Below are 57671 nucleotides of genomic sequence, written 5' to 3' on the forward strand. Positions count from 1 at the left end.
GCCGAACTCTAGGGCTCCCGCATTCCACATTGGAGTGGCGCGGATGGGATGGCACGGGAAACCTGCAATCAATGGCGCGCAAGGCAAGGATCAGCCTGCTTGCTGATTGGGCAAAAGACACGGGTGTCACAAGAGTTGCGCTTGCCCACACCATGGACGACGTGGCCGAGACGTTTCTGATGCGACTTGGGCGTGGTGCGGGGGCGGCAGGTCTCGCTAAAATGACAGAAAGCAGAGAAGTCTCTGGCATTGAATTCATTCGGCCGTTGATGGCGTTCCGTCGTTCCGAGTTGCGTGCATACTTGCAGGAACGTGACGCGGCTTGGGTGGAAGATCCGTCTAATAAAGATGACCGATTTGACCGCGTTCGACTTCGCAAGATGCTGCCTGATCTAGAAAGCGCCGGTGTAAGCGTTTCGAGTATCGCGAAATCTGCGGAGAACTTGCGTGGGGTCTCGGAAGCGCTCGATCATTATACGCGCGCCGCTGCCGAAGATGCGGTGACGATCGAAGACTGCAATCTTTGGCTTGATCTCGCACGGCTCACACAACACCCAGCAGAAATTCAGCGTCGTTTGATCTCGGGCGCTGTCGAATGGATGTCTCCTTCTGAATATGCGCCACGCGGAAAGTCTGTGCAGCGCGTTCTGGCGCAACTCGAGGAGCAGGAGCAGACCGTGTTGCGCGGTTGTTTGTTTGTGCGTGTTGGCGACAGAGTTTTGGTCACGCGTGAGTTTGCCGCAGTTGAGGGCTTAAGTGCTGCAGTTGGCGAAGTTTGGGACGGCCGCTGGCTGCTGCGCGGCAGTGTTGCGGATGGCGCCGAGGTCCGCGCGCTTGGGCCTGATGGGTTACAACTTTGCCCTGACTGGCGCGAAACGGGCAGAAAACGTGCGGCGCTGCTTGTTTCACCGTCAGTTTGGGTAAGCGGCGAACTTGTGTCCGCTCCATTGGTGGGCAAAGCGAATGCAATCACGGCTGAGCCCCAAAAACATTGGGAAGATTTCCTTCAAACAGCTTTATCGCATTGAAGAATTCGCTTCGATCCTTATTTTAGACGGGTGACGACGCACGGATTCTTATGTGCTGTCAAAATTCTTGAGGAGATGTCCCTTGGGCAACGCGCGAAGTTTCGCATTCTGGATCGTTTTGGGTCTGCTATTTGTCGCTCTGTTTCAGGTGTTTAGCGGTAACCGCAGCACGATGAACAGCAGCGAGTACACTTATTCACAATTTGTTAATGCTGTGAACAGCGGTGAAGTCACCGAAGTAACGATGGACGCCGAGCGGGTGGAGTTTGTTGGTTCTGATGGCCAAAGCCACTGGGCGATCGTGCCGGAAGACGCTGAAATTTCGTCTACGCTGATTGAAAAAGGCATTGAAGTTAAAGCGAACTCGCAAGAGCAGTCTGCGCTTGGCCGCTTTATCATGCTCTTTGGACCGGTTGCTCTTCTGATTGGTTTTTGGTTCTTCATGATGAACCGCATGCAAGGTGGCGGCAAAGGTGGCGCGATGGGGTTTGGCAAGTCCAAAGCCAAGATGCTTACCGAAAAGCAGGGCCGTGTTACATTTGATGATGTCGCCGGTATTGATGAAGCCAAGGAAGAACTTGAAGAAATTGTTGAATTCCTGCGTAACCCGCAGAAGTTTAGCCGACTTGGTGGTAAGATTCCTAAAGGCGCGCTTCTGATCGGTCCTCCAGGTACAGGTAAAACGCTTCTGGCGCGTGCGATCGCCGGCGAAGCGGGTGTTCCTTTCTTTACGATTTCGGGCTCTGATTTTGTTGAAATGTTCGTAGGTGTTGGTGCGAGCCGCGTACGCGACATGTTCGAGCAAGCCAAGAAAAACGCCCCGTGTATCGTGTTTATTGATGAGATCGACGCCGTTGGTCGCCATCGTGGCGCCGGCTATGGCGGTGGTAATGATGAGCGCGAGCAGACGCTGAACCAACTCCTTGTTGAGATGGACGGTTTTGAGAGCAACGAGGGCGTGATCCTTCTTGCGGCGACCAACCGCGCTGATGTTCTTGATCCGGCGTTGAAACGCCCAGGCCGATTTGACCGTCAGGTGCAGGTTCCGAATCCGGACATCAAAGGCCGTGAGAAAATCCTCAACGTCCACGCAGCGAAAATTCCGCTCGGGCCGGATGTTGATCTTCGTATTATCGCGCGCGGTACACCTGGATTTTCCGGTGCGGACCTCGCGAACCTTGTGAACGAAAGCGCGCTGATGGCCGCACGGATCGGGCGCAATGTTGTGACGATGGAAGATTTCGAAATGGCGAAGGACAAGGTCATGATGGGGGCGGAGCGCCGCTCTATGGTCATGACACCTGCGCAAAAAGAAATGACAGCCTATCACGAAGCTGGCCACGCAGTTGTTGGTGTGACCTTGCCGGAATGTGATCCGGTTTACAAAGCTACGATCATTCCGCGTGGTGGTGCGCTTGGTATGGTGATGAGTCTTCCTGAAATGGATCGGCTAAACTATCACAAAGACCAGTGCGAACAGCAGATCGCGATGACGATGGCCGGTAAAGCTGCCGAAATCATCAAGTTCGGCGCGGATCGTGTATCAAACGGCCCTTCTGGTGATATCCAGCAAGCCAGTGGCCTCGCACGGGCGATGGTGATGCGTTGGGGTATGTCCGATAAAGTCGGCAATATTGATTACCAGCAGGCCCATGAAGGATATATGGGCAACGGCGGCGGCGGATTGTCTATTTCCGCGCATACCAAGGAACTTGTCGAGGAAGAGGTGAAGCGCCTGATCGACGAGGGATATAAAACTGCGCGCAAAATCTTGCTTGAGAAATCGGAAGAGTTTGAACGTCTTGCGCAGGGTTTGCTTGAGTATGAGACTCTGACGGGCGAGGAAATTGAGCGCGTGATGCGCGGCGAGCCACCCCAAATCGACGATGACGAGGACAAGCCGGATACGGGCAGCGCGCCAAGTGTCACGGCGATTCCGAAAACTAAGCCGAAAAAGCCCAAGTCGGGCGGCGGCATGGAGCCGGAGCCGACAGCATAGTTCGAAACAAAGATAGCGCCGCATGGACCTGCATGCGGCGTTTTTGTTTTGACTATCCCTCAGCGGAAATTGCAAACTCGTCATCGCAACATTCAAAACAGGGGTCTTATGCCTGCACTTAAAGCAACGGATTTTTTCTGTGAGATCGTCTGGCTGGGATGCGTTCTTGACCGCAATGAAAGCCTCTTGGCGACGCCAATGGATGAAATGGAGCTTACCTTTTCCGGACCCCTTCGTGAGGATCACGGAGGGCTAACGCGACCGTCTTGTTCGCGAGTCATTACGCAATATCCGCGTGGAACCGAAATTCGCAACGTACGCCAACTTACAATCGTCTCTGCCGAAGAGATCAAGGAGATCGCGAAGGCACTTGAGTTGGAGCAACTTGATCCAGCGTTGTTGGGGGCGAACATGGTTGTGAAAGGCATCCCAGACTTTACGGCTGTACCTCCTTCCTCGCGGTTGCAGGCAGAAAACGGCGCGACAGTTACGATTGATATGGAGAACCAGCCGTGCAACCTAGTGACGCGCGAAATTGGACTGAAGCATGAAGGCGAGGGCAAGGCGTTCCGCGCGAAAGCAGCAGGCAAGCGCGGTGTCACGGCTTGGGTCGAGCGCGAAGGTACGCTTCGGCGCGGAGATAAATTGCGGCTGCACATTCCAAATCAAAGACCTTGGCCGCACGGATGATAGGCGCCAAGCATTCGGAAAGGCGCTGATTTTTCCGATGTGAAACATCGCTGGGCGCTTTATCTGCGAAAAATGTCGGTTTTACCGCTGTAACTGTGTTCAGTGGTCTGTAGAACCGAAGCATTAGCATTTTAGTCAGGGGCCGTTATGACGTTCAAAACCGATATCGAGATTGCACGCGAAGGACAAAAGAAGCCGATTCAAGAAGTTGGCGCTCGGTTGGGAATTCAAAGCGAACATTTGCTGCCCTTTGGACATGACAAAGCAAAGGTGAGCGCGGAGTTCATCAAGTCGCTTGAGGGTAAGAAAGACGGTAAACTTATTCTTGTGACTGCTATTAACCCGACGCCGGCGGGTGAGGGCAAAACAACGACCACAGTCGGGCTTGGCGATGGGTTGAACAGCATCGGTAAGAAAGCGGCAATCTGTATCCGCGAGGCCTCGCTTGGTCCGTGTTTCGGTATGAAAGGCGGCGCAGCTGGCGGCGGCTACGCACAGGTCATCCCGATGGAGGATATGAACCTGCACTTCACAGGCGACTTCCACGCGATCACCTCAGCGCACAACCTGCTTTCGGCAATGATTGATAACCACATCTATTGGGGCAATGCGCTTGAGATAGACGAGCGCCGTGTCACATGGCGGCGTGTGATGGACATGAACGACCGTGCGCTCCGCGATACGGTGACGTCTCTTGGTGGCGTTGCAAACGGCTTCCCGCGCCAGACGGGCTTTGACATAACTGTTGCCTCCGAAGTTATGGCGATCCTTTGCCTTGCCAATGATCTGGACGATCTTAAAAAACGGCTCGGTGATATTATCGTCGCCTATCGTCGGGACAGAACGCCGATTTATGCACGTGACATCAAGGCCGATGGCGCAATGACTGTACTCCTACAGCAAGCGATGCAGCCAAATCTTGTTCAGACACTTGAGAACAATCCTGCCTTTGTCCATGGCGGACCGTTTGCGAATATCGCGCATGGGTGTAATTCGGTGATTGCGACGAAAACGGCGTTGAAGCTTGCTGATTATGTTGTGACCGAGGCGGGATTTGGCGCAGACCTTGGGGCCGAGAAATTCATGAACATCAAATGCCGCAAAGCGGGCATCGCGCCTGATTGCGTTGTGCTTGTGGCGACGGTTCGGGCCATGAAGATGAATGGCGGGGTCGCCAAAGCTGATCTTGGTGCCGAAAACGTTGAAGCTGTTAAGCAGGGTTGTGACAACCTCGGGCGTCATATCGCCAACTTGAAATCATTTGGCGTACCTGTTGTTGTCGGGATTAACCACTTTACCTCGGATACAGACGCGGAAGTTCAAGCGGTGATGGATTATGTGGCCTCGCAAGGTTCTGAGGCGATCCTGTGCAAGCATTGGGAAAAAGGCTCTGCGGGTATTCAAGAACTCGCAACGCGCGTTGCAGAGATAGCAGATGCGGATGTTTCACAGTTCGCCCCGCTTTATCGCGATAACATGCCGTTGTTCGAGAAAATCGAGCGGATTGCGAAATCGATCTATCGTGCGGATGAGGTTCTGGCCGATAAGAAAATCCGCGATCAACTTCGCGCTTGGGAGCAGGATGGCTACGGTGATCTACCGGTGTGCATGGCGAAAACACAGTATAGCTTTTCGACCGATCCGAACCTGCGCGGCGCACCAACGGGGCATTCCGTTCCTATTCGTGAAGTCCGCCTATCAGCAGGCGCGGGGTTTGTCGTCGCGATTTGCGGAGAGATCATGACCATGCCGGGTTTGCCGCGCGTGCCGTCTGCGGAGCAGATTAAGCTCAATGACGCGGGCGAAATCGAAGGTTTGTTCTAGGGGGCGTTGAAGAACTTTCTTGCTCGGAGTATGAGGGGCCGCGAAACGATTGGAATGCGGATATGCGTGAGCCCAAAGATTGCGAAAACATGGAACAGCTTCGCGCCGAGATCGACACGCTCGACGCGGAATTGATTAAGACCCTTCGCATTCGTGCGAGCTATATCGACCGTGCGGCAGAGATCAAGAAACGCGATGGGCTTGCCGCGAATATTCCAGTTCGCGTCGAAGAAGTTGTGGGGAATGTCCGGCGACTTGCAGAGGACGAAGGGCTTTCACCTGACTTGGCCGAAAGTCTTTGGCGCGAGCTTATTCGCTGGTCGATCGCACGCGAAGAAGTGCACCTGAATACGACAAAGGAGTAACCCATGACCGCTAAACTTCTCGACGGCAAAGCATTTGCCGCAACCGTCCGCGAAAAGGTTGCTTCGCATGTTTCCAAACTGAAATCTGAGCATGGCATTACCCCAGGGTTAGCGGTTGTGCTGGTTGGCGAAGACCCTGCAAGTCAGGTCTATGTGCGCTCCAAGGGCAAGATGACTGTCGAAGTGGGCATGAACTCCTATGAGCACAAACTCGACGCCGACACTTCAGAAACGGATCTCCTCGCGCTCATCGAAAAGCTGAACAAGGATGAAAGGGTTAACGGTATTCTTGTGCAACTTCCTTTGCCTGGCCACCTCAACGAAGACCTTGTCATCAACTCGATTGATCCGGCCAAAGACGTTGACGGCTTTCATATTTCCAACGTGGGCTTGCTTGGCACAGGTCAGAAATCGATGGTGCCGTGTACTCCATTGGGATGTTTGATGATGTTGCGGGAGCACCATGGATCGCTTTCTGGTTTGGATGCGGTTGTTATCGGGCGTTCGAATATCGTTGGAAAACCTATGGCCAACTTGCTTCTAGGCGATAGCTGCACAGTTACAATCGCGCATAGTCGCACCAAAGACCTGCCCGATGTCGTGCGACGTGCGGACATCGTGGTCGCGGCCGTTGGTCGGCCAGAGATGGTATTGGGCGATTGGATCAAGAAAGGCGCGACCGTAATTGATGTTGGCATCAACCGTATCCCCGCGCCAGAAAAGGGCGAAGGCAAGACACGGCTTGTTGGAGACGTTGATTTTGCAACGGCGAAGGAAAATGCCGGTGCGATCACGCCTGTTCCTGGCGGTGTGGGCCCAATGACAATCGCATGCCTTCTGGCGAATACTCTGACGGCGACCTGCCGCGCAAACGGTCTTGAAGAACCCGAAGGGCTGACCGCGTAGACAGCTTATCGCGGCATTGGAATTTTCAGCGGCGGCTGGCGAAGGAGATAGGCCTGCGCACTGTCGTCCATTAGTGCGCTAAAGACTTGGTGATCGCTCCAAAGCCCGCCGGTATAAGTTCCGAATGCGGGCATGATGATCCGCTTTTGGTCTACAAGAAGCGCTCGAAAGGAAAGGCCACGCGCCCGTGTCCGAACGCGGGCTTTCGGATGGTAATGTCCTGATATTTCGGGCGTATCTGTTGTTTCGGCAATATGTCTAAAGGTAATTCCACGAACATTCAGGCTCTTGAGGTGCTGACCGCCAAGCCCGACAGGCCCGGGATCGTGGTTGCCTTCGATCCACACCCAAGAGCGACCCGCCATCATTGCCGTAAGGCGAAGGTAGTCACTTTCAAGAATGTCGTCCTGACTATCAACAGCATCGAAACTATCTCCGAGGCACACAACAGTATTCGGTTGGGTGGCTTCAATCGCTTCTTCCATTCGAGAGAGGGTCTCCTGAACCTCATAAGGCGGAAGCGATGCCCCGCCTGATTTGGCATAGCGAGTGGACTTGCCCAAATGGAGATCGGAGACGCACAGCAAGCGCTCTGCTGGCCAGTAGAGCGCGCCTGATGCAAAGAGGTGGAAGCTGTTTCTCTGAAACTCGAAGGGTGTTGAAACGCCGCTATTCAAGGCCGACCTCCGAAAGCATCCGCTCCGCTTCCTCGGTAAGGAGACGCTCTTGTGCGGAGCCTCTTACAGGTACCTTACCAATTTCCAGCAAGAGAGGAGCCGCGAGCGGCGAGACACGTTCAAGCCGTTTGGTCACAAGCTTGCCGTTTGTCCGTGCAAGCATTTCTTCGATGCGGGAGAAATCAACGAGGCCACGCATTGCTTCTTCCTTGGTGATGCGGAGCATTAGGTGGTCGGGATCATATTTCAGAAGCGTATTATAAAGAATGTCAGAGGAGAATGTTGTTTGCCGGCCGCTCTTTTTGGGGTGGGGGCCATTGCGATCAATCAAACCGGCAATCGTTGCGCAGGTCTTGAAAGATCGCTTCATGACCGCGCTTTCCACAAGCCAGTTTTCCAATCCGTCCCGTAGGTTAGCAGGCTCAAAAAGTGGCGCGAAATCCGTGACCTCATCAAGCCCCCAGATCATGAGTGCGTAATCCGTGGCGACAAATCCCAGAGGATGAAAACCCAAGGTTTCAAGCCTGTGCGTCAGCAATAACCCAAGTGTTTGTAACGCGTTACGTCCGGCGAAGCCGTAAATGCAAAGATGTTCTAAACCGTCGTTGGGAAAGGTTTCGATCAACAGTTCGTCTTTGTTTGGCAGTGCCGATATCGTCTTTTGAAGCATGAGCCAGTCAGCGGTGTGGTTTGGCAATTCGCTCCAGTCGGATCGCTGAAAATAGTCGAGAATTCTGTGAGAAAGCTGTGTTGAGGTGGCGAATTTTGTTCCCATAAAGGTTGCGATGCGCGGGCGCTTCGCAGTGTCTTTACGCACGATCACGTCCATCTCTCGGAGACCAACGAAGCGAACGATCTCGCCACCAATCAGAAAAGTATCGCCAGGCTCCAGTGTCGCCGCAAAGCTCTCCTCGATTTCGCCCAAAGGTGCAGCAGAACCACGACCACGCATTCGAACTTTTAGTTTGTCGGTGTCTTGGATTGTCCCGAGGTTCATGCGGATGCGTTGGGTCGAGCGCGGGTCGCGCAGATGCCACATGCCGTCTTCCTTGAGCAAGAGGCGCTGCCATCTGTCATAGGTTCTTAAGGCATAGCCACCTGTCGCGACAAAATCGAGGCAGTCGCCAAATTCGGCGCGCGTTAGGCTTGCGTAGTCGCCTGTTGAGCGGAATTCGTCGAACAACGCGTCAGCATGAAATGGGCCAGATGCGGCGCGAATAAGTATGTGCTGGCACAGCACATCAAGCGGGCCTCGACCATGTGGTTCGCCATCAAGATCCATCTCGCGCACGGCTTCGAGCGCCGCAATACATTCGACAACCTCAAATCGATTTGCGGGAACAAGAATAGCTCTTGACGGAGCGTTATAGACGTGGTTGGCGCGGCCGATCCGCTGCACAAGGCGTTTCACATTTTTGGGTGCGCCAATCTGGATAACAAGATCAACATCACCCCAGTCGATCCCCAAATCGAGGCTACCCGTACAGACAATCGCGCGCAGTTTCCCTTCGGCCATAGCGGCTTCTGTTTTCTCGCGAGCAGCGCGGGCGAGAGAGCCATGGTGAATTCCGATTGGTAACGCGTCGTCATTCGCGAGCCAAAGATTGTGAAAATAAATCTCGGCCTGCGCGCGGGTGTTGTGAAAGATCAGGGTGGTTTTGTGTTGTTTGACCAATTCCATAACCGCAGGAATGGAGTAGGCCGCGCCGCCACCTGACCAAGGCGGGGCTTCAGTGGTCTTTAGCATTTGAATATCAGGCGTGGGACCACTTGGAGCATGTAGGATGCTGCAGGGTTGTGAGCCAAATGCGAGTGTTTTTGCAATGGCCTCTGGGTCTTCAACCGTAGCGGAGAGGCCCACACGACGGAGATTTGGCGCAAGCGCCTGAAGTCTAGAGAGCGCGAGCATCAATTGATCTCCGCGTTTGCTTTCGGCCAGTGCATGAATCTCGTCCACGATCACACGAGACACACCTGCAAACATGCGTGGCGCATCTTCATAGCTGAGCAGAAGCGCGAGGCTTTCAGGTGTGGTCAACAGAATGTGTGGCGGATCAACTCTTTGTCGTTTTTTGCGGGCCGCGGGCGTGTCTCCGGTCCGGTCCTCTATGCGAATACCAAGCCCGATCTCGGCAACTGGCTTTTCAAGGTTTCGTCGGATATCTGCGGCGAGCGCTTTGAGCGGGGAGATGTAGAGCGTGTGCAGGCCGGATTGTGGCCTGCTGCCGAGTTCAACGAGGGTCGGAAGAAATCCGGCGAGTGTTTTGCCGCCACCCGTTGGCGCAATCAAGAGCTGCGCCGGCTCGTCCTTTTTGGCGAGCATCTCGAGTTGATGCGGATGAGCTTGCCAGCCCCTCGCATCAAACCAGTTTTCAAAGTGCTGCGGAAGCGCGGTCATCCCAAAAGGGTATGCGAATTAGAGCCCGCCGAAAACACCGAATTAGTGAACGATGTCTTCCTCAGTTACGAACATATTCGCCCAAGCCCGGTCAATGAGATCAGGCGTCATTTGGTATGGGATGCCCTCGAACTCACAGATCGAAATCATTTGATCAATCAAGAAGATCGGCTGATAGTTGGCGTACTCGTTGTTGATTTCAGGGTATTTCTTCTTAAGCAAATGCACCAGCGCGGCCTCGTCCAGCGGCATCTTGCGGCGACGCGCCATCATCGCGAAGATTTTGAGGAAGTCTTCCTGATCCGGTCCATCGATTTTGATTTTGAAGAAAATCCGGCGCAACGCGGCGCGGTCAAAAATCTTGTTCGGGTGGAAGTTGGTTGAGAAGATAACGAGCGTGTCGAACGGCACCTCGAATTTTTCGCCCGATTGCAGCGCGAGGATATCTTTGCCCTCTTCAAGAGGCACAATCCAGCGGTTGATAAGCGACTGTGGTGGCTCTTCCTGTCGGCCAAGGTCGTCCACGATAAAGACGCCACCAGACGACTTGAGCTGCAACGGCGCCTGATAGGTTCGGGCTGTCGGGTTATAGACAAGATCAAGCATCGAAAGCGTCAATTCACCACCGGTGATCACTGTTGGTCGTTCGCAACGCACATAGCGCGTGTCATAGCGGTTGCCGGTACGGCGGAGTGAGTTTGGGTCGTCTTTCTGTTCTTCGGCGGCGGAGTGCACGATTGGGTCATAAACGGTAATCACCTGACCGGAGTATTCAATCGCGCGCGGGACGTAGATCTTGTCGCCAAGTGCGTCACGGATACCGTTCGAGATAGAGGATTTACCATTGCCCGGAGGACCGTACATAAGGATCGAACGGCCTGAACTTACCGCAGGGCCAAGTTGGTCAAGCAACGTCGGCGGCAGGATCAGGTGACCCATCGCACCGGTGAGTTGATCGCGCGAAATCTGGATGTTGCGGATGGACTGGCGTTTGACCTGCTCCTGATAGATCGACAGCGGCACAGGCATAGCGCCGTAGTATTCCGATTGGCTCAACGCATCGAGCGCGCGGGCCTTGCCTTGGTCGGTAAGCTGGTAGCCCATTTCGTTGCCAGAGTTAGCATGCAGAGTACCAGTCGCCTCCAAAAGCCGCTGCTCGCGCGCCATATCAACAAGCTCTTGCGTCACCGGTATTGGCAAACAGATCGCCCTCGCAATTTCAGAAACCATATCAAGGTTCTGGCGGAACAGCGTTTTGAGAAGGATATCCCGCATCATAACGATGGGGAGGTTCATCTCCTCGAGGCGCTTCGGGGCGGGCGGGGCTAAAACCCCAGTGGGTTCTGCATTCATGGTGAGTACCTGTAGTTGTGCCGGAACGGTCTTTTTTGTGCTGATTCTACCGCGCTGCGCCAGAATGACCAACAAAAAGCGCCTCGATCTTTTACTTGGCGCTCTCTCTGTGGCTAGTGTTGCTCAAATGCGAAAGTGAGGTCGGATGAAACAGGCAAATTCCGCGATTTTGTTGGTGTTTTTGTTTGCAGTTGCCCTATTGGGCGGCGCGATTGGTCTGGCGAAGGGTGGGCTATATCTCGGCAAACACGAGGTCGATACGCTGCATTTGATTGATATTCTGCTGCGCTTCGAAGATGGCGCTCGAATTCACGCAGATTTTTCAACGCCAATCGGAACCCTCGCATTTGCGCCGATCATCTGGTTTTCACAGCTTGGCCTCAACTTCGGCATGGCATTTCTTGCCACGCAGGCTGTTTTGGCCCTTGCGCTTGTTCTTCCCCTTTGGTGGATCGGCGTTAGCCGCCTGAGCACAGGGGCAGCAATGCTTTTTGGAGGAGTAACGCTCGTCACGGCGACAGCGATTGTGGATGGGCAAACCGATGTCTCGTCGTCCATTTCGATGTACTACAACCGCTGGGCATGGGCATTGGCATTCGTTGCATTGGGCCTTTCAATGCTACCCCGCAAGCGCGGCCTTACCGGCGGTGGTTTCTTTGAGGGCATTGTGATCGGCATCTGTCTCGTCGCGCTCGCACTTTTGAAAGTTACTTACTTGGTCGGGATCGCTTTGCCTGTGCTCGTAGGGTTGTTGATGACCGCAAACTTCCGAGGAATCGCGGGCGCATTTCTGGCTGGATGCACGGCGTTTGCTGCTATCACATTCTTGTATGGGCTTGCGCCTTGGCAGGCGTATTATGCGGACCTTCTAACTGTCGCCAGCTCTGCAAACCGAGCGTTCCCCGGTGCGAGCCTTGCAGATTTGATTTCCGCGCCCGCGTTTCTTCCCACACTGATTGTTGCGGCAGCGGGCGTCATTTTTCTTCGCCAATCATCCCAAAATGGCGCGGCTCTGTTGCTGCTCATTGCGTTACCTGGGCTGTATTATATTACCTACCAGAACTTCGGAAATGATCCGCTGTGGCTCGGATTTGTCGTTGTTTATGTCTATGCGATGCGGCCAGAGGGGGAGTTTCGGAACGAATTCGGATGGGACATTCGGACTGCGCTCTCGGTGGTTTCGATTACTGGTACCGTGATAATTGCACCTGTTCTGCTGAATTTTGGAACGAGTGGTTTGCGGCACCTGTTTTTGGACGAGGGGCAATATCAGCGGGTCATTCCAACAACTCGGTTTCCCGTTGCTGATGACATCCACATAGCCAACCTTCGTGTGGATAACGTGAACGCGATGGTTCCATTGCTGAGTGAAACGAACACAACCAACAACGATCTTGCCGAATTCGACCCTACCACCTTTGCCGATTGTCAAATAAGGCTAGGCAATTCGACGTTTAATTCCGCAATTGCAAGCGACCTCGTAAATTTCGAAGGAGAGGCGCTGTATGTCTCGGATGTAAGCTCTTCGGTTTGGATGTTTAGCAACATGCAGCCAACGAAGGGCAGCGCGCCGTGGGCTTATGGTGGGTTGCCGGGTATTGAGAATGCAGACATCCTCGTCGTCCCGAAATGTGCGACACAGCTTAGCGTTCGCAACGCAATGCTAGTCTCAATTGCGCAACGCGAGGATTTGGTATTGGAGCCATTGGTGGATAGCGCGGTTTCGTCCGTCTATCGGCTGAACCGCTTAGCCGCCCAAAGCAGCAGCAACTAGGTAGATTGCGAAGGCCGAAGCAAGGCCTAGTCCAGCAGGGAAATCTTTGCCCGCTGACCAGCTTTGCCAATTAGGTGCGAGGTTGCGGATTGGTGCGATATTCATTGCAGCACGATGAAGTGCAAAAGCGACGATGCAACAGAACGCCAAGAGCATTGCAAATGCAGGGATATCTCCGCGCGCGATGAAGGGGGCCATTGCGGCCAATATCTTGGCATCACCCGCTCCGACAACACCAAGCGAACTAATGATGAAGCCGGCAATAATCATGACGACAAAGTTGAGCCATCCGGCAAGATAGAGTGGCATTGGAAGAACAAAAAGGCCAACAATCGCGTATACCGCCAATAGAGCAAGCATCGCTTTGTTGGGAATTTTCATCGATTTCAGGTCGCTATAGGCGACCCAGAAACAAATAGGCAGCGAGAGGGGGAGGAACCACATCGCTGCCTTTGCCGCAAGCTCAAAGTCCAAGTTTAGACGCCTTCTTCCAGTGCATTGAGCGAGCGTACTGCTGCTTCGAAGTGCTGCGGATGGGTTTCGATGGACTCTTTGAGTAGCCCTTTCCCTGTCGCAACGTCGTTTTGTTTAATGGCCGTAAGAGCCATAGTGTGAAGCAGCATAGCGCGTTCGGACTGGTTCATCGGAACGATCGGAATTTCGTAATTCCGTTGTGCGCCGCGAGCCAGTACGAGGTTGTTCTTGGCGGTGAAAAGCTTTGGATCGTAGGCAACGGCCTCTGCGAACAGTTTTTCCGCGCCCTTGTAATCACCGCGTGAAAGTTTGGAATAGCCCCAGTTGTTGAGGATGCCAGCAGGCTTGGTTGTTAGGTCAACAGCAGTTGAATAGAAGCTGTCCGCCTTTTTCCAATTCTTCTCGGAATCAGCAACCATGGCCTCCAAACGGTAACGCTCAAAGGACTCAACAGTTGGCGGGATCGTGTCGAGAACGGTCTCTGCTTTGTCCCACTTTCCTGCGCGGATGAGTGCGGAGGCGTAATCAAGGCGATCCGTGTTGGTGGCCTGATCGCTGGCGACCACGGCTTCCCAGTTGGGGAGCGATGCAGTTGCTTCTTTGGCGCGAACTTGGGATTTAGCGAGGCCGCGTTTGAGATCAATCCGGTTTGGATTGTCGGCTACGGCGCGCTTGAAATAGATAACCGCCTCGTTCGGGTCGGCCACGGTAAGCATGATGTCATTGAGGTTGCTTTCGTCGATGACATTGACGTCTTTCATCGAGCGCGCAACTTCTTCGGCTGTCTGCTTGTCCTGGTCACACGCGGCAAGAAGAAGCGTGCCGCCAAGGCACACGGATAGTAAAAGTGGATGGCGCATTTTTGCGTCCTTTACTGCTCAATTCTCATTTGGAGTTTGAAGAAGCAAGTAGCTGCTGCTGCCCCGCCTCACCAACTCAAACTTATTTTTATTTTGTTCAGCATAGCCCGGATTTTCAATTTTTGCGAGCGCGAGGCGTAAATTTTCGCGAATTGAGTCGCTTTCGCCACTATCTAGAGCATATGCGGTCTTGAAAACGCGGCTTGCTTCACCGATTTGGTCGGTTTCCATGAGGACAACACCAAGGTTGTTCCACGCTGGAACGAAGGTTGGGTCTTCTTCTGTTGCCTGTCTGAGAAGTTTTTCGGATTGCCCAAGCCGCCCAAGGCGGAGGTTGGCTGACCCCAATGCACTAAGCACATCAACGTTCAGCCCATATTTTGCGCCAGCTCGTAAGTAAGCTTTCAGCGCGAGCTCGTATTCTCCAGCCTCCATGAGGCGGTGCCCAACAAGCAAGCCATCGACCCCTTCTTCTTTGCTGAAACCAGGCGCATAAGGATCGCCTTCAGGATCGACATTGCCTGCTGTGTTACACGCAGCAAGAAGTATCAAAATGAAAAAGGGTGCAAACCGCTCTAATGCCATGCATTAGAACTTAATGCCTCCGAGTTGTGTGGCAATACCGTAAACCGATGGCCCGATAAGAATGATCAATAGTGGCGGAACTGTCAGCATCATCGTTGCCAAAGTCATTTTGGTCGGAAGCTTGTTCGCCTTCTCTTCGGCGCGCATCACGCGTTTGTCCCGCATTTCTTCGGCATAGACGCGCAAGGCGCCAGCGATCGAAGTACCAAAGGTTTGCGACTGGTTCAGCACGGTTACGAAACTGCGAACGTCTTGCACGCCGCAACGATCCGCCATGTCGTTCAAAACGGCCACTTTGTCTTTACCTGCTTTGGATTCGTTCGACACAATCTCGAACTCATCAGCGAGATCAGGAAAACCGGCGCGGATCTCTTCGCTCACGCGAAGGATTGATTGATCCATAGACTGGCCCGCCTCAACGCAGACGAGCATCATATCGAGCGAATCCGGAAAGCCGTTGATAATCGCTTCTTGTCGCGTCTGTTGGCGGCGGCTGACCCAGTATTTAGGTGCCATGTAGCCGATTGCACCAGGGATAAGTAGTGTAAGAATAGAGGACTGCATCGAGACTTCCTGTCCAGACGAGGATGCATTGATCAGCACATAAAGTCCGCCAAGAGCAAGACCGCCGATGCCGAGCGCAAACTGGGCAAAATGAAAAGTCCGGATGGCATTCTTATCGCGATAACCCGCTTGCATCATCTTAAGACGCATCGCGGAATATTCTTCCTCGGTCTGCGGCTCGAGGAAGTTGGAGTATTTTTCGAGTTTGTCGTTTTTACCCTGACGGAGGTTTTCGGCTTTACCTTTGCTCGCGGATTGCTTGTTCATGCTCTTCTTGAGCTTATCAAGCGGATCTTCTTCCTTGCGCAGCAGCACGGGAAGGGTGCCGAGGATCAAGAAAAGGCCAACGATACCGGCGACCAGCAACGGGCCAAATGGCCCGAAATTGTCGGTCAGCATAGTGTTGATGCTACTGAAAAATTCCATTGCTGCCTCCTAAACCTTGATATCGACAAGAGCGCGCATCACCAGAACGTTTGCGCCGAGGAAACCCGCAACCACAAGACAGGCCGGAATAAAGACAGCAGTCTCTTTCACGCCGTCATAGTAGTCCGGCTTAAGAACGTTGATGGTAACAAGCGCTGCGAGCGGGAAGCCCGACAGGAACATACCAGACCATTTCGCCTCAGCCGTGATCGCTTTAACGCGGCGGAAAAGCTTGAAGCGAGCGCGGATAACTTTGGACAAGCCCTCAAGGATTTCGGCAAGGTTACCACCCGAGACCTGTTGGATCGTCACGGCAACCGCAAGGAAGCGCAAATCCTGCATGTCCATACGTTCGGCCATGTGTTTGAGTGCTTCACCTATATCACGACCATAGGCGGCCTCGTCGGCAATGACGCCCATTTCGGTGCCTAGTGGATCAGCGATTTCCTTGGCAACAATCGAGATTGCCGACGTGAAAGGGTGCCCGACGCGAAGGCTTCGAACCATGAGTTCAACAGCGTCTGGAAGCTGCTCTTCCATCATTGCAAGGCGTTTTTTGGCCTTGCCGTTGACCCACATGAACACGGCGCCAATGCCCATAACAACGGAAATACCAACGCGGATAGGTGTAGAAGCCGCGGTTCCTACAGTCAGGCCAACAAAGGCAACCAAACCAAGAACTGCCATGAGCATGATAAGCTGCATCGGAGAAAAAGCGATGTTGGCCTTTTGCGCTTTTTGCGCGAGGAGAGAATAGAGCGGTATACCATCAGACTTGAGGTGTTGGCTCATTTCCTTGCGGAGTTGCTCTAGAACCTGCTCGCGATTTCCGCCTTTTTCCAGCATGTCCAGACGGCGGTTTACGCGGCTGTTCAGGCTGATGGATTTACCAAATACTGTAAGGTAAATGCCCTCAACCAAGAGCAACACGGCGATAAAGATCATGCCATAGATTAGTGGCTCAGCGCTGATAATCATGTGCGTTACTCCGCGGCCATTTTAGTTGGCTCAAACAATGTTGCCGGCAGATCATAGCCCCACATCCGGAACCGCTCGGAGAAGTGGCTCCGAACGCCTGTTGCGGTGAAGTGGCCGATGATTTTGTTGTCTGGTGTAAGGCCGACGCGCTGGAACTTGAAGATTTCCTGCATCGAAATAACCTCGCCTTCCATACCGGTGATCTCGGTGATTGAGGTCATGCGGCGCGAACCGTCCTGAAGTCGGCTGGCCTGTACGATCAAGTTTACCGCACTTGAAATTTGGCTCCGCACCGCTTTGAGCGGCATTTCGATACCGGCCATCGCGATCATGTTTTCGAGACGTGAAATACCATCACGAGCCGAGTTGGCGTGAATTGTTGTCATCGAGCCATCGTGACCTGTGTTCATGGCCTGAAGCATATCGATAACTTCTTCGCCGCGCGTCTCACCAACGATAATGCGATCCGGACGCATCCGAAGGGCGTTTTTCAAACAGTCGCGTGGAGAAACTTCGCCTTTGCCTTCAACGTTGGCAGGGCGGCTTTCCATGCGTCCCACGTGTGTCTGTTGGAGCTGAAGTTCGGCTGTATCCTCGATTGTCAGGATGCGTTCGTTATTATCAATGAAGGACGACAGCGCGTTGAGCGTGGTGGTTTTACCAGAACCGGTACCGCCAGAAACAATGACGTTTAGCCGGGTAGCAACAGCGGCCTGTAGATAGGCAGCCATCTCTTCGGTAAAGGCACCGAAATTCACCAGATCATCAATACCAAGCTTGTCTTTCTTAAATTTCCGAATGGAAACAAGGCTACCGTCAACCGCAATTGGCGAAACCATAGCGTTGAAACGCGAACCGTCTGCAAGACGGGCGTCAACATAAGGGTTACTTTCGTCAACACGACGGCCAACCGCGGAAACAATCTTGTCGATAATCCGAAGAAGGTGTTTCTCGTTGTTGAAGGTGATGTCAGTGAGTTCAAGCTTACCTTCGCGCTCAACGAAAATTTGCTGAGGACCGTTCACAAGAATATCGTTTACCGAAGGATCCTGCAGAAGCGGTTCTAGAGGACCGAGGCCCATGACTTCGTCAAACAGTTCTTGGTTGAGCTGATTACGCTCGTCCCGGTTTAGCACAATCTGCATATCGGAAAGCGCTTCGCTCGAAATCTCTACAATTTCGCTGCGCAGGTCTTTTTCCGATGCATTCTCAAGCGCGGCAAGGTTCAGGTTATCAAGCAGAGTCTTGTGGAGCTCGACTTTGATTTCGCCCAAACGCGACTTTCGCTTTAACTCTTTGTTTGCTGGCGCAGCTGTAGCCGCTGCGAGCTTCCGCAGAACTTTCTTCTCGGCTTCGGGGGCTTTATTTTCCGCCGGAGCTGGGGCCGCTACCTCTTTTGGCGCGGTCTGCGGCGCGTCTTTCTTCGAATAGCGTGAGAACATATCTACCTCTTATGAGCCTGTTTCGGCGGCTTGGTTAAGCTCGTGTAGTGAGGCGGCGAGCTTGCTGATTTCTTTGCGCAATGGGCTTTTTGCGGCGTTCATCCCAAGAGGCTGACCGTGGTCGTTCGCTTGAAGAACCTGCTTGCCCCCGTCTGGCATTTGAACTTCGACACTGATGTCGAGGCTTTCCGCCATCCGCTTAACGCGCGATTTGCCGGCAATATCGGTGAATTTCGGCGCACGGTTCAGGATGAAGCGCATCTTGTCGACTGGAAGCTGTTCGGCTTTCAGCGCGCGGATCATACGCAACATATTTTGTGCGGACCGCATGTCCATTTCAAACATACCAAAATAGACAAGTGATTGTTGTAGAACAGTTTCTGTCCATGCAACCAAGGTGGTTGGCATGTCGATAATGACATAGTCGAAGTTTGAGCGCGCTGTTTCGATCAGCCGCTCGATGTCCGATTGCTCAACGATATCAAGTGGCAAGATTTCCGCAGGGGCGGTCAGGACATGCACCTTGTCATTGAATGGCAAAAGCGCCTGCATGAAGCTTTCGCTGTCCATTGTTTCGGTGTCCGAAAGCAGTTCGTAAACCGCATCGCGGCGCGGCAAATCCAGGAATGTCGAAACGGAGCCAAACTGCAGGTCGAAATCAAGGATACACACGCGTGGCGCGTTCTTTTTGTCAATTGTCGCGAGTTCCCAAGCAAGGTTCACCGCGAATGTTGTCGCACCAACGCCACCAGCGAGGCCATGAACAGGCAAAACAACGCCGTTACGATCGCCAGTTGGCTTCAATGTTGTGGGAGCCACTTCAGGTGCCTGAACTTCGGGTTCCTGACGAAGGCGCTCGATCGCCTCATGCAACTCGTTCTCAGGAAGCGGGTAGGGGATGAAATCATCGGCGCCCAACCGAAGCAGCTTGTGTAGAGCGATCGGACTCACATCATCCGCAATCAGGATGACTTTAACCGAGGCCGCCTTCGCCGCTGTGATCAGGTTGGAAATAATCGAAAGATCGGTCTCGTCTTGGTCATCGACGGCAATCGCCACGAATTCCAATGTCTTGGCGTCTTCATGCTCAAGAAAAACCAGAGCATCAGAGAAGGATAGATCCCCCCAGCTCTCGCCCAGCTCGGCTTCCATATCTTCAATCAGAAGATCGAAATTCTGTACATCGCGCGAAATTGTACACGCTAAAATCGGTGCCGGTTCCGGCTGCAACATCGCGTTACTCGTCATCTGACTTACGTCCTTTTGCTAAAGGACGAAAACGGTCTAGTCAGCGAGCCGAAAATTTCGAGGGTTTCGGTTCGCCCCGTTGTCGCCCAACGCGCGACTCATCCGCACGTATTGCTCCCATTCTTTTAAATGACAGCCAATTTGGGCAACATTGGGGCTAAAAAACCGTAATTGTGCGAATTCTTAAGACGATTATTCAGACGAACCGGTGCCGCTAACAGTGATACCTGTGAGCTCGGTTGCTGGAACCGCAGAGGCAACATAATCGCGGAAAATGATCTCCGCATATTTGCCGTTAAGCACAGTTGGATGACGCTTCAGGAAACCCGACACTTCTGTAACTGTGCGGCGATTCTTCCGTTCGCGACCTTGAGTTACGATGAGCGGCTGGGTTTTGCCGTATGAGACAACCGCTGCGAGGCGATCTCGGCTGATGCCTTGTGAGATCAGATAGTTCACAGCAGCCTGGGCGCGGCGAAGGCCAAGCTTCTTGTTATACGCCGCTGAGCCAACAAGGTCAGTGTGACCGTAGACCTTGAATGTAACCTCAGGGAACTGCTTGATCCAGTCTGCCTGAACACGGAGGGCCGCACGTGCGTTTTGATCAAGTTGATAAGAATCAAACGCGAAGTTAATTGTTGACGGTACCTCTTCGGCAAAGCGTTTTGCCAAGCTGATCGCATAGCTGCGTTGTCCGGTTTGAACCAGATAGTTGTTCTCGGTCGATGTGCCGAAGGCGGATGCGTCTACGGCGCGGCCGGCTTCTCTGTCACAACCCGCGATGGCGAGGACACTTGCTACTGCAATCGATTTGATAGCCAAGGTCTGTTTTTTAGATCTTTGCATTGTCTTACTCCATCACGTAGCCGAAGGATCCGCCAAAGTCTTGCTTGGCAACTTCGCCAGCAACGCCTTGTGGCTTCTTGTCTTCAAGCACATTCCCAAAAAGGAAAAGTTCGGTTTCTGACGGTGGGCGAATGCGATCCGTTGGTAGGGCGAGCGCTTCGCCACGAGTAGGTGTTACAAGATGCGGTGTGATAATGATCACAAGCTCACTTTGCTCACGCTCGTACTCTGCACTGCGGAACAGTGCACCCAGAACAGGGATATCGCCGAGCCAAGGAACCTGACTGTTAAGATCACGGAAGTCATCTTGAAGCAGGCCGGCAATTGCAAAGCTTTCACCGTCTCGCATTTCAACTGTTGTCGATGTTTCGCGGCGACGGAAGGCGTCGATCTGGAAACCGCTCGCGGTAATACCGTTTGTTGGATCAAGGCTACTTACAGCTGCATCAAGTGTGAGGTTGATAACATCGCCATCCACAACGCGAGGGATAAAGTTCAGCTCGATACCGAATGGTTTAAACTCAACGGTGGTTGTCGTGCCGCCACCGCTATTGTTCTGTGCCACAGGTACGGGATACTCGCCACCGGCAAGGAATTTTGCTTCTTGGCCTGAAAGAGCGGTAAGATTTGGTTCTGCCAGTGTGCGGACAGCGCCTTTAGATTCAAGGGCTTCAAGCATAATAGCGACTTGCGTACCGCCTGCATTGAAACCAAATAGCATGGCGCCATTTCGTTCGTTTGCGGACAATGTGCTGTTGTTGTTCAGCGCGTTGTTCAGGAGGGCGCTCTCAGCATAGTTTCCTGCGCCCCCAACCACAGTCGGGTCGCCCAACAGGCTTGAAACACCGATGCTTGAGCTTAGGCTCTTGCGAACGGAGCGCTGCATCTCTGCGAACTTAACTTTCAGAAGAACTTGATGATTGCCGCCTACGACCATGAGGTTTGAAACACGGTCCGGTGCATATCGCTGCGCCAGGTCAAGCGCACGATCCATGCGTGCGATGCTGGAGATTGTGCCGGAAAGGACGATCCCGTCATTTGCGGTGCGAACTTCGATTTTCTCGTTCGGGAGAATCTGGCGCAGCCGCTCTTTGAATTCGGCGATGTCTGGCGTGACGTGGACTTCAACATTGGTCAGCAAGCCGCCATCAGCGCCAAGCAAGGTTAACGTCGTACGTCCCGGAGCCTTACCAAGAACATAGATTGTTCTGTCCGATAGGGTAGAGATATCCGCGATGCCGGGGTTCGCAATTGAAAGTTCGGCAAACGGTGTTTCACTTTCGACCACAACAGCCCGATTCATCGGAACACTCAGCGCAGTCGATGTTGCGCCTCTCAATACTTTAAGAGTCTCTGCGTGTGTCGCCGATGGGGCAACCGCAAAGGTTAACGCTGCTCCTAACGCAGCCGCACTTAGGATATTTCTAATGATCATTGTGATCCTGCCTCTCCGACCACGCCTCTGGAATTGGGTCTTTTTTGCCCATTTGCCCATCACCATGGCTCAGGTGTCATTTTTTTGCAAGAATCAATGCCTTCCACGGAAGCATTGATGTGGATATGTCGCAACACATACACATTTGAGGGGCATATATAGTGGAAACACAAAAGCGCACTCCGAAATAGAGTGCGCTCTTCTGGAAATTTTCAGGCTGAGAGAATTCTAGTTGGTGCAGGGGATTGGCATTTCAATCACTTCTGCGCCTTTCCGTGTGCGAACGGTACAGACTTCTTCTACCTCTTCGATCACGCGTTGTGCCTCTTCGATGCCAAGGAGTTGTTTCTGGTCAACTTCGATCGCGAGATCGGCGATCGTGTCATCCTGTGCGCCAACAAGCGAGAGAGAAAGGCGACCTGTTGCTTGCGCCTGAGCAAGTCCAGCAACCTGTTTCGGTGTTGCCTCAACAGTTACGTTCCGAGCGATGATTGCGCCGTTCCGATCTTTGTTTGCCGTTTGGTCAACGGCAATAATACGAATACCAGCCTCAATGATCTTGGTGACATTGTTGCCGCCACCAAGAGAACCGGACCAATACACATCGACGCGATCCCCTGGACGCAGGAAGCCGGAAACACCGGAAGTCACGTCAACTTTAATGGCAAACGCGCGCATCCCCTTTTTGAGACGCGATGTAAGACCAGCATCCTCTCCGGGCTCTGTCACTTTGACTTGCATAACCGGTTCACCGATTTCCATTGTCCGCAAAACAGTGCGCAGTGTTTCTGGGCCTTCGGGGAACATGTCTTCTTCGGATGTGAAGGCGCCCTCGGGAATCGAATTCTCCGGCCAGGCGATTGTTTTCATGTCTTCTTGGGCAAGCCGCTCACCGTATTCAACGACGCGCGTAACAACATAGACATCTTTGGTGGGGACGATCTTTTTGGCTGCTGCCCGTTCGCGCTGCAATTCTGCCTGATAGTTTCCGATATATCCCTTGGCTGTATAAACAGCAAAGCCAGCAAGCCCCAAACCCAGGATAAGGACCAATCCAAAAACTAATCTCATGATATGCCCTTTCTATTTGGGCGTTGTCCGGTGAGTTCGGGCCGGTCGAACGCATTACTCGATAGACGTTCATCGCAACGAATTGCGGCGATACTGTGAAAAGTAAGGGTCAATTACAGGAATTTTTCGACATTGGTAAACAATCAATTTGACGCAGTGCTTATTTGACCACTGGTGGTATTAGCCGCCAACCGTCATTGCGCCAATTGCATTACCGATTGCTGTTGCGATGTTCGAAGTAGGGCCATTAAAAAATGCAAAGATTGCGATGACCATGCCGATGATCGCTGCAGTCAAAACAACCCAATCAACTGTAATTGCGCCGGTTTCATCTGCGTAGAAATTCTTGAGAAGGCGTTTCATTGCTGTTTCCCTTTTGTTTGAAGGTGATTTTGTTCGCAGTGTTTTTGTGTTCACCCAAACATTGTCTTCCGAATGTGGCGACAAATTGGATGTGAAGGGGTTTTAGTTTGAATACCCGCTAGGCTAGTTACAAAAATGGCCGCGACCCAGGAAGGAGCGCGGCCACTGCGAAAAAATCCGCTTTGTTTGGTTCGGTATTAGGAACCGTCTACGGCTACGCCTGCAACTGCTGTAGAGATGTTGCCGGACAGTGTTGTAACACCACCGCGAACTGTTGCGAGAACGGCGATGCCGAGGCCAACGATTGCAGCTGTGAGAACAACCCAGTCAACTGTTACGGCGCCAGATTCGTCTTTTACGAAGTTGTTGAAAAGTTTAGTCATTGTGTCTCTCCTAGTAATCTTGTCGTTATGATGCACCGAAAAATCAGTGCTTGTGATTAAATTGCCCATTGATTGTGGCAACATAGTGGACGTTGCTGGGCAATCTTAAGAAGTTGTGAACTTCTGGGCGATGCCTTGATACGCCTCCTCCTCTTGAAAGATGGAGGCGCAGGGAAAGCGAGCGCAGGCCCGCTCGAACTTAGGAACCGTCTACAGCTACACCCGCAACAGCAGTCGAGATGTTGCCGGACAGTGTTGTTACACCGCCGCGAACGGAAGCAAGAACAGCGATGCCGAGGCCAACGATGGCGGCAGTCAGAACAACCCAGTCAACAGTTACAGCGCCGGATTCGTCTTTTACGAAGTTATTAAAAAGTTTAGTCATTGTGTCTCTCCAAGATGTGTTTAGCTCGTTTTCCCTGGCTCGACGTTGAGTGGATCGGCCTGATTTGATCCCGTGTTCGCCTTGGATGAGTACATATAGGTGGGGGAATGGGGCGGTAATTTGGCGCTAACCGTACAAAAGTTGGTAAAGTGTTAAATTCTCAGGGATTTCATCTAATCAGTTGATTCTAAACAAAAGAAAAATGAGAAAAAATCTATTCAACTGGACGACTGCTGAAGCCTGTTAATAAATGTGGCCGCATTGCCCAAGTTTTTTGCGCCTTTTACTAGTGTGAAGGGCGTTTTTTTGCGACAAAGGAAACAATAAATTCATATCCGGGCAGGGCAGTAACCGCATGAAGCGGAGCTTCGGTTTCATATTTCTCGTTTGTGGGGTGTTTTTTGCCTCGCTGTCGTCGGCAGAGAATGTCGCGATTGGGAAAGATTTTACCTTTAAGCGGATTACAGTTCCCAAAAAGGGTGCTCCGCCGAAGATTACTGTACAAATTGATCCGGACGAAGTTCCGATCCGTTTAACGCCGCCTCGCGCGCGCGAAGAGTTAAAGCCGGAAAAGTATATTGAAGGCGAAGAGGTCATTCCTGCAGATCCCGAAAAGCCAGCCCTAACAAAGAAACCAAGCGGCGCCGATACGATGGCTTGGTTCTGGGCGGAGGTTTCGCCGAGCATTTCGGCATCCGGCCCAGGGCGGTTGCCCTCAGCGGTAAATCATCTGACCAAAGCTCCTATTGGCAAGGAAGTTGTCCCGCCACGTCTACAGTCGCTTCAGGATATCGCGGCTAAACATGGGACTGATATTTTGCTGGCGACTGTCGGTACCCGCGTGTCGCCCGCTTTCGTTCTCGCGCTAATCTCAGTTGAGTCGGGAGGCAGAACAGACGCCACGTCGCACGCTGGTGCGAATGGCCTCATGCAGCTTATGCCCGCTACAGCAGAGCGGTTTGGCGTTAAAGACACTTCTGATGCGGTGCAGAACATTAAAGGCGGTGTGGCGTATCTAAACTGGCTAATGGAAAAGTTTGATAACGATCCGATTCTGGTGCTGGCGGGATATAATGCAGGTGAGAACGCTGTCTTAAATAATAGCGGCGTCCCACCGTATGCAGAAACGCGTGCCTATGTTCCAAAGGTTCTTAGCGCGTGGACAGTGGCACGGGGACTATGCTTAACGCCACCTCAACTCGTATCCGACGGATGTGTGTTTGCGGTAAAGAGCGCGAAGAAGACCGAGGACAAAGTAGATGGCTAATGAGAAACCGCTGGTTCTTGATGTCGACGGAACGTTTCTAAAAACAGATATGCTGTTCGAGTGTTTCTGGGCGGGCTTAGGCAAAGCGCCCTTCCAGACCCTTCAAGCATGCCTACAAAATTTTGGCGACCGCGCGCGTTTGAAACAGGAGCTTGCGCAGATCGCCGGCCTGCGTACGGAACTGCTTCCTGTGAACGCAGAGGTCAACGATCTGGCCAAAGTTGCGGCATCACATGGATGCGACATTATTTTGGCGTCAGCCTCTGATGAACAACTTGTTAGAAAGCTGGCCGAGGAACATGAGTTTAGCGCCGAAGTAATCGCTTCTGATGGCGTAACCAACATGAAAGGCGCGGCGAAGGCCGATGCTCTGGTCACGCGTTATGGCGAAAAAGGGTTCCACTACGCTGGGAATGAAGCTGCGGATATTCCGATTTGGGAGAAAGCAGATGGCGCAATCGTTGTTGGGCAGCCCAAAATCGCCGAAACGCTTCAACAGGCGGGTCACAATGTCACCGAAGTTGAGAACAGCGTTAGCCTCAAAGATATCTACCGCACTATGCGACCGCACCAGTGGGTCAAAAACATTCTTATGGTGCTTCCGCTAATCGCAGCACATCAGTTCGATTTGCAATCTTGGTTGCTTGTGCTGCTCGGTATGGTCGCATTCAGCGCCGCGGCATCTTCGATCTATCTGGTGAATGATTTGCTCGATCTTGAAGCTGACAGGCTTCACGTCAAGAAATGCAAACGCCCGTTCGCCGCAGGTTTGGTGCCGATAAAATATGGAATGCTTGGCTTTGTTGTGCTTGCGGGAATTGCGCTGGGCGTTGGAGCGGCCCTTGGTCCAGCGTTCTTGGGCGTGATACTGCTTTATGTTGCTCTGTCGCTGGCTTATTCCATGCGGCTTAAGCGCATGCGGTGGATTGATATCGCTGTTTTGGCGACTCTATATACCTTGCGTGTTGTCGCCGGTGCAGCAGCTACGGGAGTCGAGGCCTCTGGCTATATGCTTTTGTTCATCCTGCCGATTTTCCTAACGTTGGGTTGTGTGAAACGGCTTACAGAACTCACGCTTGCGACCGGCGACGAGCGCCTACCTGGTCGAGGCTACGGCCGCAAAGATCGAAGCGATTTGATTAATGTAGGCAGCCTTGGAATTGTCGGAGCACTCTTGTTGTTCTTCTTCTATAGCATATCAGACCACGCCCTAAGCCTTTATCCGATCCAGTGGTTGCTCTGGCTTGCGCTTGTGCCAATTGCGATTTGGCTGATCCGAATGCTGGTTCTTGGGTATCAAGGCAAACAGGATTACGATCCAATCGTCTTTGCTCTTACCGATAAAATCGGATTGGGTATCCTGTTTTTCACGCTGTCGCTGATGTTCTATGCGGCGGGGCTTTGGCAGCGCTGGTTCCAGGTCTGGGCGGGCTAGATCGACATTTTCTTGAAGATTGGCTCTGGGATCGAGCGAATGATGAGCATGATGTACCGCCAAAAGAAGGGCGTATAGATTGTGTTGCGCTTCTTCTTTACAGCCTTGTGAATTGCGTCTGCTATATCCTCTGGCTTCGCGACAAGGAACATTCCTTCGATGCCCCATGTCATAGCCGTATCCACAAAACCCGGTTTCACGGTGACAACATGACCGCCGCTTCTGGTAAGCCGATTTCGCAAACCGGAAAGATATGTGTGAAATCCTGCCTTGGCCGCGCCATAGACGTAGTTTCCAACGCGACCACGGTCTCCAGCAACAGATCCCACGCCTACAACCGTCCCTCCATCGCGTGCTTCAAGTTCGGGTGCGATTGTCTGCAAGAATTTTGCTGGACCGGTGAAGCTGTCTATGACAACACCATCTATTAGGCTTGGATCATCATCAATTGCGGATTGATCGGGCATTGAGCCAACGAAACAAGCGACATTTATTGTGCCCTCTTCTTTGATCGCGTCCTTGATGATCGCACCAAATGTATTTTCATCACGAACATCAAGCTTCGCAGCATTGGCAAAGCGCGCACCGCGAATCTCGCAATCAGTAGCGAGTGCAGCCAGTTCCTTTGTGTTTCGACCTGCGAGGATGACAGCAGCTCCCGTTTCACTAACTTTACGGGCATATGCGCGTGCCATCGCAGAGGTCGCGCCGAGTATAATCCATGTTTCGTTCATTCTGCGCTCCTCAGTTTCAGACGGCGAACTAGGTCTGTAGCTAGGTTTCTGTCCGGATCGGCTTTTTCAACTGCTTTGCGCCAATCTGAGTAGTCTGGGTACATGTCTGCAATTTTGTCGCCTTTGGAGAGCGAGTCTTTCGCGAAGTAAATTCGCCCTCCAGCTTCAACAGCCATCGCCTCGAGGCGGGGAATGAGAACGCGCGCGGCTTCTGTATTCGGAAAATCCACAGCGAGCGTATAGCCCTCCATCGGGAAGGACAGGTATCCTCCGCGTCCTTCACCCATGCGCTTTAATACTGCAAGCGGGCTTGCGAGGCCGGAATTTGCGATCAATTGAAGGATTTCGCGCAATACAGCAGCACTGTTGATTGGAACAACGCATTGGAATTGGTGAAAACCGTTCTTGCCATAGAGGCGGTTCCAACCGTGAATTTTATCGAGCGGAAAGAAGAAATCAGAGATTGGCTTAACCAAAGTGCGCCCGTGTTCTGGAACTCTTCGATAATATAGCCAGTTGAATAGTTTCACGATCGGAGCAGAAAGCGCGAATTTGGGCGCATTGAACGGAACTGATTTCGAGCGGCCCGGAGAAGGAACAAGGCCAGAACCTGTTTCGCCTTCTTCAAGTATCCCGCGCCCAAGCGCGCTTCCCTTGGCCGTCGCGTCGATCCAACCAACGGTATATGTCGCTTCGGAGCCGTCCAACAGGGTTAGAAACTCGTCAAACCCTTCGACACGCCTTTCGGTGACCATCATCACGTCGCCTTTGCAGGGCAACATGATAATTTCGGCCGCCACAATGATCCCTGTCTGCCCGAGGCCTCCGACCGTCGCCTTGAACAAGCCTGCGTCTCTGTCCGGTTTAATCTTGCGTGATTTTCCATTGATTAGCAGTGTGATCGAGGCGAGGTGCTGGCCAAAGCTGCCAATATGGTGGTGGTTCTTGCCATGCACATCCATTGCAATGGCTCCTCCGACCGTTGCAAAGCCGGTTCCCGGCAAGACAGGCGGCAGCCAACCGCGCGGTGCAAATAAACGGGTGATTTCGCCAAGCTCGACTCCAGCCTCGACACTCAAAATTCCAGTTTCATCGTCAAAGGCGAGAAACTTGTCGAGGCGCGTCATATCAAGCGCGCGACCATCGTCATTCAACGCCGCATCACCATAGGAGCGCCGATTGCCCATTGCAGGAACCGCGCTCTCCGCCAAAACTTCGGCGAGTTCGCTGGACTTTTCGGGGCGTGCAATCTCGCACGTAGCTGACTGCGCGCGCCCCCAGCCGTGGATAGTATCATTTTTCCAGCGCATAAGGCCCTCTTTTTGAAATACGTTCGGCGAGCGGGAAGATAGCCAGCCCAAGAGCAATGGCAAACCAGAGCGTGGTCAATCGGATCACTGCTGTTGCAGGAACGCTCAAGGAGATTGGAACCCCTTCGAGGCTCAATAGCGCGATCATAGCCGCCTCTGCACCACCAATACCGCCCGGCGCGCCGGTTAGCCCGCCGGCAAGTGTTGAGAAAACGAAAATTACAACGCACGTGGCTAGGCCTATGTCTGCGCCCATCCATTGCAACAAAATGAAAAAGGCATAACCCTCAGCAAACCAGCCAGCCAATCCGCACAGCAAAGTCATCGCGACGGTAGGAAAGTGCGAAAACTGCGCGAGTGTTTGCGAAGCCCGACGCACTCGAACGAAAAATCGAGGGAAAACACCCGTGATGCGATAGAATCTCGTCACGCACGCGCTGAAAATACGAGGGTTGGTTGCAATGATGGCCGCAATAATCGCGAACGCTGCCACCACAATTGCCCCTTTGGGCCCGCCCGCAGCAAAGACAAGTGCAATCGCCAGCAATATCGCCATCGCGGACAAATCGCTTGCGCGGTCAACAAGTGCAAGCGGTGCCGTGCGTTCGGGGCTCGCGCCCGTTTCGCGCCCAATCCAGCGTATTCGAACCAACTCACCAACACGCGCTGGCGTAACACTCATTGCGAACCCACCAAAGAAATGCCGTAGGGATTGAAACAGAGTAAGCGGGAGATCCAATCGGCGAGCAAATACGTGCCATCGGACGCCACGCAATCCGTAATTCGCGAGAGATAGCAGTAATAAAACCGAGATTTGCCAAAGCGACAGACTCTTGAGGTGAGATAGAGTTTCCTCCCAGCCTGTCGCCGCAGCGAGGCCGATAAGACCAATCAATACCAAGAGCAACAGACCCGCAAACATCACCGGATCGCGCCACTTGGACGTGAATACAGTGGTTGCAAATGTCTTAAAATCGCTTTTGGTGCGCATCACTATCATTCGGGCGGAGTAAAATGAAATTCAGGCAGGATTGTGATCCTAAAGTGTTGATGCCCGAAAACTTGATCGACTATTGCACAAATACATCCGCCCATTCGGGATGTTTTTGGGCCTGTGCGGCAACATAGGAACACTGTGGAATGATCTTTCTTCCGTCAGTGCGCGCATCTTCTACCAGGCGTTCGACCAGCTTTAGCGCGACGCCCTGTCCGCGCCATTCGGCAGGGACCAAGGTATGGTCAGCCAGTATCTTGCCATCAGACAGCAAAGAAAACGTTAGTTCAGCAATACCATCAGGTCTGGAAACCACGTAGCGGCCGCGGTTTCCAGTTGTTTCAAGTCTTATTTCGATTTCAGACAAGAGTTGCCTTAGTCGAAGCGCGAACCTCTTCTCCTGTTACGCCGTCAGCAAGTTCCACAAGCTTTAGCCCACCTTCGACAACGTCAAACACGCCAAGGTTTGTGATGATGCGATCCACCACGTTCTTACCGGTCAACGGAAGGGTGCATTCCTTTAAGAGCTTGCTGTCGCCGTGCTTGCTTGTGTGATCCATCACAACAACAACACGGCCCACGCCAGCAACAAGGTCCATCGCGCCGCCCATTCCTTTGACAAGCTTTCCGGGGATCATCCAGTTTGCAAGATCACCGTTTTCGGCGACTTCCATGGCGCCGAGAATCGCCATTGCGATCTTTCCACCTCGGATCATTCCGAAGCTCTGTGCGCTGTCGAAATAGGCTGTTTGGGGAAGTTCAGTGATGGTTTGCTTACCAGCATTGATGAGGTCTGCATCCTCTTCGCCTGCAATAGGGAAGGGGCCCATGCCAAGCATTCCGTTCTCGCTCTGAAGCGTTACCTCAATCCCATCGGGAATGTGGTTTGAAACGAGCGTTGGGATACCGATTCCGAGATTCACATACCAACCGTCTTGCAGTTCTTGTGCGGCGCGTGCCGCCATTTGATTGCGATCCCACATAGTTTAGGCCTCCCGCACTGTACGTTGCTCAATACGCTTTTCGTGTTCACCCTGAATCAGGCGATGCACGTAGATACCCGGCAAGTGAATGGAATCCGGATCAAGGCTGCCCGTTGGCACGATCTCTTCCACTTCAACAACACAGACTTTCCCGCACATTGCAGCTGGTGGGTTGAAGTTGCGCGCGGTCTTCCGGAAGACAAGGTTGCCTGTCTCGTCGGCCTTCCATGCCTTCACCAAGGCCAGATCAGCAAAAATGCCTTCTTCAAGGATATATGTCTCGCCGCGGAACTCTTTGTGCTCTTTGCCTTCCGCAATCACGGTTCCAACGCCCGTTTTTGTATAGAAGCCAGGGATTCCACATCCACCCGCGCGCATCCGTTCTGCGAGTGTGCCCTGTGGGTTGAACTCAAGCTCGAGCTCACCAGAAAGATACTGGCGCATGAATTCTGCGTTTTCACCCACATAGGAGCTGATCATCTTTTTGACCTGCTTCGTTTGGAGGAGGATGCCAATGCCAAAATCATCTACACCCGCGTTGTTGCTCGCAAAGGTAAGGTCTTTGGTTCCTGCGTCGCGAACCGCGCCGAGCAAAAGTTCTGGAATGCCGCAAAGGCCAAAACCGCCCGCTGCGATGAACATCCCGTCAAACAGCAAGCCATCAAGGGCCTCCGCTGCTGAGCCGTAAATCTTCTTCATGTTTTCCTCCTGCAAGCTATCTCGCGTGATATTTGACGGAGTCCTTCACAGTGTCAATCACTTTGCTGCATTGCAGAAAAAGGCCGCGCCAGTTTCCTGACGCGGCCCAATCAAAATTCAAGCGTGACAGCGATTAATTGTCGCTATCGTCTTTGGTTTTCTTTTTCGCTGCCGGCTTTTTCTTCGCGGGCGCTTTTTTCGCTGTCGTTTTCTTGGCTGCAGGTTTCTTCGCCGCCTTCTTGCGACCACCTTTTTTCGCGGCCTTTTCGGCGATCCACTGAACTGCTTGCTCCATCGTGACGTCGGCTGGCTCTACGTCTTTTGGAATTGTCGCGTTGATTTTGGCCCACTTCACGTAGGGGCCGTATCGACCTTCCATAACGTTTACCGGACCGCCTTCATCTGGATGCTCGCCAAGCTCCTTGAGCGGTTTGGCTGCTGCACCGCGGCCGGTCTTTGCAGCTTTTTGCGCCAAAACTTCAACTGCGCGGTTCATGCCAATCGTGAACACTTCGTCAACATCGGGAATATTTGCGTATACCCGCCCGTGCTTCACATAGGGGCCATACCGTCCAATGCTGGATTCAACCATCTCACCGTCTTCTGGATGAGGGCCAATCTCGCGAGGGAGCGAAAGCAGCATCAACGCTTTTTCAAGCGTCATCGCGTCCGGCGCCCATGTTTTCGGTAGACTCGCGCGCGGTGGCTTTTTGTTGTCTTCGGTAACCTCGCCACGCTGAACATATGGACCAAAACGGCCAGAGCGCAGGCTGATCTCGTCCTCGCCATCCATACCAAGAACACGGTCACCGCTCGCGTCGCCTTCGCCACCGATTGGCCGCGTGTAACGGCACTCTGGATAGTTACCACAGCCGACAAAACCGCCGGATTTCGAAGTCTTCAGGTGCAGTTTACCTTCGCCGCAAAGAGGGCAGGTGCGCGGATCGGATCCATCCTCACGTGGCGGATAGAGGGTTGGCGCAAGAACATCGTCGAGGGTGTCGAGCACCTCGGAGATGCGCAGCTCGCTCGTTTCGCCAATTGCGGCTGAGAAATCTTTCCAGAATTGACGGAGAACTTCTTTGTAATCCCGATCGCCCGCAGACACATCGTCTAGCTCGGCCTCAAGGCCAGCTGTAAAATCGTATCCAACGTATTTGCGGAAATAGTTCGTTAGGAAAACCGTAACGATCCGTCCTTTGTCCTCCGGAATGAGCCGGTTCTTCTCTTTGCGAACATACTCACGGTCCTGAATGGTGGTGACGATGCTTGCATATGTAGACGGGCGTCCGATGCCAAGCTCTTCCATACGCTTCACGAGCGTCGCTTCTGTGAAGCGGGGAGGAGGCTGGGTGAAATGCTGCTGCCCCAGAACTGCGCCATCGTCTGTTAGGATAGCCCCCGCGTTGCGACGCATGCCCTCAACGGCTGGTGCAGTGATCTTGCTGTCGGATTTCTCACCTTTGGCAAAATCTGTTTCGAGGCCCGCGTTTACGAGCTTGGTTGCATCGCCCTCAGCGATTTGCGGCAGACGCTTTTCGTCTTCGTCATCAACGTCATCACGGCCTTCGGTGTAAACCTTCATAAAGCCGTCAAATACGACGACTTGTCCGGTCGAACGAAGCATGACCTGTTCGTCCTCGCTCCCGATATCGACAGTCGTGCGTTCAAGTTTAGCGCCGGCCATCTGGCTTGCGAGTGTCCGCTTCCAGATCAGATCATAGAGTTTCCGCTGATCTGCTTCGAGCTTGGCAAGTTGGCCGGCATCGAGTTTCATATCGGTCGGGCGGATACACTCGTGTGCTTCCTGCGCATTTTTCGCTTTGTTCTTATAAACGCGAGGCTCGGACGGAATATATTTGTCGCCATAGCGTTCAACGATTGCATCTCGTGCCGCCGCGACTGCTTCGGGCGCCATGTCGATACCGTCGGTACGCATATATGTGATGTAACCAGCTTCATAGAGGCGTTGCGCTGTGCTCATTGTCTGGCGTGCACCAAATCCGAACTTTCGGCTCGCTTCCTGCTGCAAAGTCGATGTCATAAACGGCGCAGAGGGGCTGCGGTTTGTTGGTTTTGCCTCAACACGTTGAACCGAAAGCGCACGGCTATGAACTGCCTGAACTGCCAATTCCGCGGCCGTTGCATTCGCGAGGTCAAATTTGTCGAGCTTCTTGCCAGCAAGAACTGTTAGGCGCGCTTCGAATTCTTGCCCGCGCGGCGTGGCGAGCATTGCTTTAACGCTCCAGTACTCGCGGGGATCGAAGGCCTCAATTTCCTGTTCGCGCTCAACGATTAGGCGCAAGCAGACAGATTGAACACGCCCAGCCGATTTAGCGCCGGGCAGTTTGCGCCAAAGCACAGGCGAGAGATTAAAGCCTACAAGGTAATCCAACGCACGACGAGCGAGATAGGCTTCGACGAGTGGCGCATCAACTTGGCGTGGATGTTCCATTGCTTCGGTGATGGCGGACTTCGTAATCGCGTTAAAAACAACGCGGCTAACGGGCGTTGTTTTCTTGATCGCTTTGCGTTTGGTCAACGCTTCCTGAAGGTGCCAAGAAATCGCTTCTCCCTCGCGATCAGGGTCGGTCGCGAGGATCAGTTCGTTATCGTCGGCAAGCGCATCGGCGATTGCTTTGACGTGTTTACGACTGTCGTAGCCAACTTCCCATTTCATGTCGAAATCGGAGTCTGGATCAACGGAACCGTCTTTTGGAGGGAGGTCCCTTACGTGACCATAGCTCGCGAGTACGGTGTAATCGTCACCTAGATATTTGTTAATTGTCTTGGCTTTAGCCGGAGATTCGACAACGACGACGGGCATAAAATTCCTCTCGACTCACAGGGAGCATATGGCGGCGCAAGATGTGGGTGCTTCGAGTGAATTGTCAATGCACAGTTAAGTATGAATTACCCCACGCGCATCAAATACCCCCCTGGAGCACGCTCAATTCGTCCCTCAACCTCCAGCGAAACGAGTTCTGCCGTGACGTGATGGGCTGGCTGCTCTAGGTCGCGAATGAGTTGATCTTCCGCAAGGGGGCTTGGTCCGAGCCGCTCGAGAATTTGACGGTGGAGATCGGCGCTTTCCGCGATTGTGCTTTGTGTGCAAGGTTTTTCATCTGGTTCGGCTTGATCTGCCACAGTCCTCGGCTCTTCCAAAGCATCAGCAACTTGCTCAAGTATATCATCGACATTTCGGATAAGAGCTGCGCCATCGCGAATTAGCATATTGCTCCCTGTGGCACGCGCGTCAAAGGGGTGTCCAGGAACGGCCATAACTTCGCGCCCTTGATCCAAAGCGTTTCTAGCTGTGATTAAAGTTCCGGATCGCGCCGCCGCTTCTACAACAACAAGCCCGATGGATAACCCCGAGATTATGCGGTTCCGTTTCGGAAAATGCCTCGCTTGCGGTGCTACTCCAATCGGATCTTCTGATATGCGGAGGCCCTTTGCACCAATCTCCCAGAACAATTCGGTGTTTTCTTTGGGATAGATTTTATCCACACCACCAGCCTGAACCGCGATTGTTCCGCCTTCGAGCGCCGCTTTATGACAGACGGCGTCTATGCCGCGGGCAAGCCCGGAAACAACAATCAGCCCTTGCTGCGAAAGCCCTTCAGACAGCTTTCGCGCCATGCGCTCTCCGAGCGAAGATGCATTTCGGGCGCCGACAATGCCAATTTTGGGCCGTTTAAGCAGAGAGATATCGCCAATTGCCCAGAATAGTGGAGGAGCATCGGCGATGTTTGCCAATTCCTTGGGATAGTCGGCTTCTCCTCTGCAGATCATTCGCGCACCGGCTTTGCGCGCCGCAGCAAACTCGTTCTCGATGTCTTTCAGTGGCGCAATTGCGTAGTCGGTAACTCCTGCAGCGCGCGCTACCTCTGGCAAGACCTCAAGCGCACGCTCTGCTGTCTCGTTCTCCTGCATCAATCGATAGAACGTCGAAATGCCGACCCTGCGTGAACGCAAAAGACGGAGCCATGACAACCGTGCATCCTCTGAAGTGGGTGGGGTGAGGGGTGTCAAAGAGGAAACGCTGTCTTCGTCCATCATGGCTCCGTCGGTTTGCATCCCGACATTAGGACCACGATGGTTAATGAATGGTGAACATTTCCGCAGGCATTCTAAAAATACCTTCTAGGCCGCCGAGCCGCCCACAGTTATCCCGCCGATCATGAGCGTTGGCTGTCCGACGCCAACCGGCACCCATTGTCCGGCTTTCCCACAATTCCCGATACCCGGATCGAGCTTCATATCATTGCCAATCGCGCGGATTTTCTTCATGGCCGTGGGGCCGTCGCCAATGAGTGTTGCGCCTTTGACGGGCTCACCGACCACTCCGTTTTTGACGCGGTAGGCCTCAGTGCAGGAAAAAACAAACTTACCTGAGGTGATATCAACCTGTCCGCCGCCAAATCCGACCGCGTAAATTCCGTCTTTTAGGTCCGCGACAATGTCGCTTGGGGCGCTGTCTCCGCCAAGCATATATGTGTTGGTCATACGCGGCATCGGCGTGTGAGCATAGCTTTCGCGACGACCATTGCCCGTTTCTGGAACGCCCATAAGCCGCGCGTTTTGTCGGTCTTGCATATAGCCAACCAGCACGCCGTCCTCGATCAGAACGTTTTTGCCGCTAGGCGTGCCCTCATCATCGAAGGTAATAGAGCCGCGCCGATCTGGAATAGTTCCATCATCAAGGACCGTCACACCTTTCGCAGCGACCTGCTGCCCCACGAGGCCGGAAAAGGCGGAGCTTCCCTTGCGGTTAAAGTCTCCTTCGAGGCCGTGCCCGACAGCTTCATGCAGCAGGATCCCGGGCCAGCCAGAGCCAAGAACAATGTCCATAACACCAGCAGGGGCAGGGACGGCACGAAGGTTAACAAGCGCAATACGCAAAGCTTCACGAGCGACAGACTGCCAGTGCTCGGTTTCCAAAAGGCCAGAGAGTGAAGCGCGTCCACCGCCGCCCATGCCTCCGCTTTCGCGACGACCGTTTTCCTCGACTATGACGCTGATATTCAAGCGACTCATCGGGCGAGCATCGCGCACGTGGTGTCCGTCGGGGCGGAGAATCTCCACTTCTTGCATGGAAGCGGCGAGGGTTGCAGAAACTTGAATAACGCGCTTGTCGAGCCCGCGAGTGAAAGCATCGATTTCCTTGAGCAGATCAATTTTCACAGGAAAAGCGGCCTGCGCGATGGGATCATCGTCGCTATAAAGTTTGCGGTTGGTGTGTTTTGGCGCAGGGGCCATAGCGCCACCTCCGTCACCAACAGCTAGGCGAGCTGTCTCTGATGCTCTCCGAATTGCGGATTCGGTCATTTCGGTGGAATGCGCATAGCCGGATGTCTCGCCACGCACTGCGCGTAATCCAAATCCTTCGCTTGCGTCATAACTCGCAGTTTTTACCCGCCCATCATCAAATACGATGGCCTCCGAACTCTTTCGCTCGAGAAAAAGTTCGCCATCATCCGCTCCTGCACAAGTTTCCTTGAGAATTCCCAGAGTTGAGTCGATGTCCAACGAGGTTTCAAAAGGGCGAAAACGCGCATTTGACATAGAAAAACTCCGGTAATTGACGCATAAAAGCGACATGGTGGTTCAAAGCCACGTGGAAAGATGCTTGTTCTGTTGCGTCTAATATGGTTTTTGGCGCAGCAAAGACAATGGGATTCCGACCGTTTGGGCGGGAGTAAGATGTGAGCAGAGCAAATCTGCTTTGTGCGAACAGGAAATGACTATGCGATTTTTGACCAAGATTTCAGGCCTTTCAGCGATTGCGCTGGCAGCAGCAGGCGCAGCAAACGCGCAAGATTCGTTGGGAAACCTAGAGGTTATCGGTAAGCCCACAGAAAAATCGCTTGGCTTCCAACCTGCCGCAACAGAGCTGGCCCGCGATCTTCAGGGTCTAGACAACATGATCCTCGTGATCATCACCGCGATCGTCATTTTTGTGACCGCGCTGATTATCTGGATTATGATTCGCTATAATTCCAAAACAAACCCGAAGCCTGCGACGTTCACACATAACTCGCCGCTCGAAGTTGCTTGGACGCTGATCCCGATTTTGATTCTCGTATTCATCGGTGCGTTCTCGCTGCCGGTTCTGTTCAAGCAACAGACAATTCCAACGGCTGACGTAACAATCAAGGCAACTGGTTACCAATGGTACTGGGGTTATGAGTATGTCGACCATGAGTTTGGTTTTGATTCATACATGCTTGGTCACCCTGCCACACTTACCGACGACGATGATGGTGTGGAGCCATTCGTTCGCAGCGCAGATATGGACGCGCTTCTGGAGCGTAATGGCTATGCAAGTGAGGACTTCCTTCTTGCGACGGACACTGCTCTCGTTATTCCGGTTGGCAAAACAATCGTAATTCAAGTTACTGGTGCTGACGTGATCCACAGCTGGGCAATCCCGGCGTTCGGTGTGAAGCAAGATGGCGTACCTGGTCGTCTGGCTGAACTTTGGTTCACTGCCGAGAAAGAGGGCGTTTACTTTGGTCAGTGTTCCGAGCTTTGCGGCAAGGACCACAGCTACATGCCAATCACAGTCAAAGTTGTAAGCGAAGAAGCTTACCAAAACTGGCTGGTTGACGCCAAAGAGGAATATGCAGGTCTGGATACGCCACTCACACTGGCATCCAAGTAACCGCAGTTCTTTGTGAAGGGTGTGGCTCCTAATATTGGGGCCACGTCCGTTTTTTTGATGATCCGACCTCGATAGGGCCAGCATGAGCGACGCAAGCCTACAGACAAATGTAACCACACCTGCTGGTGATGCAGGTTTCCGCGATTTCGTTGCGCTTTTGAAGCCGCGCGTAATGTCGCTTGTGGTTTTCACGGCCTTGGTCGGGATTCTGGTTGCACCTAACCCAGTTCATCCGTTTGTGGCGTTTACGTCGATCTTGTTTATCGCACTTGGTGGCGGTGCCTCTGGCGCGCTCAACATGTGGTGGGACGCAGATATTGACCGGATTATGAAGCGCACGCAGAAGCGCCCCATTCCGGCAGGTAAAATTGCCGAAGGCGAGGCGCTGGGCTTTGGTATCGCGCTGTCCGGTATTTCGGTTGTCATGCTAGCGCTTGCTGCAAATATTGTTGCCGGACTGCTCCTGGCGTTTACGATCTTTTTCTACGTCGTCATCTATACCATGTGGCTCAAGCGCTGGACGCCACAGAACATTGTGATTGGTGGCGCCGCTGGTGCTTTCCCTCCAATGATCGGATGGGCCGTTGCGACCGGTGGTGTTTCGATTGAAAGTATTCTGATGTTTGCGCTTACGTTCATGTGGACGCCCCCGCACTTTTGGGCGCTCGCGCTGTTCATGAATGACGACTACACCAAAGCCGAAGTGCCGATGCTCACAGTAACGCATGGCCGCAAATCTACGCGTAAACACATTCTGGTTTATACGCTCTTACTCGCGCCGGTCGCGCTTGCGACGAGCTTCACATCTATCGGCGGGCCGATCTATTTCGCTGTTTCACTTGTTTTGAATCTGCTGTTCATCCGCGGAGCCATAAAAATCTGGCGCCGTGACGAAGATGAGGCCCAAGCTGACAAGTATCTGGCGGAGCGTAAGTTCTTTAAACTATCGCTTTATTACCTATTCCTGCATTTCACGGCACTGCTCTTGCAATCGGCTCTGGGCGTGACTTGGGGAGGTTTCTGATGGCGCCCAAAGTTGAGCATGAAATGCACTATCGCCGACTTGGTCGGAACGTAGGCCTTGGCCTCTCGCTTTTTGCTTTCGTTGCTATTGTCTTTTGGCTGACGCTTGCAAAAGTTCAGCGCGGTGAGCCAGTAGAGGCGTTTGACCATACCGCTCGCCCTTCCCTTGAAACACAGGACTCTGGCAACTGATGGCGATGAAATCGACACATAAAACCGCGCTACAGGCATTCGCCGTCGTCTTTACGATGGGATCGCTCGCTTGGGCGTCTGTGCCATTCTATGACTGGTTCTGTAGGGTTACTGGATTTGGCGGCACAACTTCTGTGTCAGCTGCTGGTTCCGACGAAGTCCTCGACCAAACAATCACAGTTCGTTTTGATGCTTCGCTAGACCGCGATATGCCATGGACCTTCAAGCCTGTGGTTCGCCAGATGGAGATCAACATCGGCGAAACCGGTCTTGCCTTTTACGAAGCGCACAACCCGACAGACCGCCGAGTTGCTGGATCTGCGACCTACAATGTTGCCCCCTATGAAGCGGGTGGCTTTTTCACGAAAATCGACTGTTTTTGCTTTACCGAACAAGTGCTCGAACCGGGTGAAACCGTTATGATGCCGGTGAGTTTTTACGTCGACCCCGAAATCGTTTCGGATAGAGATGCAAAATACGTGCATCACATAACCCTATCCTATACGTTTTATGAAACCGAACTGCCTAAAGATGTGGCGAGCCTCTCGACCACACCAAAGGCTGATGTTAACTAAGTCCCAAACAGGGGATCCTATATGGCACACGCAAAAAACCACGACTATCACATTCTACCGCCGTCAATCTGGCCTCTGGCCGGTGCCGTTTCGGGCTTCATCATGCTCTTCGGCGCGGTTCTCTGGATGCAGGGTATCACACCCTTCATGTTCCTGATCGGCCTTGCTGGTGTTCTCTATGTGATGTTTGAATGGTGGAGCGACGTAATCACCGAAGCGAACGAAGGTGATCACACACCTGTCGTGAAAATCGGTCTGCGCTATGGCGTTATCATGTTTATCATGTCCGAAATCATGTTCTTTGCAGCATGGTTCTGGAGCTTCTTCAAACACGCCATCTATCCCATGGGGCCAGAATCTCCAGCCGTTGACGGCGTTTGGCCGCCAGCAGGGATTGAAACATTCGATCCATGGCACCTGCCGCTAATCAACACGCTGATCCTGCTCTGCTCTGGTGCTGCGTGTACATGGGCACACCACGCGATTGCTCATGAAAACAACCGCAAAGACCTGATCAATGGTCTTGCGATTTCGATCATTCTCGGTGTGTTCTTCACAATGTTCCAGATCTACGAATACAGCCACGCTGCATTCGGGTTCTCCGGCAACATCTATGGCGCCAACTTCTTCATGGCGACAGGCTTCCACGGCTTCCACGTTGTGATCGGAACTATTTTCCTCGCAGTTTGTTTGATCCGTGCGATGCGCGGCGCATTCACACCCGAAGCGCACGTGGGCCTAGAAGCTGCGGCTTGGTACTGGCACTTTGTTGACGTTGTTTGGCTGTTCCTGTTTGCGGCTGTTTACGTCTGGGGCGGCTAATAGGAGCCGTTTGCACCTACGCGCTTTGTGTCGTGTGATAAAGAATAGTAAAGGCGCGGGAGCTGTTCCGCGCCTTTTTTACTTGGAGAGAAGAGCTTTATGAACCGCAAGTATATCTTGCCGCTTATATTCGGAATTGTCGGAACCCTGATTTTATGTTCGCTGGGTTTTTGGCAGCTTGATCGACTTGACGAGAAAACCGAGGAATTGGCCAAAATCGACGCGACAATTCTCGCCGATCCCGTTTCAGTTCCAGAGGTGCCGAATGAAAATCGCGATCAGTACTTGCCAGTTAAGGCCGCTGGAACTGTCGGACCGCGCGAAATCACTGTTTTGGCATCGGTGCAAAAGATCGGGGCAGGGTACCGCATCATCTCGGAATTCACCCTAGAGAGTGGGCGGCGCATCCTGCTTGATCGCGGCTTTGTTGCTATTCCTGCCAAAGATGCGCCTCGACCGGTTGTTAAAGCAGAAATCACGGGCAACCTGCTCTGGCCAGATGAGATGCAATCGTCAACGCCTCCTCCGGACCTAGATGCTGGCGTTTGGTTCGGGAGGGACATTCCGGCAATGGCAGAAGCACTTGATACCGAACCCGTTCTGCTTGTCCAACGCAGCAGCACAGAGCCAAACTTGGTAACCACACCCTTTCCTGTTGATTCTTCGGGCATACCAAATCGCCACCTTGAATATGTTTTAACGTGGTTTGGGTTGGCAATTGTATGGTTTGGGATGACAGCGTTCTTTCTGTGGCGTATCAGGCAGAGAACCGTTTAGAGGCAGACTATGAAATATGTATCGACACGGGGCACAGCGCCCAGCTTGAGTTTTGAAGAAGCCATGATGACAGGTCTGGCCCGCGACGGAGGATTGTACGTTCCCGCCGAGATTCCGGTGATGTCACCAGAAGATATCGCTGATCTCGCAGGCAAGTCATACGAAGAGATTGCATTTATCGTGATGCGGCCGTTCATTGGCGATGCGTTCACCGATGAAGAATTCAAAGCAATCATTGCCCGCGCCTATGAAGGGTTCCGCCACGAGGCCAGAGCACCGCTTGTTCAGCTTGGCCCTAATCATTTCCTTCTGGAACTGTTTCACGGCCCGACATTGGCGTTCAAAGATTTCGCGATGCAGCTTATTGGCCAGTTGTTTCAAGCCTCGCTTAAGCGCGCGAACAAACGCGTAACCATTGTTGGCGCAACCTCTGGTGATACCGGTTCTGCGGCGATTGAAGCATTCCGTGGCCTGTCTAACGTGGATGTCTTTATCTTGTTTCCACACGGCCGTGTTAGCGACATCCAGCGCAAACAGATGACAACGCCGGAAGATGCAAACGTTCATGCCCTAGCGATGGATGGCGACTTTGACGACTGTCAGGCGCGCCTCAAGGACATGTTCAATGATTTCGAATTCCGAGATGGCGTCGGACTGGCAGGTGTGAACTCCATCAACTGGGCCCGCGTCTTGGCTCAGGTCGTATATTATTTTTCCTCCGCCGTTTCGCTCGGTGCGCCGCATCGCGCGGTCTCGTTTACAGTTCCAACTGGCAACTTCGGCGATATTTTCGCTGGGTACATTGCAAAGAAGATGGGCCTTCCGGTGCGTGAATTGGTGATCGCGACCAACCAGAACGATATTCTGCATCGCACACTCGAAACCGGAGAATACGCAAAGGCCGAAACAATCCCGAGCATGAGCCCAAGTATGGACATCCAAGTGTCCAGCAACTTTGAGCGCGCCTTGTTCGATATGTACGGCCGTGACGGTGGCGCAATTGCGCAGCTGATGGAGGAATTGAAGTCCGGCAGCTTCAAGATATCCCAAGGCGCGCTAGAGCAGCTTCGCGAAACATTCACGTCGGGGCGCGCCTCGGAAGAGGAGTGCGCAGACACGATCAGGGATATGGAGCGGACAACGGGCGAAATTCTATGTCCGCACACCGCTGTGGCCGTTAAGGTTGCCAAAGAGCACCTAAGCGACGTTCCGATGATCACTCTCTCTACCGCGCATCCGGCAAAGTTCCCGGATGCGGTCATTGCCGCCTGTGGGCATTATCCAGATCTGCCTCCACATATGGCGGAGATGGCTGACAAACCCGAACGCGTCACGCGCGTTCCCAATGATCTCGATGCCCTGAAAAAGCTCGTTCACGAAAGGCGCGCACGTTGACCAGCCAAGTAACGACCCTGAATAACGGGTTTCGGATCGTCTCCGAAAATATGCCGGGACTGAAATCCGCAAGCGTCGGAATTTGGGTTGCTGTCGGCGGACGCCACGAACGTCTTGAGCAAAACGGTATCGCGCATTTCCTTGAACATATGGCGTTCAAGGGAACCAAGTCGCGTAGCGCGCTTCAGATCGCGGAAGCCATCGAAGATGTTGGCGGCTATATCAATGCCTACACGAGCCGCGAGATGACGGCCTATTACGTGCGCGTCCTTGGCCAGGATGTGCCGCTTGGACTTGATGTTATTTCGGATATCCTGCTCAACCCGACCTTTGAAGCTGCAGAGCTTGAAACAGAGCGCGGTGTTATTCTTCAAGAAATCGGACAAGCACTCGACACGCCGGATGATGTTGTTTTTGATTGGCTACAAGGTGCAACCTATCCCGACCAGCCAATCGGGCGCACAATCCTTGGCCCAGCAGAGAATGTTAGCTCTTTTCAAAGCAGCGACCTTTCTGAGTTTGTATCGGAGCACTACGGTCCGGAGAACTTGATATTATCTGCTGCGGGTGACGTTGATCATGATGCGCTGGTAAAGGCGGCCGAGGCTCTGTTTGGCGGTCTTGCAAAAGGTGCGCGGCCAGCAGAGGCGCCAGCAAGTTTCATTGGCGGTGAGCATCGGGTCGAGAAACAGTTGGAGCAAGCGCATTTTGCAATGTGCTTTGACGGCCCCGGATATCGCAACGATGACATTTACACGAGCCAGATTTTGGCTTCGGCACTTGGCGGTGGAATGTCATCGCGGCTGTTTCAGGAAGTGCGCGAAAAGCGTGGGCTTTGCTATACAATCTTCGCCCAAGCAGGGGCGTTTTCCGATGGCGGCACGACCACGATCTATGCGGGCACCAGTGGTGATCAATTGGCTGAGCTCGCGTGTCTTGCGGTGGACGAAGTCAAACGCGCAGCGGATGACATGTCAGAAAAAGAGGTCGCTCGCGCTCGCGCTCAAATGAAAGCTGGCATGCTCATGGGGCTAGAAAGCCCGAGCAGCCGCGCCGAACGGCTTGCGCGCTTGGTTTCTATCTGGGGGCGTGTTCCGTCGTTAGAAGAAACGGTTGAGAAAGTTGATGCCGTTACGCATTTGGGCGTGCGCGAGATGGCCGCTAAAATGTCCTCTGATGCCAAAATCTCAATGGCCACATACGGGCCAAAAGCAACGTCTGTTTCGGTTCAGGAGTTGCGCGAGCGATTGGTTGGCTGATGTTTGTGCGGCGGAAAAAGGTTCTGATTGAAACTGAGCGCATGACACTGCGCTTGCCGCTGCATAGTGATTATCGGGCTTGGTCAACGTTGCGAAACGAAAGCCGCGCTTTTCTGATCCCGTGGGAGCCGCTCTGGTCGAGTGACCATCTCTCACGCAAATCGTTTACTAACCGTGTGTACTGGGCACAGCGATCAACTGTGAGCGGTAGTGCGCTCCCACTATTCCTAACAGAGCGCCATAGCGGTGAGTTGCTTGGTGCTCTAACGCTAGACAATATTCGAAGAGGTCCTTCGCAGGCAGGTACCTTGGGGTATTGGATCGGAGAGCGCCACGCTCGCAACGGTTACATGCGCGAAGCGATCCAAGCTGTGACGCACTATGCCTTCACAGTTCTCGATATTTCACGGCTTGAGGCCGCATGCCTGCCCGAAAATACTGCTTCGCGTGGTGTCCTTGAAAAATCAGGCTTCAAATATGAAGGAGTCGCGCAAAGCTATCTGCAGATTTCCGGGCGCTGGCGAAATCATGTTCTTTACGCCAATCTGAGACGCGACAGGCGTGGAAAAACCGACGTTAGGTAGCAAAACCATGTTGAATTCCTTGGATGCGGCATTTGTTGAGACGCTGGAAAGCCAGCTTCCAAAAGGGGCGATTCAGCCAGCCGATGGCCGCTATCTAGAAGAACCACGCGGTAGGTACTTTGGACAACCTGGTTTTGTCGCAAAGCCGAAATCAACCAAAGAAGTTTCTATTATCGTGACTGCGTGCAACCAAGCACGGGTCGGTGTTGTGCCATATGGGGGCGGAACGGGGCTTGTTGGCGGGCAGGTTTGTCCTGATGGGCCAGCTCCTCTAATCCTGTCGCTTGAACGCATGAACGCAATCCGAGGCGTCCATGCAGAGGAGAACGTCATCATCGCGGAAGCGGGGGCGATCTTGCAAAATGTTCAAGAGGCCGCCGAGGAAAAGGGGCTGCTATTTCCTTTATCACTTGCTTCAGAAGGCTCGTGCTGCATCGGCGGAAATTTGGCAACGAATGCGGGCGGCTTAAACGTTCTGAGATATGGTAATACGCGTGATCTCTGCTTGGGGCTGGAAGCTGTGCTGCCGGACGGTCAAATCTGGAATGGTTTGACGAGGCTGCGCAAAGATAACACAGGGTACGATTTGCGAAACCTTCTTATCGGCTCCGAAGGCAGCCTTGGGGTTATTACGGCGGCCGCTCTGAAGCTGTTCCCGCGTCCGCAAAATTACGGCACTGCGCTATTTACTGTGTCATCGCCTGATGCCGCACTCGAGTTGCTAAACCTGTCTCGGCGTGTTGCTGGCAATGATGTGTCTGCGTTTGAACTCATGCATCGCGTTGGACTGGAATTTTTGCGCGAAACTCTCCCCGAGGTCCGGCAGCCGTTCAACGACCTGCCGGAATGGCTCGTTTTGTTAGACTTGGGCGTTACCGGTTCTCAGGATTGCAGCGAATTGTTGCTGCAGATTTTTGAAGATGGCATGGAACGGGGAGTCGTTCTGGATGGGCTCGTTGCGCAAAACGCCACACAGCGCGAGCAGTTCTGGGCAGTTCGAGAGCGCATTCCCCAGGCAAACAAGCGCATTGGTTCCATTGTGTCGAATGACGTTTCATTGCCGTTAAGCGAAATCGCCAGCTTTATCGATGAAGGGCGTCAAAAACTCGAAGCCCTTGGCAATATCAGATTGAATTGTTTCGGGCATCTTGGTGATGGAAACCTGCATTTCAATGTATTTCCCGCGAAAGGAAAAAGCCGGGATGAATATGCAGATCTACGGCAGGAAATCCAGACGGTCGTGAATGAGTTGGTAGCTTCAAAGGGCGGGTCATTCTCGGCAGAACATGGTGTTGGGAGGCTAAAGGCCGAAACCCTAGAAATCTATGGGGACGCGGCGAAACTTTCCGCAATGCGTGCAATCAAAGCTTCGCTGGATTCTAATGGAATTATGAATCCGGGTGCAGTGCTGCGCTAAAAGAAACGGGCGCCCCATCGGAGGTGAGGGGCGCCCTTTTGGCTCTTGCAAAAAGATGCCAATTCATAACTGGCGCGTACTTGATAGAACTGTTTTTTACCAATTTGTTGGCGATCAAAGCCCTTCGAATTCACACAAGCTCAATACTTCCATCCCCATGGCCTCAAGCCGCTTCCGGCCGCCAAGGTCAGGAAGATCGATAACAAATGAACAACTGATAATTTCTCCGCCAAGACGCTCAATGAGTTTGATGCCAGCTTCGGCGGTTCCGCCGGTTGCAAGGAGGTCGTCAACGAGTAGGATTTTCTCCCCTGGCTGTATGGCGTCCTCGTGGAGTTCCACAATGGCTTCACCGTATTCTAGTGTGTATTCTTGTGAGATTGTCCGGCCAGGCAATTTGCCTTTCTTGCGAACTGGGACAAAACCAACCGAAAGTTGGTGCGCAATGGCTCCCCCAAGGATAAAGCCGCGAGCTTCGAGGCCAACAACCTTGTCGATCTGAAGGCCAGCATAGGGGTGCAGCATTTGGTCGACGGCCATGCGAAAACCGCGCGGGTCTGCAAAAAGCGTTGTAACATCGCGGAACAGAATGCCTTCGTGGGGGAAATCTACAATCGTGCGAATGTAGTCTTTAACTGTTTTCTTGCTCATATTGGGTCCGTTCTTTCTTAGGCGGTATGCCAAGGTGATCGGGTTATCGATTTAGAACTCTGCCGGCGACAGTATTAAGTTTAGCAACGAGTTCGGCGTCGCGCTTTTCCGGTGCGGTCAGGATCGCATGCTCAAGAGCACTGTCGCAACCTTGCCCGCATGCGTTCTGTTTTGCGTCTAAAATTTCAGGTAGGCGCGAAACGAGGCCGCGCGCATTATTTGCGTTGCCCATCAATGTTTTGATAATATCAGTGATGTCGACCTCGCCATGGTCTGGATGCCAGCTGTCGTAATCGGTGATCATCGCAACCGAGGCATAGCATATCTCGGCTTCGCGCGCGAGTTTGGCCTCCGGCATATTTGTCATGCCAATCACATCGCAGCCCCAGCTCTCGCGGTACATTTTGCTTTCTGCGATTGTGCTAAATTGCGGCCCCTCCATTGCAAGATAGGTTCCGCCATTATGCATTTTAACACCCTGCGCTTTGCCCGCTTCGAAACAGGCTTCCGACAAACGACTGCAGGTTGGATGAGCAACGGAAACATGCGCGACGCACCCTTCTCCGAAGAAGCTCTTTTCCCTTGCGAAAGTTCTGTCGATAAATTGGTCGACAACTACAAAGTCTCCGGGTGCCATCTCTTCGCGAAACGAACCGCAAGCTGACACCGAAATGATATCAGTCACGCCGAGTTGCTTTAAGGCATCGATATTTGCTCGGTAGGGAACGGTACTTGGCGAATGAACGTGGCCTCTGCCGTGTCTAGGCAAGAACGCCATTGGTAAACCGTTGAGTGTGCCTTTGAAAATAGCATCGCTTGGTGCGCCCCATGGCGTTGAAAGTTCGACCCATTTCGCATCTTGCAGGCCATCGATCTCGTATAAACCCGAACCGCCAATTACGCCGATCATTGTTTCACGTGTCATTGATTAAACCTCCGGCCGCGTTAAGCTAAACAGGTTTTCAACTCTTGAATAATCACGGTATCCAAGCCGTGCGAGCGGCGAGAAACTTGTGACGTCAAAGACACCGTCTTTAATGCAATCGTCGCGAAGATGAACGCCTACCACCTCGCCGAATACGGTGAAATTTGCCTCGCCCGGTAGCTTTACAATTTGCGTAAGTTTGCATTCTAGGCTTGCGGGAGCGTTTGCAACGCGTGGGGCATCGATCTCGCTGCATTCCGCTTTCTCAACGCCGGCCACTTCAAATTCATTGGTCTCTTTTGGATAGGCGCCGGAAGTCTTATTCATCATATCGCGCATTTCATAGGCGACAATATTTACGCAGAAGACTTCTGTTTCCCGAATGTTGCTAACTGTGTCCTTCGTTCCATCGCGATCCTGTTTGGCGCTTGTCGAGGCAAACATAATCTGTGGCGGTTCATATGCCACGGCATTGAAGAAGGAATACGGGGCAAGGTTTTCATTTCCATCGGAATCTCTAGTAGAGATCCACGCAATCGGTCTTGGGGTTACAACCGCGTTGAAAGGGTTATGCGGTAAGCCGTGACCGTTTTTTGGGATATAGAACATGCGAGGCCTTTCTTGTATTTGAACAAGAGGTAACGCCGTGTTAGGGGCGTTGCCAGCAAAAACGGAGAAAGTCGCGTGTATCAATTGCACCGCGAGGAAAAATCGGACTGGTGGGAGGTGGAAGCGCTCTATGACCTATGCTTTGCACCGGGTCGAGAGGCGCTTACTTCATATCGGTTTCGTGACGGGGTGCCGCCCGTTGAAGGGTTGTCACTTGTGGCGCGTGATGAAGAGGGCATACTGGCTGGTGCCATCAGGTTTTGGCCGGTTCAAGTTGATAATCAGCCGGTGTTGTTGTTGGGGCCAGTTGCCGTCCATCCGACAAGGCAAGGCGAAGGTTTGGGAGACTTGCTGATCCGCTCCAGCCTTGAGAAAGCAACAAATGAAAGCTGGGAGCGGGTCATGCTTGTGGGGGACGAACCGTATTATGGACGGTTTGGATTTACCCGACTGAATGGGGTGATCATGCCGCCATTAACCAATCCAGAACGTGTACTTGGCCTTGCGTTGCATGCTGGCGCTTGGGATGAATGTGCAGGGCTTGTAGAGAAAATGCCGGTTTGAATTCTGGGAGCCGTATCAGATGCGGTGGGCCAGTTTCTCGCAGGGCGGCGTAGTCTTGAAATCAAGTAAATGCACGCGGCAAGCAGCAAATAGGTCATTGTTCCGGTACCGGAGTAGGCGAGAAGCGCAAGTGTCAGCGAAAATCCGGCGTCCAGAGCCATAATTGCCGAAATGCTTCCAATACAAAATCCCATCACAACAGAGCCGATCATCAAGCGTCCTCCTGATACGCAATTCTTAACTGTGATCGAAGCTACCGAATAATCGTTTCTGGCCGGTTAACGGGGAAAGTATTTTCAGACAGGTTTGTATGAAGGGCGTTATTCTTCAATAAGAAGGGATAATCGCGGCTGCGCAGCAACTGGCGTTTAAGCTATTTGTTTTAAACGATTATTTTGACCTCGCGAAGTCTGACAAAGCCAATGCTAACGTAATTGCGATACCGCTTGCGATGTATAGGAGAAACGAGGATTTCCAACCAACGCCAAGCGCAAGTGCTGCTACTGTAACGATAACAGCAACTAGAAATCCCTTAACCACGAATCGCAATTTCTTGCCTCGGTTTTTGATTAGTCAGCGTCAACGCGCTCGCGCAGCCACTCTTCGATCGCGGGACGCACGGACTGGGCACCGCTATTGCGTGCCTCATCAATCACAGATTTTGCTTCGGCAAGGTTTATGCTTCTAAGCATGCTTTTGATTGGCCCGATTGATGCTGGCCGCATAGAAAGAGTGCGCAGCCCCATCGCCGCAAAGCAAAGTGCTTCGAGAGGGCGCCCAGCGTCCTCGCCGCAGAAAGACACAGGTGTATTTGTGGACTCGCAGCGTTCTACAATTTGCTCAATAAAACTGAGGAAGCTGACATTTAGTGAGTCATATCGCTTGCGAACGCGCTCGTTTTCTCGGTCTGCTGCAAAGAAAAATTGTTTAAGGTCGTTACCGCCAATCGAAATGAAATCACAACTCTCGAAGAATTGCGTGGGGGCATAAGCGAGAGATGGGGTCTCTAACATTGCTCCAATTTCAACGCTTTCGGGCAAGATATGACCGAGGCGGGCTTCGTTCTCGAGCTCTTTCTCCAACAACGCCCGCGCGACACGATATTCATCGAACTGAGCCACGAAGGGAAACATCACAGACAATGGCCGTCCGGCACAGGCGCGGATAAAGGCCTGAAGCTGCATGCGCATAACGCCCGGCTTGTCGAGGCCGAGGCGTATGGCACGCCAGCCCATTGCTGGGTTCGGCTCCTCTTGAGGCTTCATGTAGGGCAGAACTTTATCCGAGCCGATATCCAGCGTGCGGAAAACAACTTTCTGTCCGTCAGCAGCCGCAAGAACGCGCTGATACAGGGCGACCAATTCGCCGCGTTTCGGCATTTGGTTGCGGATCAGAAACTGAAGCTCTGTGCGAAACAGTCCTACGCCATTTGCGCCGGATGATTCCAACGACGGCAAATCGGCCATCAAACCGGCATTCATCGAAAGCCTGATCTCTGTTCCGTCTTTTGTAATCGCAGGCAATTCGCGGATCGAGGAATACTTCTCGGCAGCGGTGGTCTGCATTGCGATCTTGTCGCGGAAAGCAGTTTTAATGCTGTCTTCGGGGCGAAGATGGACGATGCCCTGTTCGCCATCCACGAGCACGTGATCACCGTTAAGGGCTTCGGTGATAATCCGATCGGCGTTGATAACAAGAGGTATTGCGAGCGCACGAGCGACAATCGCTGCATGGCTCCCGACTGACCCTTCTTCAAGGATTATACCTTTGAGGCTGCGGCCATATTCGAGCAACTCTCCGGGGCCAATGTTGCGCGCAACCAATACGGGATCACTGGGCATCTCGGCGCCAGTGTCTTTACCCTGACCGGTCAAAATACGCAGAAGGCGGTTGGAAAGATCGTCAAGATCATGGAGCCGTTCGCGCAAATAGGCGTCCGGCACCTGACTCATGCGCGCGCGCGCTTTGCTTTGTTCTTTCTCGACCGCGGCCTCTGCCGAAAGGCCGCGCGCAATGTCTTCTTCCATGCGCCGCATCCAGCCCTTGGAATTGGCAAACATGCGATAGGCTTCCAGTACCTTTACCTGCTCGGTGTCGCCCGTCATCGCGCCTGCGAGCATCTCATCGACAGACATTCGCAATGTATCAACGGCTTCGTGCAAACGCTCGCGCTCTGCGTGAGGGTCATCAGCGATCGGGTTCGTTACAACGACACGTGGCTCATGGAGAAAGACGTGCCCTTCGGCTGTCCCTTCTTGTCCGACGCCGCCGCGTATCATAACCGGGTGTTGATGACGCGCAGACAGAGCGGCCCCTTCACCGATAAATGCACCGAGCTCTGCCATTTCTGCAAGGACCATCGCAACGACCTCGAGCGCATAGACCTCATCTTCGGAGAATTCGCGGGCGGTTCTGGACTGAACAACAAGAACCCCAAGCGCATCGCCAAGCCGCTGAATCGGGACACCAAGGAAACTGCTGTACATTTCCTCGCCGGTTTCCGGCATATAGCGGAAGCCACGCTCTTTTGGCGCATCAGCAGAGTTCACAACTGAGCCGCTCTTGGCCACGCGACCAACGAGGCCTTCGCCAAGTCGCATACGCGTTTGGTGAACCGCCTCGGCCTTCAACCCTTCAGTCGCACAGAGTTCTAGAGTCTCGTCATCACGGAAGAGGTAGATTGAACACACCTCCGTCGCCATCGAATCTGCGATCAGATGGGTGATGTGATCAAGGCGCTCCTGACCTTCGCTATCTTCGGCCAACGCCTCTCTGAGCCGCCCGAGGAGCTTCCGGCTTTCGCTTTCTGTGCTGTCGGCCATATGGCCCCTTTTGTAATGCCTGTGAACTAAGCCACTTTTTCCAATTCAAAGGCATCATGCAGGGCTTGGACCGCAAGTTCCATATATTTCCGGTCTATAAGCACAGAAACTTTGATCTCTGAGGTTGTAATAACCTTGATATTGATGCCCTCGGCGTTGAGAGCTGCAAACATCTTAGCGGCAACACCTGTGTGGCTTCTCATGCCAATTCCGACAACGCTCACCTTGGCGACATCTGTATCTGTGACGAGGTCATGATAATTGATGCTGCCCGATGTTTTAGCATCTTCCATTGCTTTTTCAGCACGTGCGACCTGATCTGTCGGGAGCGAAAATGTCATGTCGGTACGGCCATCTTCGGAGATGTTCTGCACGATCATGTCAACATTTACGCCTGATTCTGAAAGCGGTCCAAAGATCGCGGCCGCAATGCCTGGGCGGTCAGCAACCGAGATAAGTGTCATCTTCGCTTCGTCACGAGAATAGGCGACGCCAGCTACTACATTGCTTTCCATGATTTCCTCCTCGTCGCACACTAGAGTGCCGGATGTATCTGTTTGTTCGTCAAAAGACGAAAGAACGCGCAGTTTCACTTTATAGCGCATTGCAAGCTCTACCGAGCGCGTTTGCAGAACCTTTGCGCCAAGACTGGCGAGTTCAAGCATCTCTTCAAATGCGATCCGGTCAAGCTTGCGCGCTTTTGAGCTGATGCGCGGATCAGTCGTATAAACACCGTCGACATCAGTATAGATGTCGCAGCGCTCTGCGCCAAATGCGGCAGCAAAAGCAACGGCCGTTGTGTCGGAGCCGCCGCGACCGAGAGTTGTAATCCGACCCTCTGGGCTGACACCTTGGAAACCAGCAACAACCGCAACACGCATCCCTTCGGCAAACTTGCCGTTGATGTTTTCTGTCTGGATGTCTTCAATGCGCGCGGCGCTATGTGCGGATGTCGTTTGCACCGGAACCTGCCAGCCTTGCCAGCTGCGTGCAGGAACGTCCATCTCCTGAAGCGTCAATGCCATGAGGCCTGCTGTTACCTGCTCGCCGGAACTCACCACCGCGTCGTACTCGCGCGCGTCAAATAGCGGTGACGTTTCCTTGACCCAGCCGACCAGCTCGTTCGTTTTGCCCGACATCGCCGAGACAATAACGATTACATCATAGCCCTTCGCAACCTCTACGCCGACGCGTTTGGCTGCGCGCCGAATACGGTCGAGTGTCGCAACAGAAGTGCCCCCGAATTTCATGACCAAAAGCGGCATGGGTGCTCCTTTTTGGTTAAACCGCGTGTGTCTTAGGCGTAAGTGGTCTCAAGAGCAAGAAGGGAAGGAGCAAACAGCGCAAAAGAACGGTCATTCAACGCGCGTTTCGAGTGACAATTGCGGTCAGTTTGTTTTTCGCGCCGGTACGAACGGGAGAGGGGCAACGGGAATGCCATCATCAATTAAAGACTTCGCATCTTTCAGCGAAGTTTCTCCGTAGATAGGGCGCTCCGGCGCATCCCCATCATGGATCGCACGGGCCTCGTCGCTAAACTTGTCACCAACGTAGTCTGATGTTGCTTCTATATGCGCTTTCAGCTCGCGAATTTGCTTTTCGATATCAGCTGGAGGAGCAGGCTGCGCAGAGGTCGCCGCATCAATTGGGTCGGTTTCCGGGGCACGTTTGGCCATCCCCGATTGAACACGTGGCGCCATAACCGCTTTGCTGATCTCTGTATCGCCGCAATCCGGACACGAGACCATCCCAGACGCATTAACCTTTTCAAATGCAGCACCAGATTGAAACCAGCTCTCGAAGCTGTGTTCATTGCTGCATTTCAGGGCAAAGCGGATCATTTAGCGGGTCCTATCTTGGGTGCACTCTTTATATAGGTAAGCGGCGGCTCGTGTTTAAGGCCAATTCAAGCGGCCATGCAATACTTAATAAATCTTGGGGTTGAACCGCTTAAGTATTGCCGCCAATTCTGGCTCTTTCACAAGTTTGGCGGCCTTTTTCGGGCTTACCCATTTGCGTTTGCGGGATTTGCGTTCCGGGTATTCTTTGGCCAGCTTTTTAACTTTGATTGGATAAAGCGCGACAATACACGGAAGCGCTGCTTTTGTGTCTGGGTCTTTCGTATAGGAATAGACGCCTACACAGAATTCTTTAACTTTGCCTTTCGCGCCAGCTTCTTCCCAAGCTTCGATAGCGGCGGCTTCTCCAGCTGTTTGTCCATCCATCGGCCACCCTTTTGGCACAATCCATCGGCCAGAGCGCCGCGTTGTAACCAGAAGAACCTGAACGCGTGCATTTACCACGCGATAACAAATAGCTCCAAACTGCGTTCGAATCCCGCGCTTTCCTTCCGCGGGAAGATACAAAGGTTGCGGGCTTATGCGTGCCACTTTCTTTTTCTCAACTTTTTTTCTGATGGCGTCACCTGATATCTAACGCCAATTTTCCATTGATAATCAGAGATTGGCAAGATGTTTGTCCGAATTTGACAGTTACAGAAGCATGCCTGCCACCCCCAAGTTTGTTTCGCGGCTTTTTAATCAAAGTTTGTGAACAACACGCGTTTGAGAGCCGCGGCCTTAAACCGTTCGAAAGATTCGCGCTCTAGCGTCAGGGCAAGTGGGGCTGTGTCCCGTAGATTGGTATCCCAAGCGGGATGCGCCTTTTACTCTGAGGGAGTTTTTATGTCGCTGATCTCTTCATTGCGGAAGTCCGTCGGCTCGTTTCGATCCGTGTTCTTTCGTGTCTCTGCCATCATGGCCGTTTGTACCGCTGCTGTCGCGGGCACGATGGCTTACATGTCGTATGTCTCTAGCAAAGACATCGCTGAAAACAACACACGAGCATTTGCTCAAAAAGTAACGACATTTTCAGCAAGCCAAAGCGCGAGCGCGATCAGGTTTGGCAACAAGGAAGCTCTTGATTCAATTGTCAAAGGAGCGGTTTCCTCCTCACAGGGTAGCGCCCTAGACAGTCTCGTTCTGAACTTGAAAAGCGAGGTCATTTATAGTCACGAGAATAAGGATCTAGGCGGAACAGAACTATATGAACTAGCCGCAAAAGCAGTTTCAAGCGGAGCGGCGCAAACCTCTGCCGACGGTTTTCAAATCGCAATGCCTGCGTTTTTTGGGAAGAGTAATGACCTCGTTGGAGCAATTGCCTTCTCTTGGACCCCTGAGCTGGTGCTTGCAGAGATGAAAAAGGATCAGATCCAGACGTTGCTCATTGCGGCTGCGGTTTTCCTGATTGCCTTGGTCTCGGTAATGTTTGTGCTGCGCGCTTTACTTTCAAAACCACTCGTCCAAGTTCGTCATGCGATGGAAGACGTCGCGAAGGCTAACTACGAAGCAGAGGTCCCAAGTCAGAAGCGCAACGATGAGATCGGCGACATCGCGCGATCCTTGGAAGAGTTCCGCCAGACGCTGCAAGATGCCGAGAAAAGTGCGCGGGAGAGCCAATTTAAAGGAGCCGCGTTTGAATCCTCTTCGTCTGCGATGATGATGGTCAATAAAGAGCTCAGAATAAACTACGTGAACTCTGCGTTTTTTGCGCTTCTGAAAGATAACGAAGCGGCTCTTCCCAAAGCAATCAGAAGCTCCGAGATCAATGACATTATTGGCAAGCCCTATGCTGAATTACTTGGAGGTGATCACAGTATCGAGCGCATTCTTTCGGATACGGATAATCTGCCTCATATCTCGGATATTGTTCTGGACGATGTCCGAATTTCACAGTCGATCAATATCGTACATGACGCGCGTGGGGCGCCTATTGGCCGCGTGATTGAATGGAAAGATGTTACAGAAGAGCGCCTGAACAGAGCAATTCTAACGTCTCTTGATGCAAGCCAAGCACGTGTGGAATTCCAGCCCGACGGAAAAGTTATTAAGGCAAATGATAATTTCTGTTCTGTAGTCGAGAGGACAGAGCGGGAAGTGTCTGGGAAGCAAGGTCAGGATTTACTTCCGCAAAATGAGCTAGCGAATAGAGATGACACGCCTATGTGGAACGCTCTCGCAAACGGACAATCTGTGGTCGGCCGTTTCAATTACCGCGATGGTTCAGGAAAAACAGCAATATTTGATGGCAGCTTCAGTCCAGTTGTCGATCGAGAAGGCAATGTTAGTCGAATTGTCATGATTGCGAATGATGTAACAACTGCACAGCTCGAGCTCCAAACTGCAGAAGAAACACGAGCCAAAATGGAAGCCGAGCAAAGTGCCGTAGTAGACGGATTGCGCGTTGGGCTGAAAAAGCTTTCAAACGGCGATCTGTCTGCAAAAATCGAAAAAAGTTTTGCACCAGAATATGAACAACTCCGCAACGATTTTAACCATGCGATCGAGGCGCTTTGCCTAGCCATGACAAGCGTGGTCGAAAACTCAAACATGATCCGCAACGAAACCGGCGAAATTAGTAAAGCGGCTGATGACCTTTCACGGCGTACAGAAACCCAAGCCGCAACTCTGGAAGAAACCGCGGCCGCGCTTGAAGAAATGACGTCCTCGGTTTCTTCCGCGGCTGATGGCGCAGCACTTGCACGGAAGATGGTGACAGAAGCGCGCGACAATGCAGAGGCCAGTGGCGATGTCGTTAGAGAAGCAGTTACAGCGATGAGCGAGATTGCAAGTTCGTCGCAACAGATATCCAAGATTACAGGCGTCATCGACGATATCGCCTTTCAAACAAATCTACTCGCACTTAACGCCGGTGTTGAAGCCGCCAGAGCGGGGGACGCTGGCCGAGGGTTTGCAGTGGTCGCTACGGAGGTACGTGACTTAGCTCAGCGCTCTTCAGATGCAGCACGCGAAATTAATGGGTTGATCTCTACGAGTGAAAACCACGTTAAGCGAGGGGTAGATCTGGTTGACCAAACTGGTGACGCATTGAAAGGAATTTTTGATCGCGTATCAGAGATTTCGAGCCATGTTGCGGAGATCGCAGTCTCTGCGGAAGAACAATCTCGAGGGCTCGCAGAGATCAATACAGCGGTCAATCAACTCGACCAAGTTACACAACAAAACGCAGCTATGTTTGAAGAAACAACTGCGGCAAGCCACGCGTTGACCGGTGAAGCTGAAAATTTGGCGAACACAATGGCTCAGTTCAACACAGGTAACCTATCACCACAGGTTTCGAGCCCAATTCCAATAAGTTCGCCTCCTTCTCCTGGAGCGAATTCTGTTGCGGTAAAGTCTGTCGTTAATGGAAGTTCGCTTCCGGATAGAATCGACGACGGGTGGGAAGATTTTTGAATGTAATGGCCCACCGGGTTTAGTTCGGTGGGCATGTTTGAGAGAGGCTAAGCGCGTTAATCGCCATGCAATACCAAAAGCGTCACTGCGTGAAATACATACCTGCGGCAAGCGCTATCACTGCAAACAATACCGCAAACAAGATCTTCCAAATTGAATAAGGACGTTCCCCTTGAACCTTCCCAGTTTGGCCATTTACAACAAAGCGATAGGACTTCCCTCTGTACTTGTAAGCGGCCATCCAGATCGGAGCTAAAATGTGCTTAAATGTTATGTCTGAGTACTGAGTTTCGGCGCGATCAATTCTTTGACGGTCTCCCCCGATATCGAAACGAATGTCTCGGCGAATTCGGTTGGCCATAACGTCTTTTGCAATAATGAAGCCTTCATCAAGTCCAACTGAGTATCCCTCCGACATAAAACCGGCAAGAAAGCGTGGCTGATAGGTTTCAAGAGATGAGAGGTCCCACGGATGCAAGCCATCTGCGTAACTCTTAGGAAGCGAATGGCTTGCCATAACCAAAACGTCATCAAAAAATCGCGATACCCGACCGGAGACAGAAACCCACCGAACTTTCACAACAGTTCGTTTTTGCCGCTTGCCATCAATGACAACTGTTTTGGTGGTTGTATATTCA

54 protein-coding genes (2 of these 54 only partly in view) are annotated in these 57671 nt (G+C 52.7%); 21 read left to right on the forward strand and 33 right to left on the reverse strand.

The window, feature by feature from the left end; translation table 11 throughout:
* The 6 genes from tilS to folD all read left to right on the forward strand — a co-directional run.
* Positions 1–1028 carry the 3' portion of a tRNA lysidine(34) synthetase TilS gene (tilS, locus tag OU789_RS01985; protein WP_274652817.1) on the forward strand. 232 nt of this gene lie to the left of the window's left edge, so the window shows 1028 of its 1260 coding nt (coding positions 233–1260); the start codon falls outside the window, past its left edge; it ends in the stop codon at positions 1026–1028.
* Between the two features lie 82 nt (positions 1029–1110).
* On the forward strand, positions 1111–3027 hold the full coding sequence (gene ftsH, locus OU789_RS01990) for an ATP-dependent zinc metalloprotease FtsH (protein WP_263954140.1): 1917 nt from the start codon (positions 1111–1113) through the stop codon (positions 3025–3027).
* Between the two features lie 108 nt (positions 3028–3135).
* On the forward strand, positions 3136–3717 hold the full coding sequence (locus tag OU789_RS01995; RefSeq protein WP_274652819.1) for an MOSC domain-containing protein: 582 nt from the start codon (positions 3136–3138) through the stop codon (positions 3715–3717).
* A gap of 147 nt (positions 3718–3864) precedes the next feature.
* Positions 3865–5541 carry a formate--tetrahydrofolate ligase gene (locus OU789_RS02000; protein WP_274652821.1) on the forward strand — a complete coding sequence of 559 codons (1677 nt, stop codon included), beginning with the start codon at positions 3865–3867 and terminating at the stop codon, positions 5539–5541.
* Between the two features lie 62 nt (positions 5542–5603).
* The gene (locus OU789_RS02005) at positions 5604–5906 is read left to right on the forward strand and encodes a chorismate mutase (protein ID WP_274652823.1); all 303 of its coding nucleotides are present in this window, start codon (positions 5604–5606) and stop codon (positions 5904–5906) included.
* A gap of 3 nt (positions 5907–5909) precedes the next feature.
* Positions 5910–6812 carry a bifunctional methylenetetrahydrofolate dehydrogenase/methenyltetrahydrofolate cyclohydrolase FolD gene (gene folD / locus OU789_RS02010; RefSeq protein ID WP_274652825.1) on the forward strand — a complete coding sequence of 301 codons (903 nt, stop codon included), beginning with the start codon at positions 5910–5912 and terminating at the stop codon, positions 6810–6812.
* A 5-nt stretch (positions 6813–6817) separates the two neighbouring features.
* On the opposite strand, the gene pdeM is transcribed toward folD, so the two are convergent.
* The 3 genes from pdeM to OU789_RS02025 are packed head-to-tail and all read right to left on the reverse strand — an operon-like array spanning position 6818 to position 11240.
* The gene (gene pdeM / locus OU789_RS02015) at positions 6818–7489 is read right to left on the reverse strand and encodes a ligase-associated DNA damage response endonuclease PdeM (protein WP_274652827.1); all 672 of its coding nucleotides are present in this window, start codon (positions 7487–7489) and stop codon (positions 6818–6820) included.
* Positions 7482–9887, reverse strand: a complete 2406-nt coding sequence (locus OU789_RS02020) for a ligase-associated DNA damage response DEXH box helicase (RefSeq protein ID WP_274652829.1) — start codon at positions 9885–9887, stop codon at positions 7482–7484. Before OU789_RS02020 ends, pdeM begins: the two co-directional genes overlap by 8 nt.
* A gap of 42 nt (positions 9888–9929) precedes the next feature.
* Positions 9930–11240 (reverse strand): ATPase, encoded by a 1311-nt coding sequence (locus OU789_RS02025; RefSeq protein WP_263954133.1) that lies wholly within the window; start codon positions 11238–11240, stop codon positions 9930–9932.
* A 145-nt stretch (positions 11241–11385) separates the two neighbouring features.
* Between OU789_RS02025 and OU789_RS02030 the strand changes: the two genes are divergently transcribed.
* On the forward strand, positions 11386–13014 hold the full coding sequence (locus OU789_RS02030; RefSeq protein WP_274652832.1) for a hypothetical protein: 1629 nt from the start codon (positions 11386–11388) through the stop codon (positions 13012–13014).
* Here OU789_RS02030 and OU789_RS02035 read toward each other — a convergent pair.
* The 13 genes from OU789_RS02035 to OU789_RS02095 all read right to left on the reverse strand — a co-directional run bounded on the left by OU789_RS02035 (position 12988) and on the right by OU789_RS02095 (position 24074).
* Positions 12988–13488: a prepilin peptidase gene (locus tag OU789_RS02035; RefSeq protein WP_274652834.1), complete on the reverse strand. Its 501-nt coding sequence runs from the start codon at positions 13486–13488 to the stop codon at positions 12988–12990. The two genes, OU789_RS02030 and OU789_RS02035, sit on opposite strands and share 27 nt — an antisense overlap.
* 2 nt (positions 13489–13490) lie before the next feature.
* Positions 13491–14348: a tetratricopeptide repeat protein gene (locus OU789_RS02040; RefSeq protein WP_263954129.1), complete on the reverse strand. Its 858-nt coding sequence runs from the start codon at positions 14346–14348 to the stop codon at positions 13491–13493.
* Between the two features lie 18 nt (positions 14349–14366).
* Entirely contained in the window at positions 14367–14933 is a 567-nt protein-coding gene (locus OU789_RS02045) for a tetratricopeptide repeat protein (protein ID WP_274652836.1), read from the reverse strand.
* Between the two features lie 3 nt (positions 14934–14936).
* A complete protein-coding gene (locus OU789_RS02050) occupies positions 14937–15923 on the reverse strand; it encodes a type II secretion system F family protein (protein WP_263954127.1) in 987 nt (328 codons plus the stop codon).
* A gap of 9 nt (positions 15924–15932) precedes the next feature.
* Positions 15933–16901, reverse strand: coding sequence for a type II secretion system F family protein (locus OU789_RS02055; RefSeq protein WP_274652839.1), 969 nt, complete (start codon positions 16899–16901; stop codon positions 15933–15935).
* A 5-nt stretch (positions 16902–16906) separates the two neighbouring features.
* Positions 16907–18343: a CpaF family protein gene (locus OU789_RS02060; RefSeq protein WP_263954125.1), complete on the reverse strand. Its 1437-nt coding sequence runs from the start codon at positions 18341–18343 to the stop codon at positions 16907–16909.
* A 9-nt stretch (positions 18344–18352) separates the two neighbouring features.
* Positions 18353–19591, reverse strand: coding sequence for an AAA family ATPase (locus OU789_RS02065; protein WP_263954124.1), 1239 nt, complete (start codon positions 19589–19591; stop codon positions 18353–18355).
* 192 nt (positions 19592–19783) lie between these two features.
* A complete protein-coding gene (locus tag OU789_RS02070) occupies positions 19784–20437 on the reverse strand; it encodes an OmpA family protein (RefSeq protein ID WP_263954123.1) in 654 nt (217 codons plus the stop codon).
* A gap of 4 nt (positions 20438–20441) precedes the next feature.
* Positions 20442–21872 (reverse strand): type II and III secretion system protein family protein, encoded by a 1431-nt coding sequence (locus OU789_RS02075; protein WP_274652842.1) that lies wholly within the window; start codon positions 21870–21872, stop codon positions 20442–20444.
* 228 nt (positions 21873–22100) lie between these two features.
* Positions 22101–22943: a Flp pilus assembly protein CpaB gene (gene cpaB / locus OU789_RS02080; RefSeq protein ID WP_263954121.1), complete on the reverse strand. Its 843-nt coding sequence runs from the start codon at positions 22941–22943 to the stop codon at positions 22101–22103.
* Positions 22944–23123: 180 nt separating this feature from the next.
* Positions 23124–23306 carry a Flp family type IVb pilin gene (locus OU789_RS02085; protein WP_263954119.1) on the reverse strand — a complete coding sequence of 61 codons (183 nt, stop codon included), beginning with the start codon at positions 23304–23306 and terminating at the stop codon, positions 23124–23126.
* Positions 23307–23503: 197 nt separating this feature from the next.
* Positions 23504–23689 carry a Flp family type IVb pilin gene (locus OU789_RS02090; protein WP_263954118.1) on the reverse strand — a complete coding sequence of 62 codons (186 nt, stop codon included), beginning with the start codon at positions 23687–23689 and terminating at the stop codon, positions 23504–23506.
* A gap of 199 nt (positions 23690–23888) precedes the next feature.
* Complete coding sequence (locus OU789_RS02095) at positions 23889–24074, reverse strand: Flp family type IVb pilin (RefSeq protein WP_263954117.1); 186 nt, start codon at positions 24072–24074, stop codon at positions 23889–23891.
* A gap of 355 nt (positions 24075–24429) precedes the next feature.
* Here OU789_RS02095 and OU789_RS02100 point away from each other — a divergent pair, with 355 nt between their 5' ends.
* Both OU789_RS02100 and OU789_RS02105 read left to right on the forward strand, forming a co-directional pair.
* Positions 24430–25341, forward strand: coding sequence for a lytic transglycosylase domain-containing protein (locus tag OU789_RS02100; RefSeq protein ID WP_274652845.1), 912 nt, complete (start codon positions 24430–24432; stop codon positions 25339–25341).
* Positions 25334–26776, forward strand: coding sequence for a UbiA family prenyltransferase (locus OU789_RS02105; RefSeq protein WP_274652847.1), 1443 nt, complete (start codon positions 25334–25336; stop codon positions 26774–26776). The genes OU789_RS02100 and OU789_RS02105 overlap by 8 nt, the downstream gene beginning before the upstream one ends.
* On the opposite strand, the gene OU789_RS02110 is transcribed toward OU789_RS02105, so the two are convergent.
* From OU789_RS02110 to tldD, 9 genes are all read right to left on the reverse strand, one after another.
* Positions 26773–27510, reverse strand: coding sequence for an SDR family oxidoreductase (locus tag OU789_RS02110; RefSeq protein WP_274652849.1), 738 nt, complete (start codon positions 27508–27510; stop codon positions 26773–26775). The two genes, OU789_RS02105 and OU789_RS02110, sit on opposite strands and share 4 nt — an antisense overlap.
* A complete protein-coding gene (locus tag OU789_RS02115; protein WP_274652851.1) occupies positions 27507–28820 on the reverse strand; it encodes an FAD-binding oxidoreductase in 1314 nt (437 codons plus the stop codon). The genes OU789_RS02110 and OU789_RS02115 overlap by 4 nt, the downstream gene beginning before the upstream one ends.
* A complete protein-coding gene (locus OU789_RS02120; protein WP_274652853.1) occupies positions 28804–29811 on the reverse strand; it encodes a lysylphosphatidylglycerol synthase transmembrane domain-containing protein in 1008 nt (335 codons plus the stop codon). The genes OU789_RS02115 and OU789_RS02120 overlap by 17 nt, the downstream gene beginning before the upstream one ends.
* Positions 29812–29890: 79 nt before the next feature.
* Complete coding sequence (locus OU789_RS02125; RefSeq protein WP_274652855.1) at positions 29891–30181, reverse strand: GNAT family N-acetyltransferase; 291 nt, start codon at positions 30179–30181, stop codon at positions 29891–29893.
* The gene (locus OU789_RS02130) at positions 30174–30797 is read right to left on the reverse strand and encodes a 3-oxoacid CoA-transferase subunit B (protein ID WP_274652857.1); all 624 of its coding nucleotides are present in this window, start codon (positions 30795–30797) and stop codon (positions 30174–30176) included. The genes OU789_RS02125 and OU789_RS02130 overlap by 8 nt, the downstream gene beginning before the upstream one ends.
* Positions 30798–30800: 3 nt before the next feature.
* A complete protein-coding gene (locus OU789_RS02135; protein ID WP_263954108.1) occupies positions 30801–31496 on the reverse strand; it encodes a CoA transferase subunit A in 696 nt (231 codons plus the stop codon).
* 133 nt (positions 31497–31629) lie between these two features.
* Positions 31630–34323 carry a type I DNA topoisomerase gene (gene topA, locus OU789_RS02140; RefSeq protein ID WP_274652860.1) on the reverse strand — a complete coding sequence of 898 codons (2694 nt, stop codon included), beginning with the start codon at positions 34321–34323 and terminating at the stop codon, positions 31630–31632.
* Positions 34324–34409: 86 nt separating this feature from the next.
* On the reverse strand, positions 34410–35555 hold the full coding sequence (dprA, locus tag OU789_RS02145; protein ID WP_274652862.1) for a DNA-processing protein DprA: 1146 nt from the start codon (positions 35553–35555) through the stop codon (positions 34410–34412).
* 87 nt (positions 35556–35642) lie between these two features.
* The gene (gene tldD, locus OU789_RS02150) at positions 35643–37064 is read right to left on the reverse strand and encodes a metalloprotease TldD (RefSeq protein ID WP_274652864.1); all 1422 of its coding nucleotides are present in this window, start codon (positions 37062–37064) and stop codon (positions 35643–35645) included.
* 181 nt (positions 37065–37245) lie between these two features.
* On the opposite strand from tldD, the gene coxB reads away from it, so the two are divergent.
* The 10 genes from coxB to OU789_RS02200 all read left to right on the forward strand — a co-directional run bounded on the left by coxB (position 37246) and on the right by OU789_RS02200 (position 46207).
* Positions 37246–38163, forward strand: a complete 918-nt coding sequence (gene coxB / locus OU789_RS02155; RefSeq protein WP_263954104.1) for a cytochrome c oxidase subunit II — start codon at positions 37246–37248, stop codon at positions 38161–38163.
* An 82-nt stretch (positions 38164–38245) separates the two neighbouring features.
* Positions 38246–39187: a heme o synthase gene (cyoE, locus tag OU789_RS02160; RefSeq protein ID WP_274652866.1), complete on the forward strand. Its 942-nt coding sequence runs from the start codon at positions 38246–38248 to the stop codon at positions 39185–39187.
* Complete coding sequence (locus tag OU789_RS02165; protein WP_263954102.1) at positions 39187–39378, forward strand: hypothetical protein; 192 nt, start codon at positions 39187–39189, stop codon at positions 39376–39378. The genes cyoE and OU789_RS02165 overlap by 1 nt, the downstream gene beginning before the upstream one ends.
* Positions 39378–39953 (forward strand): cytochrome c oxidase assembly protein, encoded by a 576-nt coding sequence (locus OU789_RS02170; RefSeq protein WP_274652868.1) that lies wholly within the window; start codon positions 39378–39380, stop codon positions 39951–39953. Before OU789_RS02165 ends, OU789_RS02170 begins: the two co-directional genes overlap by 1 nt.
* Before the next feature lie 21 nt (positions 39954–39974).
* Positions 39975–40775, forward strand: coding sequence for a cytochrome c oxidase subunit 3 (locus OU789_RS02175; RefSeq protein ID WP_274652870.1), 801 nt, complete (start codon positions 39975–39977; stop codon positions 40773–40775).
* 99 nt (positions 40776–40874) lie between these two features.
* Positions 40875–41552 carry an SURF1 family protein gene (locus OU789_RS02180; protein WP_274652872.1) on the forward strand — a complete coding sequence of 226 codons (678 nt, stop codon included), beginning with the start codon at positions 40875–40877 and terminating at the stop codon, positions 41550–41552.
* Between the two features lie 9 nt (positions 41553–41561).
* The gene (gene thrC / locus OU789_RS02185) at positions 41562–42947 is read left to right on the forward strand and encodes a threonine synthase (RefSeq protein ID WP_274652874.1); all 1386 of its coding nucleotides are present in this window, start codon (positions 41562–41564) and stop codon (positions 42945–42947) included.
* On the forward strand, positions 42944–44206 hold the full coding sequence (locus OU789_RS02190; protein WP_274652876.1) for a M16 family metallopeptidase: 1263 nt from the start codon (positions 42944–42946) through the stop codon (positions 44204–44206). The genes thrC and OU789_RS02190 overlap by 4 nt, the downstream gene beginning before the upstream one ends.
* Entirely contained in the window at positions 44206–44790 is a 585-nt protein-coding gene (locus tag OU789_RS02195; RefSeq protein ID WP_263954096.1) for a GNAT family N-acetyltransferase, read from the forward strand. Before OU789_RS02190 ends, OU789_RS02195 begins: the two co-directional genes overlap by 1 nt.
* A 7-nt stretch (positions 44791–44797) precedes the next feature.
* Complete coding sequence (locus OU789_RS02200) at positions 44798–46207, forward strand: FAD-binding oxidoreductase (protein WP_274652879.1); 1410 nt, start codon at positions 44798–44800, stop codon at positions 46205–46207.
* A gap of 114 nt (positions 46208–46321) precedes the next feature.
* Here the strand turns inward: OU789_RS02200 and OU789_RS02205 are convergent, their stop codons facing one another.
* From OU789_RS02205 to OU789_RS02215, 3 genes are read right to left on the reverse strand one after another with little or no spacing between them, the layout of a single operon-like run.
* The gene (locus OU789_RS02205; protein WP_263954094.1) at positions 46322–46858 is read right to left on the reverse strand and encodes an adenine phosphoribosyltransferase; all 537 of its coding nucleotides are present in this window, start codon (positions 46856–46858) and stop codon (positions 46322–46324) included.
* Positions 46859–46901: 43 nt separating this feature from the next.
* Positions 46902–47783 carry an S-methyl-5'-thioadenosine phosphorylase gene (locus OU789_RS02210; RefSeq protein ID WP_274652881.1) on the reverse strand — a complete coding sequence of 294 codons (882 nt, stop codon included), beginning with the start codon at positions 47781–47783 and terminating at the stop codon, positions 46902–46904.
* A 3-nt stretch (positions 47784–47786) separates the two neighbouring features.
* Positions 47787–48392, reverse strand: a complete 606-nt coding sequence (locus OU789_RS02215; protein WP_274652883.1) for a flavin reductase family protein — start codon at positions 48390–48392, stop codon at positions 47787–47789.
* 75 nt (positions 48393–48467) lie between these two features.
* Here OU789_RS02215 and OU789_RS02220 point away from each other — a divergent pair, with 75 nt between their 5' ends.
* Positions 48468–48956: a GNAT family N-acetyltransferase gene (locus OU789_RS02220; protein ID WP_274652885.1), complete on the forward strand. Its 489-nt coding sequence runs from the start codon at positions 48468–48470 to the stop codon at positions 48954–48956.
* Positions 48957–49525: 569 nt separating this feature from the next.
* Here the strand turns inward: OU789_RS02220 and ptsP are convergent.
* From ptsP to OU789_RS02240, 4 genes are all read right to left on the reverse strand, one after another.
* Positions 49526–51778, reverse strand: coding sequence for a phosphoenolpyruvate--protein phosphotransferase (ptsP, locus tag OU789_RS02225; RefSeq protein WP_274652887.1), 2253 nt, complete (start codon positions 51776–51778; stop codon positions 49526–49528).
* A 26-nt stretch (positions 51779–51804) separates the two neighbouring features.
* Positions 51805–53043 (reverse strand): aspartate kinase, encoded by a 1239-nt coding sequence (locus OU789_RS02230; RefSeq protein WP_263954088.1) that lies wholly within the window; start codon positions 53041–53043, stop codon positions 51805–51807.
* Positions 53044–53166: 123 nt separating this feature from the next.
* Positions 53167–53619 carry a DUF1178 family protein gene (locus tag OU789_RS02235; protein WP_274652889.1) on the reverse strand — a complete coding sequence of 151 codons (453 nt, stop codon included), beginning with the start codon at positions 53617–53619 and terminating at the stop codon, positions 53167–53169.
* 84 nt (positions 53620–53703) lie between these two features.
* Positions 53704–54168: an NUDIX hydrolase gene (locus OU789_RS02240; RefSeq protein WP_317134932.1), complete on the reverse strand. Its 465-nt coding sequence runs from the start codon at positions 54166–54168 to the stop codon at positions 53704–53706.
* A 294-nt stretch (positions 54169–54462) separates the two neighbouring features.
* Here OU789_RS02240 and OU789_RS02245 point away from each other — a divergent pair, with 294 nt between their 5' ends.
* Complete coding sequence (locus OU789_RS02245) at positions 54463–57033, forward strand: methyl-accepting chemotaxis protein (RefSeq protein WP_274652891.1); 2571 nt, start codon at positions 54463–54465, stop codon at positions 57031–57033.
* A gap of 82 nt (positions 57034–57115) precedes the next feature.
* On the opposite strand, the gene OU789_RS02250 is transcribed toward OU789_RS02245, so the two are convergent.
* Positions 57116–57671: the 3' portion of a TFIIB-type zinc finger domain-containing protein gene (locus OU789_RS02250; protein ID WP_274652893.1), read on the reverse strand. The gene runs 524 nt beyond the window's last position; only the last 556 of its 1080 coding nucleotides appear in the window; its start codon lies off the right edge, out of view; it ends in the stop codon at positions 57116–57118.

Source organism: Halocynthiibacter sp. C4, from assembly GCF_028823805.1.
GTDB classification, from domain to species: domain Bacteria; phylum Pseudomonadota; class Alphaproteobacteria; order Rhodobacterales; family Rhodobacteraceae; genus Falsihalocynthiibacter; species Falsihalocynthiibacter halioticoli.

Excerpts from the sequence above, each read along its gene's own strand:
- OU789_RS02030 (WP_274652832.1), top strand. The coding sequence starts at position 11,386 with ATGAAACAGGCAAATTCCGCGATTTTGTTGGTGTTTTTGTTTGCAGTT.
- dprA (WP_274652862.1), bottom strand. The coding sequence starts at position 35,555 with ATGGACGAAGACAGCGTTTCCTCTTTGACACCCCTCACCCCACCCACT.
- OU789_RS02045 (WP_274652836.1), bottom strand. The coding sequence starts at position 14,933 with ATGGCATTAGAGCGGTTTGCACCCTTTTTCATTTTGATACTTCTTGCT.
- OU789_RS02215 (WP_274652883.1), bottom strand. The coding sequence starts at position 48,392 with ATGTTCTATATCCCAAAAAACGGTCACGGCTTACCGCATAACCCTTTC.
- OU789_RS02090 (WP_263954118.1), bottom strand. The coding sequence starts at position 23,689 with ATGACTAAACTTTTCAACAACTTCGTAAAAGACGAATCTGGCGCCGTA.
- OU789_RS02085 (WP_263954119.1), bottom strand. The coding sequence starts at position 23,306 with ATGAAACGCCTTCTCAAGAATTTCTACGCAGATGAAACCGGCGCAATT.
- OU789_RS02105 (WP_274652847.1), top strand. The coding sequence starts at position 25,334 with ATGGCTAATGAGAAACCGCTGGTTCTTGATGTCGACGGAACGTTTCTA.
- OU789_RS02110 (WP_274652849.1), bottom strand. The coding sequence starts at position 27,510 with ATGAACGAAACATGGATTATACTCGGCGCGACCTCTGCGATGGCACGC.
- OU789_RS02200 (WP_274652879.1), top strand. The coding sequence starts at position 44,798 with ATGTTGAATTCCTTGGATGCGGCATTTGTTGAGACGCTGGAAAGCCAG.
- coxB (WP_263954104.1), top strand. The coding sequence starts at position 37,246 with ATGCGATTTTTGACCAAGATTTCAGGCCTTTCAGCGATTGCGCTGGCA.
- OU789_RS02130 (WP_274652857.1), bottom strand. The coding sequence starts at position 30,797 with ATGTGGGATCGCAATCAAATGGCGGCACGCGCCGCACAAGAACTGCAA.
- OU789_RS02245 (WP_274652891.1), top strand. The coding sequence starts at position 54,463 with ATGTCGCTGATCTCTTCATTGCGGAAGTCCGTCGGCTCGTTTCGATCC.
- OU789_RS02075 (WP_274652842.1), bottom strand. The coding sequence starts at position 21,872 with ATGATCATTAGAAATATCCTAAGTGCGGCTGCGTTAGGAGCAGCGTTA.
- OU789_RS02235 (WP_274652889.1), bottom strand. The coding sequence starts at position 53,619 with ATGATCCGCTTTGCCCTGAAATGCAGCAATGAACACAGCTTCGAGAGC.
- OU789_RS02095 (WP_263954117.1), bottom strand. The coding sequence starts at position 24,074 with ATGACTAAACTTTTTAATAACTTCGTAAAAGACGAATCCGGCGCTGTA.
- OU789_RS02175 (WP_274652870.1), top strand. The coding sequence starts at position 39,975 with ATGGCACACGCAAAAAACCACGACTATCACATTCTACCGCCGTCAATC.
- topA (WP_274652860.1), bottom strand. The coding sequence starts at position 34,323 with ATGCCCGTCGTCGTTGTCGAATCTCCGGCTAAAGCCAAGACAATTAAC.
- ptsP (WP_274652887.1), bottom strand. The coding sequence starts at position 51,778 with ATGGCCGACAGCACAGAAAGCGAAAGCCGGAAGCTCCTCGGGCGGCTC.
- OU789_RS02040 (WP_263954129.1), bottom strand. The coding sequence starts at position 14,348 with ATGCGCCATCCACTTTTACTATCCGTGTGCCTTGGCGGCACGCTTCTT.
- OU789_RS01995 (WP_274652819.1), top strand. The coding sequence starts at position 3,136 with ATGCCTGCACTTAAAGCAACGGATTTTTTCTGTGAGATCGTCTGGCTG.
- OU789_RS02230 (WP_263954088.1), bottom strand. The coding sequence starts at position 53,043 with ATGCCGCTTTTGGTCATGAAATTCGGGGGCACTTCTGTTGCGACACTC.
- tldD (WP_274652864.1), bottom strand. The coding sequence starts at position 37,064 with ATGTCAAATGCGCGTTTTCGCCCTTTTGAAACCTCGTTGGACATCGAC.
- OU789_RS02025 (WP_263954133.1), bottom strand. The coding sequence starts at position 11,240 with ATGAATGCAGAACCCACTGGGGTTTTAGCCCCGCCCGCCCCGAAGCGC.
- OU789_RS02170 (WP_274652868.1), top strand. The coding sequence starts at position 39,378 with ATGGCGATGAAATCGACACATAAAACCGCGCTACAGGCATTCGCCGTC.
- OU789_RS02115 (WP_274652851.1), bottom strand. The coding sequence starts at position 28,820 with ATGCGCTGGAAAAATGATACTATCCACGGCTGGGGGCGCGCGCAGTCA.
- OU789_RS02165 (WP_263954102.1), top strand. The coding sequence starts at position 39,187 with ATGGCGCCCAAAGTTGAGCATGAAATGCACTATCGCCGACTTGGTCGG.
- OU789_RS02005 (WP_274652823.1), top strand. The coding sequence starts at position 5,604 with ATGCGTGAGCCCAAAGATTGCGAAAACATGGAACAGCTTCGCGCCGAG.
- OU789_RS02055 (WP_274652839.1), bottom strand. The coding sequence starts at position 16,901 with ATGATTATCAGCGCTGAGCCACTAATCTATGGCATGATCTTTATCGCC.
- thrC (WP_274652874.1), top strand. The coding sequence starts at position 41,562 with ATGAAATATGTATCGACACGGGGCACAGCGCCCAGCTTGAGTTTTGAA.
- OU789_RS02070 (WP_263954123.1), bottom strand. The coding sequence starts at position 20,437 with ATGCAAAGATCTAAAAAACAGACCTTGGCTATCAAATCGATTGCAGTA.
- OU789_RS02060 (WP_263954125.1), bottom strand. The coding sequence starts at position 18,343 with ATGTTCTCACGCTATTCGAAGAAAGACGCGCCGCAGACCGCGCCAAAA.
- OU789_RS02020 (WP_274652829.1), bottom strand. The coding sequence starts at position 9,887 with ATGACCGCGCTTCCGCAGCACTTTGAAAACTGGTTTGATGCGAGGGGC.
- OU789_RS02195 (WP_263954096.1), top strand. The coding sequence starts at position 44,206 with ATGTTTGTGCGGCGGAAAAAGGTTCTGATTGAAACTGAGCGCATGACA.
- OU789_RS02135 (WP_263954108.1), bottom strand. The coding sequence starts at position 31,496 with ATGAAGAAGATTTACGGCTCAGCAGCGGAGGCCCTTGATGGCTTGCTG.
- OU789_RS02100 (WP_274652845.1), top strand. The coding sequence starts at position 24,430 with ATGAAGCGGAGCTTCGGTTTCATATTTCTCGTTTGTGGGGTGTTTTTT.
- OU789_RS02000 (WP_274652821.1), top strand. The coding sequence starts at position 3,865 with ATGACGTTCAAAACCGATATCGAGATTGCACGCGAAGGACAAAAGAAG.
- OU789_RS02205 (WP_263954094.1), bottom strand. The coding sequence starts at position 46,858 with ATGAGCAAGAAAACAGTTAAAGACTACATTCGCACGATTGTAGATTTC.
- OU789_RS02065 (WP_263954124.1), bottom strand. The coding sequence starts at position 19,591 with ATGACGAGTAACGCGATGTTGCAGCCGGAACCGGCACCGATTTTAGCG.
- OU789_RS02180 (WP_274652872.1), top strand. The coding sequence starts at position 40,875 with ATGAACCGCAAGTATATCTTGCCGCTTATATTCGGAATTGTCGGAACC.
- cyoE (WP_274652866.1), top strand. The coding sequence starts at position 38,246 with ATGAGCGACGCAAGCCTACAGACAAATGTAACCACACCTGCTGGTGAT.
- OU789_RS02120 (WP_274652853.1), bottom strand. The coding sequence starts at position 29,811 with ATGCGCACCAAAAGCGATTTTAAGACATTTGCAACCACTGTATTCACG.
- folD (WP_274652825.1), top strand. The coding sequence starts at position 5,910 with ATGACCGCTAAACTTCTCGACGGCAAAGCATTTGCCGCAACCGTCCGC.
- OU789_RS02210 (WP_274652881.1), bottom strand. The coding sequence starts at position 47,783 with ATGACACGTGAAACAATGATCGGCGTAATTGGCGGTTCGGGTTTATAC.
- OU789_RS02050 (WP_263954127.1), bottom strand. The coding sequence starts at position 15,923 with ATGGAATTTTTCAGTAGCATCAACACTATGCTGACCGACAATTTCGGG.
- cpaB (WP_263954121.1), bottom strand. The coding sequence starts at position 22,943 with ATGAGATTAGTTTTTGGATTGGTCCTTATCCTGGGTTTGGGGCTTGCT.